Raw genomic sequence first — 48,573 nt, forward strand, 5'->3', positions numbered from 1 at the left:
CGACGTGCTCCGCGCCGCGACATCGTCCTCCATCACCCCTCCTCGGATCCGTGCTTTGACAACCTACCGGCCGCAAATATACCTTCATGATGAAGCCACTTTCTCATGAAGGAGTTTTTGTGCTCCCCGATCCGTTCGCCGCGACGACCCGCGGCATCACCGAACCCGACCCTGTCCGCCCCGCGCTGCGGGCCGCCGGCCCCCTCGTCGAAGTGGCCGCCCCCGAGGGCGGCAGCGCGTGGATCGTCACCGAGGAGAAGCTGGCCCGCGACGTCCTGGCGGACCCGCGGTTCGCGAAGGATCCCGCGCTCGCCCCCGAGGGCTGGACCAGACTCGAACAGACCGCCGCCGAGCAGCCGTCCCTCACCACGCTGGACGGCCCCGGCCACGCGCTCCTGCGTCGAGCGCACGCCCCTTTGCTGAGCGCCAAACGAATCCAGGCACAATCCGACCGGATCCACCGGATCGCACGAACACTGCTGACCGGCCTCGGCGGCGGAACGGTCGACCTCATGGACGGGTTCTCCACCCGTTTCCCGCTCACCGTGCTGCTCGACCTGCTCGGCATCCCGCTTCACCTGCTCGACGTCGCCGTCGACGCGTGCCGTCGCATGTCCGACCCCGAACCGGGCGCCCAGGGCAAGGCCATCGCCGCGATCGCGGACCTCGCCGCCGCGGGGCTGACCCCGAACCGGAAGGGACTCGCGACGGAACTACGCGACAACCTTCCGCCCGAGACGTCCGAAGAGGACCTGCGATATCACCTGTTCGCGTTGATCTTCGCCGGGCAGCTGACCACCGACGCCTCGATCGGCTTCCTGATCTCGCGGCTCCTGGACGGGGACGACGCCGCCGTGAACGATCTCGTCCGCGAAACGCTCCGGGAGCATCCGCCCGCGCCGTTCACGCTCTGGCGGTTCACGACCGCGGAGGTCGGCCTCGCCGGAATCCGGCTCCCCGCGGGGGCTCCCGTGCTCGTCGACATCCAGGGCATCAACACCGACCCGGCCAGGAAACCGGGACCGGACCTGACCTTCGGCGCGGGCCCGCATTTCTGCGTCGGCGCCCAGCTCGCGCAGCTCGAACTGCGGGCGGTGGCGACGGTTCTGCGCACGGACTTCCCCGGAGCCCGGCTGGCCGTGCCCTACGGCGAACTCCGGCAGACGTTCCTCGGCGGCATCCAGGGGACGCGGCTCACGAGCCTGCCGGTGGTCCTGCACGACTGAAAACGGGCCGGGGCGCGGAAATCCGCCGCCCCGGCCCGGAAGGAACGCTACTTCTTGAAGGTGTCGCGAATCTTGTCCGCCGCGTCGCCGACGGCGTCCTTGACGTTTTCGACCGCGCCCTTGAGACCGGCCTTCGCCTGGTCCGCCTGGCCTTCCGCGCGCAATTCCTCGTTGCCGGTGGCGTCGCCGGCGGCCTCCTTGGCCTTACCGCCGAACTCCTCGGCCTTGTTGCTGATCTTGTCGCCCAACGACATCGGGTCCTCCTCCGGATCGTATGCCTTACGTCCGAAGGACAAACGAAGATCGGGATTCGTCACGCGCACGGACGGGTGACCGTCCTCACCCGAGCAGGGACGCCACGGCGGCCGCGAACGCTTCGGGAGCTTCCTGCGGGACGTTGTGCCCCACTCCCGGCAGAACCCGATGCTCGTACGGCCCGGTGAAGTATTCGCGGTCGCCCTCCGCGCTCGGCCCGCCGATCCCGTCGTCCCCGCTTTCCAGGACGACCGTCGGCACCGTGATGGCCGGTTCCTCCGCGATCAGGTCTTCGAATGCCTGATAGCGCGGATCGCCTTCCGCCAGGCCGAACCGGTGCCGGTACGAGTGGATGACGACGTCGACGAAGTCCGGGTTGTGCAGGCTGGGGGCACTGGCCGGGAACGCCTCGTCTGCGCCGCTCCAGGTCGGCGACCAGGTGCGCCACAACAAGGCGCACAGCTCGTCGCGGTTCTCCGCCAGCCCGCGACGGCCACGCTCGGAATGGAAGTAGAACTGGTACCAGTAGGTGCGTTCCCACTCCGGCGGCGCGGGTTCGCCCGCGTAGGCGAGATTCTGGACGTTGTAACCGTCCACCGAGACCAGCCCGCGCACGCGCTCGGGCCGGAGCGCCGCCGCGATGCACGCCGCGCGGCCGCCCCAGTCGTATCCGGCGACGACGGCCTCGTCCAGACCCAGCGCGTCCATGAAATCGAGCAGGTCCTGCGCGAGCGCGGCCTGCTGTCCGGAGCGCGGTGTCGCCTTGTCGAGGAAACGCGTTCCGCCGAACCCACGGAGATACGGGACGTACACGGAGGCCCCGCCCGCCGCGAGCGGCGCGGCGACCTCGTCGTAGGCCCGCACGTCGTACGGGAAGCCGTGGAGCAGGACCACCGGCGGCCCGCCCGCTTCACCTGCGTGTTCGTACTCGATCTCCAGGGCCGGCGTGGCGACGCGTTTCGTGGCCATCAGCCGGACCAGCCACTCAAGCGGGTCAAGAGCCGTTCCAGGACTTCGGGATCGGCGCCGACGGGCTCGCCGGAGACGGGTTCGTCCACCAGGGTGCGACGGTCGCCCCGCCTCGGCAGCTGAACCTGCCCGGCCGACAGGCCACCCGGCAGCGGCAGCTCGCACCAGAGGGTCACGCCGCCGGTCTCGCTCGGCGCCACCCCGGTCCGCTCACCCGGTGCGGGCGTCGGCACGGGGAGCCCGTCCAGCTCGTGGTCGACCTCGATGACCAGCACGTCCGACCGCAGGCGCAATCTCAGCGTCAGGAAGGGCGGCTCCTTCGGATCGGCCGCGTCGACCAGCGTGCCCACCAATCTGGCGGCGGCGGTCTTCGCCTGATCGAGCAACGGCCGCAAGGACCAATCCGACAAGATGAGACGGACGAAGAGCTCGGAGCACAACATGGCATTCGGTTGTGCCACCAGCCGGAGGTCGTCCACCTGGGAGGTGCGCGCGCTCAAACCAAGGCCTTCCTCGTCGACGTGCGAGCGTGCATCATGCCACTCCATCCGGTGAACCCTTCACGCCGGGCTTTGGTCCTGTGGAGTCCATGGGCTTTGGCTCTGTCCAGCGGGCCAAAAAGCGCGCACAGTGCTCTCGTGAGCATCGCCTTCCTGATCACCACGCTGGTCGTGGTCGTCACGCCCGGCACCGGCGTGGTCTACACCCTTTCCGCCGGACTGGCCAGGGGCAGACGCGCGAGCGTCATCGCTTCACTGGCGTGCACCCTCGGCATCATCCCGCATATGGTCGCCGCGATCACCGGCCTCGCGGCGCTGCTGCACGCGAGCGCGGTGGCGTTCGAGATCATCAAATACCTGGGCGTCGCTTACCTGCTCTACATGGCGTGGGCGACGCTGAAGGACCGCGAAGCGATCGTCGTGGACGGTGCTCCCGAACCCACGTCGACCCTGCGGACGATCACCTCCGGCGTGCTGATCAACGTCCTGAACCCGAAGCTGACCCTGTTCTTCTTCGCGTTCCTGCCGCAGTTCGTCCCGGCAGGCGAGCCCGGTTCGATCCCCCGGATGCTGCTGCTGAGCGGGGTGTTCATGCTGGCGACCTTCGTGGTGTTCAGCGTGTACGGCGTCCTCGCCGCCGGCGTGCGGCACCACGTCCTTTCCCGGCCGCGCGTACTCGCCTGGCTCCGGCGGATCTTCGCCGGTTCCTTCGCCGCGCTCGGCGTCAAACTCGCGTTCACCACCCAGTAGAAGGTTCAGCATGCGACTCCAGCACCACCCGGAAATCCGCGCCGCTCACCCCGGCCTCGCCGTCGGCACGCTGCGGGCCACCGGTGTCACCCCGGAAATGCCGGTCGACCTCGAGAAGTTCCTCGCGCGGGCGACGCGGCGGCTCGCGGACGGGCCCGAATCGGAATTCCCCGAGATCCAAGCCTGGCGGCGGGCGTTCGCCAAGATGGGCCTGAAACCGACGCAGTACCGCTGCGCGTCGGAGTCACTGCTGCGCAGGCTGCGGAAAGAGGGCACCCTCCCCCGGATCCACCCGGTGATCGATCTCTGCAACGCGGTCTCGGTCGCCTACGCCATCCCGGTCGCGGTGCTCGACGTCGCCAAGATCAGCGGCTCGCTGGAAGTCCGCCCAGCGCGGGGCGACGAGAAGTACGTGACCTTCGCCGGCACGGTCGAGCAGCCGAACCCCGGCGAAGTGATCTTCGCCGACGAGGACGGTCAGGCCCACGCCCGCCGGTGGACGAACCGGCAGAGCGGGCACTCCGCGGTCTCCGCCACGACGTCCGACGTGCTGATCGTTTCCGAAGGGCTGCACGCGACGGCGACCGAGGACGTCCGGCTGCTGATCGAGGCCATCGCGGGCGAACTGGCGACGGCGGGTGTCGTCACGATGCCTTGAGCGCCTTTTCCAGGCCGGCGCGGGTCATCTTCGACCGCCCCTTGATGTTCCGCTCGCGTGCCAGCTTGTCCAGATCCGCCTTCGACAGCGAGGACAGGTCTTTCTTTTTCGCGGGCGGCTTCTTCGCCCCCGACTTCTTCTTGGCCTTCCCGCTCTCCACGCTCTTCGAAAGCGCCTCGAACAGGTCGACGACCTTCGTCGGCTCACCCGGTTCGGTCGCGGGCGTGATGGTGTCGCCCTTCTTCTTGGCCTTGATCAGGTCCCGCACGCGGTCGGTGTAGGTGTCGCGGTAGTCCTCGGGCCGCCAGTCGTCGCTCATCGCGTCGATCAGGTTGACGGCCATGTCGAGTTCCTTGCCGCGTGCCTTCGCCTTACCCGGCAGGTCCGGCAGCTGCTCGGCGGGATCCCGCAGGTCGGCGGCGAAATGCAGGGTGTTGAGCACCATCACGCCGTCCCCCGAGCGGACGAGCGCCAGGTACTCGCGGCCACGCATGACGAACTTGGCGATCCCGGCCTTGCCCGACGAGTCCATCGCCTCGAGCAACAAGGCGTACGGACGCTCGAACTCCGCCTTCGCGGGCGCGAGCCAATACGTCTTGTCGAAGAACATCGGGTCGATCGCGTCCAGCTCGACGAAGCTCTCGATGTCGAGCGACTTCGACCGGCCGGGGGCGATCTCGTCGAGCTCCTCGGGTTCGACGACCACGTACTCGCCGTTGTCGAGCTCGTAACCCTTGACGATGTCTTCGTAGCCGACTTCCTTGCCGGTGCGCTCGTTCACCCGCCGGTACCGGATACGGTCCTCGGTTCCGCGCTGGAACTGGCGGAAGTGCACCGTATGGTCCTCGACCGCGCTGTACAGCCGGACCGGCACCGTCACCAGACCGAGCGAAAGCGAACCGCTCCAGACCGGACGCATGGGCACTCCTCTCCTCCAGCTCGCTGGTACCCGGAATCGCGGCGGATCACACCTGGTCAGAGGCTGAACGCGAGGGACCGCAGGAGGACGACCCCGATGAACACGAGGGTGAAGGCGAGGTCGAACGCGACCCCGCCGGCCCGCACCGGGCGCACCACGCGGCGGACCGGCGCCAGCACGGGCTCGGTCAGCCGATGGGCGATCCCCCTGGCACGGAAGGTCCAGCCGGGCGGGCGGGTGGCGAGGTTCACGACCCAGTCCAGCACCATCCGGACGATGAGCACGATCAGGAACAGGGTGAGCAGATAGCCCAGCAGATCACCTAGAGCACTCATGGCGGCACACTCCTCTTTGGTCCAGTGTGCCGCGCTTTGCTGGGAACAGCCTGTGACAGGAAGAAAGGGCTACCAGGGCGGTTGGCCACCCCCAGTTCGAAGGCCAACCGCCGCGGAGCCCCTACCCACGGTTCGGCACGCTGCCCCGTCGCGCCGACCCGCCAGCTGTGCCTTCAGCTTTCCAAGCCCCTGCATCGGAATTACATCGGCTCTCCACCGCGGGGCATCCGCGCAGTTCAGGAGTGGCCGGGCGTAGAATCGAACCGGTTCCAGGGCAGCCCCGAGCCCGCCCGTTAGGCCGAATGCCGTAAGGCGTCCCCCGCGCCGATGTGGCTGGAGGCCGAAGCGGTGGGCTAGGGTGCCGGTCAGCCGCCGAACGGACTGGAGGTAGTGCGTGAGCACGCTCACGGTCTCGGACGACATAGTCGCATATGACCGCTGATCGTTTACCCGATTCGGCGGGATCGCCCACCGGCAGCCCATCCCAGCTCAGCTTCTCCGTTCTCGGCCCGCTCGAAGCCGAGGTCGACGGTGCCCCCGTCCGGCTGGGCGGGCGCCGTGAACAGCGCCTCCTCGCCGCCCTGCTGGTCAACGCGGGCAGGCTGGTCCCGGTGTCGTACCTGATCGGCACGATGTGGCCGGAGAATCCGCCGAAGACCGCGGTCCGCCAGGTCAGCAACGCGATCGCACGGCTGCGGCACGACCTCGGCGTGGCCCGGTCCGCCGTGGTCACCACCGGCTCGGCGTACCGCGTCGTCATCAGCAGCGCCTCGCTCGACTCGGTCCGCTTCGAAGCGGACTACAACCAGGGCGCCGAACTCCTGTCCGCCGGGCTGATCTCCCAGGCCGCCGCCAAGCTGGCGGACGCGCTCTCGCTCTGGCGCGGCCCGGCCTTCGACGGTCTCGAAGGCGACGCCATCGAGCAGACCGCGCGGCGCCTCGACGAAGAACGCCTGGCCGCCAGCGAGCTCCTGATCGGTGCCAGGCTCCGGCTCGGCGAAACCGAAGCGGCGGCCCGCGAGGCCTTCGACCTCGCCGCCTGGCATCCCACGCGCGAGACCCTGCAGTGCCTCACCATGCTGGCGCTCTACCGGGCGGGCCGCGGCGCCGACGCGCTCCGGACGTTCGATCGGACCAGGGTCGCGCTCGCCGAGGAGCTCGGCGTCGATCCGAGCGCCGAACTGAGCGCGCTCCACCAGCAGATCCTGCGCGCCGACGCCGAGCTGATGACGGACGGCGCGCTCGTCCGCTACGGCGTCGGCGGGCTCCGGGCCGGGATGGACACCGGCGGACGGCGCGAGGACGCGGACGCGCAGAAGGCGCTGTTCCCCCGCCCCGCGCAGCTTCCCGCGGACCTCCCCGCGTTCGGCGGCCGTGCCGCGGAACTGCGGTCCGTCCTCGAAATCGGCCAGGCAGGCTCCTCGGCGGGGCCGAGGCTGATCGCGATCGACGGCATGCCCGGGGTCGGCAAGACCGCGCTGGCCGTCCACGCCGCACACCGGCTCGCGCCGCTGTTCCCCGACGGGCAGCTCTTCGTGAACCTCGAAGGGTTCTCGCCCGCAGGCGACCCGGTCGACCCGGGGACCGCGCTCGAGGCGCTGCTGCGGTCGCTCGGCATCCAGGGTTCGGACATCCCCACCGGGACCGAACAGCGCGCGGCGCTCTTCCGGAGCTGCCTCGCCGGCAAACGGGTGCTTCTGGTGCTGGACAACGCCATCGGGGCGGCGCAGGTGAACCCCTTGCTGCCCGGTTCGGCGAGTTGCTGCGTGCTGATCACCAGCCGCACCCGGCTCGTGGACCTCGACGGCGCCGAACTGCTCTCGCTGGAACCGTTCAGCCGGGCCGACGCCGTGGAACTGCTCGGCCGGATCGTCGGGCCTTCGCGGTTGAGGAGGGAATCCCCGGATGCGGCCGACCAGGTCGCGAGCCTGTGCGGTGATCTCCCGCTCGCGCTGGCCGTCACCGCGAGCAGGCTGCGCGCACGGGCGTCGTGGACGCTCGACTTCGTCGCCAGGCAGCTGCGCGACGAACGGAACCGGTTCGGCGAGCTCACCGCCGGGGAACGCGACGTCGCGGGCGCGTTCCGCGTGTCCTATCTGAACTTGACCGAGACCGAACGCCGCGTGTTCCGCCGGCTGAGCCATCATCCCGGCGCCGCCTTCGACCTCCACTCGACGGCGGCCCTGGCCGAAGTGAACCTCGGCGAGGCCCGCCGTCTAGCCGAACGCCTCGTCGACGTGAACCTCCTGCGCCAGCCGTCGATGGACCGGTACGAGATGCACGACCTGCTCCGCAGCTACGGTCGTGAACTCCTGCTCGCCGAGGAGCCCGAGCACCAGCGCGAGGCGATGATGCGGCGGCTGTTCGACTACTACCGCAGCACCGTGGCGGCCGCGATGGAGTTCATCGACCCGGATTCCGAAGACGAGCCGGGCGGCCTCGAGGTCCCGAAGAGCGAGTTCGGACAGTCCTTCGCGGACTACGACCAGGCCGCGCACTGGATGGACGCGCAATGGCAGAACGTGCTGCCGGTGGCCGTCGCGATGAACAACCACCAGCAGTACTCCGACCTCGTGCCCTTCTGTTCGGCGGTGTGGCGCTACTTCGACAACCGCGGCTACTACCGGCAGGCCAGGGAACTGGAGACCCTCGCCCTGTCCGCGGCGCGGGTCACCGGGAACGTGGTCCTCGAGTACCAGGCCCTGCACATGTACGCGCTGACGTTGTGGCGGCTCAACGAGTTCACCGAAGCGAACCGGCTGTTCAACGAGGTGTTCGAACTGGCCGCGACGACCGGTGACATCCGGATGCAGTGCCGGGCCAGGGGCAACTCGGGGGTCACCCACTGGCTCAAGGGCGAGTCGGACGAGGCGATCGAACACCTCGGCTGGGTCCGCGAGACCGCCCATGCCCACGGCAGCGTGCTCATCGAAGCCCGCGCCAGGCACCGGATCGGGCTGATCCACACCGAGAACAGGCGCTATCCCGAAGCCGCCGAGGAACTCGACCAGGCGCTGAGGCTGGCCCAGGAGAACGAATCACCCGATCTCGAGGCGGAATGCTTTCTCGCCCTCGGTATCAATTCGCGTGGACTCGGTGACGGCGCGCTCGCGGTCAGTCAGTTGACGACCGCTGTCGAAGTGCTCGAATCGACCGGTAATCGCAGCATGCTGCCCATCGCCCACAAGGAGATGGCGTTCGCCTTCGACATTCTCGGTGAGCGACCGAATGCGGACCGTCATCGCCGGTTCGCATTACGCCTCTACACCGATCTCGGCATTTCGGAGTCCCCCGAGGTTCGCGAACTCAAACAGCGCCTGAACGATTACTCGGCGTAATTGCCGATTCTGCTCCGGTACTCTGTTGGCGTAGGTATATTCGCTTGACCGGAGTAACCGCTCACGGAGAGGATCGGCGGCATGCACGACGAAGACGACGACGAGTTCTTGTACGAGCTCGAAGCCGAGTACAAGGCGCAGAGCACCTGGGGCGGGTTCGAGCCGCCGCCGCACGGCGGGCCTCCTTTCCGCTCGCGACACTGAATGACCGGAAGTATTCGGAAAGTATTACTGGGGACTGGGGCACAAGACATTCGATGCTGGTCAGGGTTTCCTCGTGCGGAACGCTTTATTGGTCCGATGGTGACGTCGTCTGGGACGATCACCTCGGCCATCGCCAGCTGAAACTCGCCGAAGGAACCGAGCGCGTCCTGCGCTGGTTCAGTTCTTGGCGGGAACCGGAATCGATCCGCACCGCGGACGAGAATCCCGAGATCGGGGAAAGGCTCGTCCGTATCGCGCGAGCGATGATCCGGTACGACGTGCTGGTGGTCAAAGGTTCTTCCCGGCAACAACGGGAAGAAGAGATCCTTCGGGATTGGGGCCCTTGGGGAACGTCCGCGCGGGCGTTTCACTTCGGCACGCGCTCCTTGCGGGAAACCGAGTTCACGACCAGCGAAATGACGGTGAAAACCTTACTGGAGAAGGCGAAGGTCAATCCTCCGCCTTCTCCGGTGAGGCCATCCGGTGGGCACGACGCGATAGCGCTGCCCGAACCGTCACCGGAACCCTTGAACGCGATCTCGCTGGGCGACGCGCTCGACCAGCGCAGGAGTGTCCGCGAGTTCGGCGAAGAACCCTTGCGGCTACGCGATTTGAGCGCACTCCTCACCGCGGCCCGGCCGACCAGGCCCGAAACGCATTCCGACATCCCCACCACCGGGAACGTCTTCAAGACGAGCCCGTCGGGCGGAGCCAGGCATCCGACAGAGGTGTACGTCTACGCGAGGAACGTCGAGGGCCTGGATCGGGGCGCCTACCATTACGACGGTTTCCGGCACCGCCTCACGCCACTCGACGGCAAGATCGACGACGACGAACTGACCGCGCTCGCCGGCGACCAGCAGTGGACCCGGAACGCCGGCGCGCTGCTGATCTACACCAGCGTCGTCGAGCGGAACCAATGGAAGTACCCGGTGAGCCGCACCTATCGGGTGCTGCTGATGGACGTCGGCCACCTGAGCCAGACCGTGTACCTGATGGCGACCGCGCTGGGACTGAACGTCACGTTCACCGCGGCGCTTCGCGACGAACTGGTGGAGGACCTCCTCGGTTGCGATCCGGCCAACGAGCTGGTGCTGGGCATGTCGGTGCTGGGCACTCGCCCAGTGCTGTAGCGCTTTGCCGTTTTTCGGCGATGGCGCTTGACGGGGCACTTGTCGCCGCCGCGAGGGTCTGTTCGCGGCCCAGCCTTTTTCGGCAACGCCTGGGCTGGACAGCGGTTTCTCTCCGAGTCGTGTCGCCCAGGACCGCATGCAGCGCCATGGCGCACCGGGTCCTGCTCATGCGCTCGGCTGTCGCCGAATTTTGGCAACCCGAGCATGTCGTGGCGGGATCTCCGAGGCCCGGCGAAGGGATCCCGTGGTCGTTTTTCGGCGATGCACTCCACCGAGGGCACTCTCGCCGCCGGCGCACCCCAGGGCCTGCCCGCCGCCCGACCATCCTTCGGACAACACCCGGGCCAGACAGCAGCTTCTCTCCGAGTCGTGCAGGACCGCATGCAGCGGGCCGTTGCCGTATTTCGACCACCCGAGCTGTGATGGCGGTATACCTGAGGCTCGGCGAACGAGATGCCTAGAACTTACGTAACGCCCCCGTCGCCGAATTCCGGCAACGAACCCACACCCGTGCACCGTGGTCGTTTTCCGGCGACGGTTCAGAACGGCGGTTCCTCGGCGCGGGGTTCGTGCAGGGGCGGCGGCATGCTGTCGTAGCTCTGCCCGGTGGGTGCGGTGATGGTCAGGGTGCCGTCGGAGGCGAGTTGGTAGGTCCAGCCGGGTTCGTCTTTCAACCGGTGGTCGCGGCGGCACAGATCGACCAGCTCGGTGTGGGCGGTGTGACCACCGTGCTGCCACGGCACCGCATGATCGAGATCGCAGGCCTGAGCCACCCGATGACAGCCGGGTCTTCGGCATTCCCGATCCCGCACCCGCACGAACTCACCCAACCCCGCCGTGGGCCGATACCGATCCCGCCCCAAATCCAGAACCTGCCCCGAGAGGGGGTCGGTGATGATCCGCCGCAACACCGTATCCGGCCCGGACGCGATCCGCCGGGCCAACGACGCCGGAACATACCCATGCCCCGCCAACTCCACCGGATCATCATTCACCCCCAAATACGTGTTCAAATCCATGTACAAGAACACCTCGGACCGCTCACCCTTCCCACCCTGACCACCCAGCAACAGGTCGAGGGCGACATCGGCGCGGAGCTGATCCAGAGTGCGGGTCTCCCCACCCGTTTTCAGGGCGCGGGCTTCGCGGTCGATCCGGGTGTAGGCGGCGGCCACCTTCTCCACCGGCCCGTCCTCGACCTCGATCGACGCGACCCCCGTCTCACCCTGCCGGATCGACAACCGCCGACCGGCGCGATGCCGCTCCACCCGACGAGCAGCACCATCACGATCAGCCATCATCGCCGCATGATGCGCCGCCTTCCGGACCTGATCCGAGTTCCGGCCCGGCAGACGGTCTTCCAGGACCGCGTCCACCGCACGCGCGTCATCATCGGACAACCACGCCGTCGCCGCAGCGACCTTCAACGCCCCATAACCACCCACCAGGCCACGATCCAGCAACCCCAAAGTGCACGGCAACCGAGTGGTCAACGCCTCCGCGGTGGACACCAGCCCGGCCGCGTGACCATCCACAACCGACAACGCGAACGCGACCTCCTGCACCACACTCGCCGCACCATCACGATGCCGGCTCAACTGCCCCAACGCCCGGAACCGAACCGCCTCCAACCGCGCGATCCCCTCCGACGCCGCCACCGCAACAGCCACAGCATCCTGATCCTCCAACACATCCAACCCGGCATTCACCTCAGCCAACAGACCAGCCGACGTGATTTCCTTCAGAAGCGCCACAAGGGCGTTACGTGTATCCACACACCGAAACTACAACCGACCACCGACAGTTTCGGACCCACGAGTTTTCCGTTGCAGCACAACGGTTCCGATAGCATGTTGCCCCGTCGCCGATTTCCGACAGCGGCCAGCGCACCACGGCAACGCTCGTGCACACTCACCCCATATAACCGGAAACCTCCGAAGCCTAGCGTATTTTCATTGCGCTACAACGATTCTGATGCCCCATCGCCGATTCCCGGCAACAACCAGCCCACGTCACGCCAGAACACCATAACGACTCCAGCCATCACCCAGCCCTGTCGCCGAATTCCGGCAACGACCACCTCACACCACTCCCGAAGCCAAGAACTGCGGCACAGCCACCTCACCGACCTGATCCGCCAGCCAGATCTCCCCCTCCGCCAAGGAAATCGCCCCGACCCGAACAGCCACGTCCACCAGCCCGCGCAGGAACGGCTCCCCACCGAGGAATCCGACCACTCCCTCGACCGAAACCTCACGAAACCCGCTCCCGGCGAGCAGCCGCCGGAACCCGCGCGCGATCCGCGGCGCGGTGATCACCGAAGCGCGCGCACGTACGATCTCCCGGGTCAGCGCCGGATAGGAGGAATCGATCACCAGCGCCTCCCAGTCGGGCCCCGACAACACGATCCGTCCTCCAGGGACCAGAACCCGGCGAGCCTCCGCGAGGGCGGCCTCGGGCTCCGCGAGTTCATGGAACACCTTGTCCGCCCGATAGCCCGCGAATTCACCTTCGACCGGCAACGCGTAAGCGTCCCCGACCAGGAAATCCCGATCGGGTGAACGCCGCCGCGCCTCATCCACCATCTCGGCCGCAAGGTCGACACCGACGGCGCGGAAACCCAGCGACGACAGCTCGGACACCGCCAGGCCGGCACCGCAGCCGACGTCGATCACGGCGGAACCGGGTTCGAGCCGGAGCAGTTCGTAGGTCCGGGCCCGCAGTTCGGCGGCTCCCGGCAGGGCATCGGCGGCGTCGAGCCGCTGCAACATGGACATACCGGGGATCGTCCGACTTAATGACGACATGAAGTCAAGCACCTTGAGCGTCGGCGAGGTCGCGGAGCGCTTCGGCCTGGCGACGCACGTCTTGCGCCATTGGGAATCCGTCGGCCTCCTCAAGCCGGCGCGAGCGGGCGACCGGAGGCGGTACGACGACAACGACCTCTACCGGATCGCGATCATCCTGCGTTCGAAGGAGGCGGGGCTGAGCCTCGACGCCATCCGTGAGATGTTCGGCAAACCCAGCGAGCGCGAAGCGATCCTCAAGCGCCACAAGGAAGAACTCGAGCAACGTATCGCGGTCGCGCAGGCGTCGCTCGCGATCGTCGACTGCGCGCTCGGGTGCGAGCACGACGACTTCACCGAGTGCGCGCACTTCCGGGAGGCGGTGGCGCGGGCCGGATGATGCCGGCCGGCGCCACCGTCCCGGCTCAGCCGAGCAGTGCGCGCATCTCGGTGATCTCGGCCTGCTGACCGTCGATCACCTTCTGTGCCAACGCCTTCACCTCGGCGTTGCTGCCCTGCTGCAAGGCGGTCTTCGCCATCTCGAGCGCGCCTTCGTGATGTTTGACCATCATCTCGAGCCACTGCTTGTCGAACGCGGCGCCCTTGGCCTTGCCGAGTTTCGCGAGATCGTCCTCGGTCATCATGCCGGACGCCGAGCCGTGTCCGGAATGGTCGCCCGACGGCGCCACTCCCCAGCCTTTCAGCAACCCGGTCAGCTGCTGGATCTCCGGATCCTGCGCCTTTTGGATCCGCGCGGCGAGGTCGACGATCTTCGCGTTCTCGGTGCGGCCGTCGACGAGTTTCGCCATCTCGAGCGCCTGTTCGTGGTGCGGGATCATCCCTTGCGCGAACGTGACGTCGGCCTGGTTGTGGCCGGCCTGCTGGGGGTCCGGCGCCTTCACCGTGGACATGGAGTGTCCGGTGGAGGCGGTGTCGGAGCTGGCACATCCGGTGAGCACGGCGAAGGAGGCCAGGGCGGCGAGCGCGGCCCCTGCCAGTTTCCTGCTGGTCATGGTTCTTCCTATGATCGGTTGCGGTCAGGACGGGACGAATCCGCCTGTCACACCCGCGACACGCAGAGAAGCGACAATCTTTCGGGCACCGGTCTCCAGCGCGGTGGATCACGGCCCGACGCCGATCCGCCACGCGGGCGCGACTTCCAGGTCGCCGCCGTCCGTCCATTCCGGACGAGCAGCCAGGAGACGATGAGGAGCACGGCCGCGGCGAGCACCGCGAGACACAGGTGCAGTCCACTGTGTCCACCATGGCCAACGTCGTCGTGCGAAGACGTGTCCGCGCAACAAGGATCCGCCATCGCGACGGCGGAGTGCCCCGCGTCGTGCCCGGATTCGGCGACGACGTGATGCATTCCGACCAGACCCAGCGCCACCACGCACAACAACAGCCACCGCAGGGCGGCCGGGTACGAGGACTGGGTCACGGCTCCACCGTAGCCGGATTCAGCGCGCCGCCGGACGGTGGGGTTTCCCCGCCGAATGCAGTGCCGGGATGTCGCGATCGATGTGGTCGGCGTGGAACAGCGCCTGCGCGAGCAGGCCGCGGACGTGGTCGTTGGCCGCCGAGTAGTAGACGAACGTCCCTTCGCGGCGTCCCTTGACCAGACCGGCGAGCCGCAGTTTCGCGAGATGCTGGCTGACCGCCGTCGGCGCCGCTCCCGCCAGTTCCGCGAGACAGGCGACCGAAGATTCGCCCTGGAGCAGCGCCCAGAGGACCTTGACCCGCGTCGGATCCGCGAGCAGCCGGAACGTCTCCGCGGCCAGGTGGACCTGCTCCTCGGTGGGCATCTCGAAATCCGGGACCGACTCGTGCATGCCAGGAGGGTAGCCGTTACCCTTCTACCTGCATACCTGCATGACTGCGCAGGTAGCATGACAGCAGAGGTGGAAGATGCCCGGGCATGGACACAGTCATGGCCACCAGTCCGCGAAGAGCCGTCTCCGGCACCTTCTGACCCCGCACAGCCACGACAGCGCCGACCGCGTCGACTCCGCGCTGGAGACCAGTAAACGCGGCGTCCGGACGCTGATCTGGTCGTTCGCCGCCCTGTTCGTCACCGCCGTCGCCCAGCTCGCGCTCGTGCTGGTCACCGGCTCGGTGGCCCTGCTCGGCGACACGATCCACAACTTCGCCGACGCGCTGACCGCGGTCCCGCTCGGCATCGCCTTCCTGCTCGGCCGCCGTGCCGCCACCCGCCGCTACACCTACGGGCTCGGCCGCGCCGAAGACCTGGCCGGGGTGCTCGTCGTCCTGCTCATCGCCGCCTCGGCCTTCCTCGCCGGATACGAATCCGTGCAGCGGCTGCTCGATCCACGCCCGGTCCAGCATCTGTGGGTGGTCGCGGCGGCCGGGGTCATCGGCTTCGCGGGCAACGAACTCGTGGCCAGGTACCGGATCACCGTCGGCCGCGAGATCGGGTCGGCCGCGCTGGTCGCCGACGGGCTGCACGCCCGCACGGACGGCTTCACGTCGCTCGCGGTCGTGCTCGGCGCGGCCGGGGTCGCGTTCGGCTTCCCGATGGCCGACCCGATCATCGGTCTCGCCATCACCGTCGCCATCCTCTTCGTGCTGCGCGACGCGGCCAAGGAGGTCTTCCGGCGCCTGATGGACGCCGTCGACCCGGCCGACGTCGATCGCGCCGAACGCGCGGCCGCGGAGGTCCCCGGCGTGCTCGGCACCCGTGACCTGCGGATGCGGTGGTTCGGGCACAGCATGCGCGCGGAACTGGCGGTGTCGGTCGAGGCCGGGCTGAGCGTCACCGAGGCGCATCAGCTGGCCCATCGTGTCGAGGCGCGGCTGCGCGAGGTCCTCCCCCGGCTCGCGGAAGCGGTCGTACACACCGAACCGGCGCACGCCCATGAGATCGTCAGCGGGTGACGCCGTCCGACAACGACATCCGTGCCGTCCGCGCCCGCGCGCAACTGCTGACCGCGCCTGCCGCGGACGTGCCCGCCGTGGTCGGCTCTATCGCCGCGGTCCAGGCGCAGTCGACGCCCGCCGCCCGCCTCGCGATCCGGGCCCGTAGCCGGGGTCTGACCGCTCCGGACGTCGACGCGTCCCGCGCCGTGACGCGCACCTGGCTGATGCGCAAGACACTCCATCTCGCGCAGACGGCGGATCTCCGCTGGCTGAACCGGCTGTTCGGCCCGCGCAACGTCCAGGCGGGGCAGGGACGACGCAGGCAGCTGGACCTCACCGACGAACTCTGCGAACGCGCGCTCGGGAAACTCCAGGATCTCTTGCCGGGCAAGGCACTCACCCGCCAGGAGATCCTGGACGGCCTGGCCGCCGAGGGCATCGCGCTCGACGCGAAGTCTCAGGCACCGCCCCATCTCCTGGCGTACGCGGCCAACCGCGGACTGCTGTGCCGGGGCCAGGACGTCGGCACGGAGCCGACGTACGTGCTCCTAGACGAATGGGTCACCGAGAGCCGCACGCCGGACGAACCGCATACCGAACTCGCGCACCGATACCTGACCGCGTATGGCGTCGCGACCGCCGAGGACTTCAGCGCCTGGTCCGGGCTCCCGATCGGCCTTTGCCGCAAGGCTTTCACCGCACTGGACCCCGTCCCCGTCGGCAACGGCTTCGCCCTCTCGGAGACCGAGCTGTCCGCTCCCCCGTGTCCCCCGCGCCTGCTCGGCGCCTTCGACACGTACCTGCTGGGTTTCCGTGACCGCGATCTGCTCCTCGATCCGGCCGAGGCGAAACGCGTCAACTCCGGCGGCGGGATGATCTCGCCGACCGTGCTGATCGACGGACGGATCGCCGGAACGTGGCACACCAAGCGGACCGCGAAGCTGACGAAGGTCGTCGTGGAGCCCTTCGCCACGCTTCCGCGGTCCGCCATCGCCGGGCTGGAGTCCGAAGTGGACGATTACGGCCGTTTCCTCGGGGAACCGGCCGCCCTCGTCAGTTGAGGGACCGGAAGAACTCCCGCACGTCCGCGACCAGGATCTCGGGCTCCTCCAGCGCCGCGAAATGCCCGCCGCGATCGACGTCGGTCCACCGCACGATCGTGTGGGCGTCCTCCGAATACCGCCGGATCCCGACGTCGTGCGCGAAGATCAGCGCCGCCGTCGGCACGCCTGAGTTCTTCTCGACGGCTCCCCAGGTTTCCGCCTGCGCGTAGCCGACATACGCGGACGAAGCAGCCGTGCCGGTGAGCCAGGTGAACATCACGTTGGTCAGCAACCGGTCCTTGCCGATGATCTCTTCGGGCAACGTCGGGCGCGGATGCGTCCACTCACGGAACTTGTCCATGATCCAGGCCAGCTGCGCGACCGGCGAGTCCACGAGCCCGTACCCGAGGGTCTGCGGCCGCGTCGACTGGATCGCGATGTAGCCGAACTCCTCCTGCATGAAGGCCTCGATCCGCTTGAGGCGATCGCGTTCGACGTCGGTGAGCGAGGCGAGTTCCTCCTCCGGCATCGACATCGGCGGCATCGGGGTCAGCCCGCCGTTGACGTGCACGCCGATCACCTTGTCCGGCGCGAACCTGGCCACCTCCGGCGACACGGAAGCGCCGAGGTCGCCGCCCTGCACGCCGTAGCGTTCGTAGCCGAGGCGGCGCATGAGCTCCGCCCATGCCCGGCCGATCCGCGGCATGGTCCAGCCGGAATCCGAGACAGGGCCGGAAAAACCGAAGCCGGGCAGCGACGGGATCACGAGGTGGAACGCGTCCGCCGGGTCGCCGCCGTACGCTTTCGGATCCGTGAGCGGACCGATGACGTCGAGGAACTCCACCACCGAACCCGGCCAGCCGTGCGTGAGGATCAGCGGCGTCGCGCCCGCTTCGGGCGAGCGGACGTGCAGGAAGTGGATCCGCTGGCCGTCGATGACCGTGGTGAACTGCGGATGGCGGTTGATCTCGCGTTCGGCGGCACGCCAGTCGTAGCCGTCGCGCCAGTATTCGGCGAGTCCGCGCAGCCACGCCACCGGCACCCCGGTGTCCCAGCCGTCGCCGGGGAGCGGAGCGGGCCAGCGTGCGCTGTCCAGTTTCGCGTGCAGCTCGTCCAGCTGCTCCTGCGGGATGTCGAGGCGGAAGGGGCGGATCTCGGTGTTTTCCATGAAGCCCACGTTACGAGGCATCGCGGACAGGTTCGGTCCTCAATTCGACGAGCATTCAGGGTACGGAAGGATGCGCTCGTGACGGACAAGTACTTGGCCTACGGCAGGCTCATCCGCGACGGGAAGATCCTGTTCATCCGGCGGCGGCCGGGGTCCTTCCTCGGCGGCCGCTGGGAACTGCCGGGCGGCACCGTCGAGCCGGGCGAGCGCCCCGACGAGACCGTGGTCCGCGAGTTCGCCGAGGAGACCGGGCTGACCGTCCGCGTGACCGGCGGACTCGGCACCCACAGCTGGGACGACGTCGCGGGCAGGCCGATGCGGATCCACGCCACGGTGTACGCGCTCTCCGAGGAGACCGCGAGCGAAGTCGTGCTCGATCCCGGGGAGCACGACGCCTTCGGCTGGCACACCCGCGAAGAAGCCGTGGGCCTCGATCTCGCCGATCACTTCAGGCGGGCACTCGAAGGCTGACGGTCTGCTCGGCGTGAGTGCCGGCGCCGCCGTCCTCCGGATCGAACCGCTGTGACCTCCGTTCCGCCCAGCGGACGACCGGGCCGGTGAGCATGCCCGCCACCAGGAACAACCCACCCAGCACCACCCAGCCCGCCGCGCCGCCGACGAGGATCAGCCCGGTCAGCAACACCGGGCCGAGCATGCGGGCGATGGCCGCCCCGGCACCGAAAAGCCCTTGGTACTGGCCCTGTTTACCCTCGGGAGCGAGACCGAAGCCGATCTCCCACGAGCCCGCGGCCTGCGCCATCTCCCCCACCACCTGCAGCGCGGCCCCCAGAAGCAGGACCAGCGCCGCCGCCCACGCGGATTCGCCCATCGCGGAAAACGAGAAGACCAGGCACGAGAAGAAGAGCAGCAGTCCCGCGTACCGGGCGTAGCGGGAGGCGCTGCGCAGGCCGGTCACGCCGCGCGCCACGCGTACCTGGAAGAGCACCACGCTCGCCGTGTTGAGCACGAGCATCGCCGAGACCAGCCAGCTGGGGGCCGCGGTCCTGGTCGAGATCCACAGCGGCAGAACCAGGCTGAACAGCGGCATGTAGAGCAACATGACCATGTTGAGCAGCGCCAGCAACGCGTACGGGCGGTCACGGAGAACGGCCACGGACGGTTCGCCCTCCCGTGCCGGTACCGGAGCCACCGAAGGAACCTTGCGGAGCACGACAGCCGCGGCGACGAAGGCCAGCGCATCGAGGACGAAGACGGTCAGAAAGGCCTCCCGCGTCCCGAGTGCCAGCGCGATACCGCCGAGCGCCGCGCCGATCGCGATCCCCGCGTTGGAAAGTGCCTGCAACCGGGCGCGGAACGTCGTGCGCTCGGCGGGGTCGACCAGGCCGGCGAGCAGCGCCTGCCTCGCCGCGCCTAGACCGCATTGAAAGCAGGCGTAGACGCAGGCCGCGATCACGAACGTGAAGACGGAGCCGACGAAGAGGAACGCCGTCACCGAGGCGGCCGTGCCCAGCGCCAGGAGGACTGCCGTGCCCTTGGGCCCGCGACGGTCCGCCACCTGCCCGAGCGCGACCCCGGCCACCGAGCCGACCGCCCAGCCGGCGGTGAGGCCGAGCCCCACCTGCGCCGGCGAAAGCCCCACGACGAGCGTGAAGTACAGGGCCGAGCTGACGTAGTAGGCGCCGTCGCCGACGGAGCTGATCAGCTGAGCCGAGGTCAGTCGCTTCATGGGCTCAAGCTAAGTGCCGGATTGGCCACATCCCAGCGCCAATATCCGACATTCTCGTTGGGCCAATATAGGCTCGGGCCCGTGCCGTTCCACATCAGCCTCGACGGGCACACCGACTTGGCCGCGCGAATCTACCGCCAGCTCCGCGACGGCATCCTCGACGGGCGCCTGCGCGCCGGGGAGCGCCTGCCGCCGACCAGGGAACTCGCCCGCGAACTCGACGTTTCGCGCAACACCGTCGCGGTCGCCTACGAACGGCTCACCGCGGAAGGATTCCTCAGTGGCCACGTCGGACGCGGCACGTTCGTCAGCGCGGATCCCGTGACACGGGCGGGACGCGCCGCTCCCGCGGGCGCCGGAGTGCGGCCGGTCGCCCGCTGGCGTTCCCTTCCGGCCCTGCCCGGCGAAGACCGGTCGGCCCCCGCGTTCGACTTCCGCGTCGGTGTCCCGGATCCGTCCTTGTTCCCGCTGCGGACCTGGCGACGCCTGGTCAGCCAGGCCTTGCGGCCGTCGCTCCTCCCACCGTCGGGGTATGGCGACCCGGCCGGGCTGGAAGCATTGCGGGTGGCGATCGCCCGGCACATCGGCGCCGCCCGATCCGTGCGGGCCGGCGGCGAGGACCTGGTGGTCACCCAGGGAGCGCAGCAGGCTCTCGACCTGATCGGCCGGGTCCTGATCGAACCCGGCACGCGGGTCGCGGTCGAAGACCCAGGCTATCCCCCGGCCGAGCGGCTCTTCGCCGCCCACGGCGCCCGGATCACGAAGGTGCCCGTGGACGCCGAAGGTCTCGACGTCGGCGCGCTCGCCAAGGGCACCCGACTGATCTATACGACGCCGTCGCACCAGTTCCCGCTCGGTACGCCGATGTCACTCGCCAGGAGGACGGCGTTGCTGGCGTGGGCCGAGCGGAACGACGCGGTGATCGTCGAGGACGACTACGACAGCGAGTACCGGTTCTCGGACCGGCCGCTCGAACCGCTCCAAAGCCTGGACCGCGACGGGCGGGTGCTGTACGTCGGCTCGTTCTCGAAGACGCTGCTTCCTTTGTTGCGCCTGGGTTTTCTCGTCGCGCCCGCTTCGCTGCGCCCGGCGCTGAGGCAGGCGAAGCAGCTCACGGACTGGCACGGTGATCTCGTCACGCACGCGGCGTTGGCGAGCTTCATCGACGAGGGTCTGCTCGCCCGGCACGTGCGCAAGGCGACCCGGGAGTATTCGCTGCGACGTGAGCGGATCCTGGCGTTCGTCCGCGACGAGCTGCACGATCTGCTCGAAGTCGTTCCTTCGAGTGCCGGGCTCCACCTGTGCGCGGTATGGAATCCACATGCGACGGTCACTGTGGACAGTGTGGTTGCGGAAGCGTCCCGGGCCGGGGTGGCCGTCGAAAGCCTGGCCCGCTACGGGGGAACGCGCGGCGGGCTGGTGATCGGCTACGGCTTGGTCGGTTCGGACCGCGTCGACGAGGCGCTCGCGCGGCTCGGGTCGGCCGCTCGCAGGGGCACGAAAGGGTAGTTCAGGGTACTTTTCGCCTTGAACCACCCTTTCGTGACCTCCGGCCGCCGCGGGACGCCGGAAACTGTCGTACCCCGGTGGTCTCCTCTTCACAGGCGACAGCGGGCCCGGCCGGGTCCGCACGCGGAAACGAGGAGGAAAGTCCCATGGCCGGAGAAACGGTGCTCACGGTGATCGGCAACCTGACGACCGACCCGGAGCTGAAGTTCACCCCGTCCGGAGCGGCGGTCGCGAACTTCACGGTCGCGTCGACACCCCGCGTCCTGGACCGCGCGAGCGGGGAATGGCGCGACGGAGACCCGCTGTTCCTGCGCTGCGCCCTGTGGAAGCAGGCCGCGGAGAACCTGGCCGAATCCCTCACCAGAGGGACGAGGGTCATCGTGCAGGGCAGGCTGAAACAGCGATCGTTCGAAACCAAGGAAGGCGAGAAACGCACGGTGGTGGAGCTCGACGTCGACGAGATCGGCCCGTCGTTGCGGTATGCCACGGCGAAGGTGAACAAAGCGGGCCGGAGTTCGGGCGGTACGCCGTCGGACGGGGCCTGGGAGCGAACGCCGGTGCCTGCCGGAAACCCGGAGCCGCCCTTCTGACCGGGCGGTTTCCCTCTCGGGAGGGAGCGATCTCCCTCCCTGGCGCCATGCGGTCGCGAGCCTCCGGCTCGGATGCTGGAGGTCGTGAACACGACCACGATAGTCACGGAACTCGGCCTGGACCCGGCCGTCGAGCGGCATGCGGAGTTCGCCGCCGAACTCCGCGCCGGGCTCGCCCGGGTCGAAGAGAGACTTCAGGAGGTGTTGCGCAGTCCCGGCCATCCGGAACTCACCGAAGCCGCCACTCATCTCGTCCGCGCGGGCGGGAAGAGGCTCCGTCCCTTGATGGCGCTGGCCGCGGCGGCGTTCAGCGACGGGCGAGGCGACGCGATCTCGGCGGCCGCCCTCGTCGAACTCGTTCACGTCGCCACGCTGTATCACGACGACGTCATGGACGAGGCGCCGATACGGCACGGGGTCACCAGTGCGAACTCCTTGTGGGGCAACAAGAAGGCCGTCCTGATCGGAGACTACGTGCTCGCCTGCGCGGCACAGGTCGGCGCCGGGCTCGGCGACTACGCGTTGCGGTCGCAGGCGAAGACGTTCGGCAGGCTCGTGCGCGGCCAGTTCCTCGAGACGACTGGACCGTTCGAGGACTGTGGCCGTCACGCGCCGTACGAGCATCACATCCAGGTGATGGCCGACAAATCCGCGTCGCTGATCGCGATGGCGGGCAGGCTCGGCGCACAGGTGTCGGGTGCGGATGAGCGGACCATCGAAACGTTGGGCCAGTACGGCGAACTGATCGGGGTGGCGTTCCAGATCTCCGACGACGTCCTCGACATCTCCGCGTCCACCACCGACCTCGGCAAGTCCGCGGGCACCGATCTCCGTGAAGGCATCGTCACCCTGCCGATGCTCCACGCGCTCGACGACGAGGGGCCAGGCGCCGCCCGGCTGCGCGAGATCATCGGCCACGGACCGGTTTCCGACGCGGTGGTCCGGCAGGAGGCGCTCGGGCTCCTGCGCGAATCCGCCGGTGTCGGGCGGGCGCTCGCCGAAGCCCACGGATACGCCGCCAAGGCGAGGGACCTCGCGCTCAGCCTCCCCGACCGGCCCGCCAGGGCGCTGCTCGTCGGCCTTTCGACGTTCGTGGTCGACCGCGGCGAGTAGGCCCACCGCGCCCGTGACCAGGGTTAGAGTGGCGGGATGACCACCGAAACCCTGGGAAATGTCGAAGGCCGCGACATCGGCTCCGGAGTCTCGATCATCCGCGAGCGGACCGATGTCGACGGTTCCGGTCCGAGGCTGCACCAGCACCCGTACCGCGAGACGTTCGTCGTCGTCCGCGGCCGGGCCAGGTTCACCATCGGGGACACCGAACGCGAAGGAGGGGCGGGTGACGTCCTGGTCGTGCCCGCGGAGACCCCGCACAAGTTCGCCGTGATCGGGCCGGAGGTCTACGAGGCCGTCCACATCCACGAAAGCGACCATTTCATCACCGAGTGGCTCGAGTAATTCTGTCGGGCGCAAGAAAACCCTTTCCCGGGCTAGAATCCGACGACGTGCTCGTGGAGGGCGGGCACCCGAGGCGACGGGAACCGGGAACTGTGACCGACGTGGCGGACCGCAGCGGTGACGAAACCCGCCAGATGGACAGGTTCGGCCAACGGCGTGCGCAGCTGGCGATGTCGGCGCTGGTCACCTTGTCCGAGCTGGGCTACGCGCGCACGAGCCTGCGGGAGATCGCGCAGAACTCCGAGTTCTCGCACGGGGTCCTGCACTATTACTTCCGGGACAAGGCCGAGCTGATCACCTACTGCGTCAAGCAGTACAAGGCCGAATGCGTCACCCGGTACGACCGGATAGCCGAGGCCGCGGAAACGGCCGAAGAACTGAGAACCGCCTTCGGCGCCGCGACGGCGGCCACGTTGCGGGAAAACGCGCGCTTGCACCGGCTCTGGTACGACCTGCGCAACCAGAGCCTGTTCGAGAAGCTGTTCCAGACCGACGTGCTCGCCATCGACGAGACACTCGAACTGATGATCTGGCGGGTCGTCTCCCGGTACGCGGAATTACTGGGCAAGCCGACGGACTTCTCCCCGTCGACGACGTATGCGCTCTTCGACGGCTTGTTCCAGCAGGGGTTGCTGAAGCACCTCGCCGGCCGGGAGGACGCGGCGAGGTGCCTTCAGGATTCGGTGGAGCAGGTACTGGCCCGGCTCTTCACCACTTGATCGTCGGGTACCAGATGACGCCCGTCCGGCCCAGCACGCGCAGGTCCCAGTACAGCAGCGTGAACGTGCCGGCGATCAGCAACGCGGCGCCGGTCACCACGGCGATCCTGGTGGGCTTCGCGAGCATCCATCGCTGCAGCCGCCCGCCCGTACCGTGCGTGAGCAGAAGGAACAACAGCGCCATCACCAGGATGTTGCCGACCGACTGGAGGGCGAACGCGGCGGCGCCGTAGAACACGTTGTGGCTTTCGGCCGCGCTGCGGAACATCATCCGGAACAGCGGGAACGGCCTGCCGATCAGGAAACCGCCGATGAGCGCGCCCATCAGCACGAGCGGCGCGGGCGGGAACCGGCGGGTCAGCCCGGCGATCGGGTTGCGGACGATACCGACGGAAGCCAGGCCCAGCACGATGAACACGATCCCGATCACGCCGTAGACGATCATCGACTGGATGTTCCGCGGGGAGAGCCCACCGCCGGGCGAGGCCGTCGAGAACTGCGGCATCCGGGTGCCGACGAGCGCGACGATGCCGCCGTACACCACGGAAACCGTCAGCATTCCCGTGGCGATCCAGCCCAGCGGCTTCAGCGTGTCCGTGAACTTCGGCCGTCCGGTGGCACCTCCGCCGACGAGCGGGGCGACGGCACCGAAAGCGGCGATGTTGCACGCGGTGAACGTTCCGGCAAGCCCAGAAACGAACGCGAAGAACGTTCCGGCCAGGACACCGCCGATCGGGGTCGCCTTGGCGTCGTGTCCCAGCAGGGTGTTGGCGACGCTGTCCCCGATCACACTGTCCACAAAGGGCGCCGACCAGATCACGGTCAGTGCGAAGCCCGCCAGCACGGACCAGAGGACCACCCGCCATCGATGTTCCGGATACGGTCCGGAACCGAGAAAACTCGCCTGCGGTGAAACGGGAACGCGTTCGGTCACGGACATTCGGTGCCTCCAGCGGCTGATGGCTTCCCCCTGATCACCATCGTTGTTCCGCCATCGGGAGGAAGCCACCTCCAAAGTGCCGATCTGTCGTTGGTCCGACCGGCTCCGGTTAGTCCGGATTCACCGATCTGGCGGGTGTCGCCGGATGAGCCGATCCGCTAGGTGTCCGGTGTGGCCGGATAACTCCGAAAAGGTGAAAGCTCCGGACTCACGTGGGATCATCATCGGACGCATACGGCAGCATGGCCACCCGATCAGGCCTTGACCGGCCACTGACCCTGCGGAGGGCGATGGACTTCGACGAGGTCGCGGACGAGCTCTACGCCGGCGATCCGGCCGAGTTCGTCTCCGTACGCAACCAACGGGCGAAAGAGGCCAAAGCCGCGGGGGATCCCGCTTTGGCCGAGCGGATCCGCGCCCTGCGGAAGCCCACACTCGCGGCCTCGATCGTCAACCGCCGGGCGGGCACCCCCGAGCTGGCGGAGCTGGCCAGGCTCGGCGACGATCTGCGCAAGGCCCATTCGGCGCTGGCCGGCGCCGACCTGCGCGACCTCGCCCGGCGGCGGCAGGAGCTGGTGAACCGGATCCTGCGGGACGAACGTTCGATGAGCGAGCCGGTCGCCCGCGAAGTCGAAGCCACCCTCGAAGCCGTCGTGGCCGACCCCGAGGTCGCGGCACTCGCACTGGCCGGGCGGCTGAGCAGCCGGGCGGACAGCACCGGCGACCAATGGCTGACCAGCGGGTTCACCCCGCAACCGAAACGGAAACCCGCGCCGGAGCGGGAAAAGCCCGCCACCGTGTCGCATTTGGACGATCGGCGGAAGGCGAAGCGGAAAGCCGCCGAGAAGGCCGAACAGGAGCAAATCGCCAAGGCCCGCGAAGAGGCCGAGCGCGAGCAGAAGCGGGTAGCGGAGTTCAACCGGCTCCGGCGCGAGGCCGCCGAGCTCGCGAAGGCCTGCAAACAGGCCGAGATCGACGTGGCCCGCGCCGAACGCCGGGCGGAGAAGGCCACGGAGAAGGCGAACGAGCTCCGGCGGCGGCTGGCCGACGCCGAACTCGAGGAAGAGACGGCGAACGGGGAGACCGCGGCCGCGCAGACCGTCTTGGACGATCTGCGCGCCGAAGCCGAGAGGATCGACGAAGCCCTCGAACAGTTCTAGGCCGGCTGCCGGTCGCGAACCCGGGTGGCGGTCACCCGGCGTCCGTACGGGGTCTTGCCGCCCGGTTTGTACACCGAAAGCACGGTCATGGTCACGTACATCGTCGTGGACACGATGATCGGGTAGAACCCGTCCACCCGGCGCCCCGCCTCCACGAACACGCCGTCCAAAGTGGACTCGGCCGCGGCAGCCAGTTCGCGGACGCCCGGCAGCAGCGAGAACAGCGTCAGCCCGGCGGCGACCAGGGTCAGGACCAGTTTGATCGCGACCCACTTGTACCGGACCAGGCCCCATTTCGTGCCGAGGCTGAGCACGATCCCGCTGACCAGCGCGGTCATGCTGACCGGCAGCAGGAGATAGCCGCCGATCTGGTCCATCATCAGGATGGCCGCGTGCTGGCGGCGGGGGTCGTCGGTGAACACGGAGGTGAAGGTCAGGACCGCGTTCACCATGGTGATCCCGAGCCAGCCGAGTGAGGAAACGACATGGACGACGAGGACGAGTTTCCGCCACCGCGGGGTGAGCGTCATCGGCGGTCGCCGCACTGTGGAAGTACTCATGCGACCAGTGTTTCCGCGGGCGGCGTTCCCGTCGTCCGTCGTGAAGCGGCACCTCGCCTACGTATCGCGGAGTACGAGCCCTCGGACGTACGCCGCCTGCCCGGCGTGCTGGAGGTCGTCGGAAAGCACGCTGACCAGGCGAACCCCGAGGGTGACGGGCGGATCCCAGCCTTCGTCGACGATACGGTCGAGGTCGGCTTCGGCCAGTCCGGCGGCCCACGCCGTCGTCACTTCGTGCACCGCGTCGTAGTACCCGGTCAGCAGGTCGGCGGAGTCGACACGGACCGCCTCGACGTCTTCGGGGCGATGCCCGTATCCGATGTCCGACGCCGGGAAGGGCAGCGAGAAGCGGCCCATCCAGTCCTGCGCGGTCCAGATCTGCTCGGTGCCCATCAGGCCGGCGATGTGATCGTCCTGCACCCGGGTCAGATGCCAGACCAGCCAGGCGATCGTGTTCGCGCCCGGCGCCGGGCTCGCGATCAGCTGATCGGCGCTCAATCCCTCGACGGTGTCGTGCACGACCACCTGGACGCGGCCGAACCCGTCGGCCACCACTTCGGCCAAGTTCATCGATTCCCCTTCCGGCGTCTCCCTGCCCACGATGCCACCGCGAGGTGACCCCGGCCTTGCACGCTTGACTTATATAAGTCCAGGCCGTGATAGTTGCCGGATGCACGCGTTCGACGTCCTCGGGGATCCGGTGCGCCGCCGGATCCTGGAACTGCTGGCGGACGGGGAACAGAGTTCCGGCGACGTGACCGCGGTGGTCCGCGCCGAGTTCGGCATCTCGCAGCCCGCGGTCTCCCAGCACCTGCGCGTCCTGCGCGAAAACGGCTTCACCACCGTCCGGGCCGAGGGCGCGCGACGGCTGTACTCGGTGGATCCGGGCCCGCTCAAGGAGATCGACGGCTGGCTGGACCAGTACCGGCGGTTCTGGACCGGTCCGCTCGACGCGCTCGCCACCGAGATCGCGCGCGGCCGCCGCGAACGGCGGAAGGCGGCCGAAGACTAGGCGCCGCGCGGGGACTGTCGGACCCCGCCCCTAGAATCGTCCGGGTGGCAGCCCCCGACATCGGTACCTCGGAAGCTCTCGAAACGCTGAACCGCGTCTTCGGCTACGACGACTTCCGCGGCGACCAGCACGCCATCGTCGAACACGTCATCGCGGGCGGTGACGCGCTCGTCCTCATGCCCACCGGCGGCGGCAAGTCGCTGTGTTATCAGATCCCGGCGCTGGTGCGGCCGGGCGTCGGCGTGGTGATCTCCCCGCTGATCGCGCTGATGCAGGACCAGGTCGACGCGCTGCGCAACCTCGGCGTCCGCGCGGGTTTCCTGAACTCGACGCAGGACTACGCCGAGCGCACCAGGGTCGAGGCCGCGTTCGTCGCCGGCGAGCTGGACCTGCTGTACCTCGCCCCCGAGCGGCTCTCGGTGGAGTCGACGGTGCGGTTGCTCGACCGCGGCAAGATCTCGCTGTTCGCCATCGACGAGGCGCACTGCGTCTCCCAGTGGGGCCACGACTTCCGTCCCGACTACCTGATGCTGTCCGCGGTGCACGAGCGCTGGCCGGACGTGCCGAGGATCGCGCTCACCGCCACCGCCACCAAGGCGACGCACGCCGAGATCGCCTCCCGGCTCAACCTGGAGGACGCGCGGCACTTCGTCGCGAGCTTCGACCGGCCGAACATCCAGTACCGGATCGTCGGCAAGAACTCGCCGCAGCGGCAGCTGCTGGAGCTGCTGCGCACCGAGCACAAGGGCGACGCGGGGATCGTCTACTGCCTGTCGCGGAACTCGGTCGAGAAGACCGCGGATTTCCTGGTGGAGAACGGGATCCCGGCGGTGCCGTATCACGCCGGGCTGGACGCGCGGACCCGCGCGAAGCACCAGTCGCGGTTCCTGCGCGAGGACGGGCTGATCGTGGTCGCGACGATCGCGTTCGGCATGGGTATCGACAAGCCCGACGTACGGTTCGTCGCGCACCTGGACCTGCCGAAGTCCGTCGAGGGCTACTACCAGGAGACCGGTCGTGCGGGCCGTGACGGGCTGCCGTCGACGGCGTGGCTGGCGTACGGCCTCCAGGACGTCGTCCAGCAGCGCAAGATGATCGACATGTCGGAGGGGTCCGAGGCGCACAAGCGGCAGCTGAGCGCCCACCTCAACGCGATGCTGGCGCTGTGCGAGACGGTCGAATGCCGTCGTGTGCAGGTGCTGAACTACTTCGGGCAGCGGAGCGAGCCCTGCGGCAACTGCGACACCTGCCTGGCGCCGCCGGAGACCTGGGACGGCACGATCCCGGCGCAGAAGATCCTCTCGACCATCGTCCGGCTGCAGAACGAGCGCCGCCAGAAGTTCGGCGCGGGGCAGATCATCGACATCCTGCTCGGCAAGTCGACGCCGAAGGTGACCCAGCACCGGCACGATTCACTGAAGGTCTTCGGGATCGGCACGGAGCTGAAGGAGCCCGAGTGGCGGGCCGTGGTGCGGCAGCTGCTGGCGCAGGGGCTCGCGGCGGTCGAGGGCGACTACGGCTCGCTCGTGCTGACCGAGGGCAGCGCCGAGGTGCTGAGCGGGGAACGGAAGGTTCAGCTGCGGCGCGAGCCGGAGCGGGTGGCGAAGGCCGCGGCCCGGTCCAGCGCGAAGAAGGCCGCGGCGGCCGACATGCCCGCCGAGGCAGCGCCGGTGTTCGAGCTGCTGCGCTCGTGGCGGGCCGCGGCGGCGAAGGAGCAGGGGGTGCCCGCGTACGTGATCTTCCACGACGCGACCCTGCGTCAGATCGCCACCAAACGGCCCACCACGCTGCAGGAGCTGGGTACCGTCAGCGGCGTCGGCGAGAACAAGCTCGCGAAGTACGGCGAGCAGATCCTCGAGACGCTCGCGGAGGCCTAGTGCTCGTAAGGCCGTCGCGGCGGCCGCCCGGTCATCCCGTCGACCTTGCGCACCGCGCCGTCGATCTGGCTGTGGTACTTGCCCTTGGTCTTGTGGTCGACGAAGGTCGCCGCCTTGTTCACGACCTTGGAGACCTTCTCGGGGTTCTTCCGCACGTAGGCGCGCACGGCCCCGGCGGTGCCGGCCAGGGCGGTCAACTTCCGCAGTAGAGGCACTGTGGTCCCTTTCCTCGGGGTCGTCTGGTGTCCTGCCCAACGACCGGTGGTGCCCCCAGGGTTCCCCGCGGCGAGCCGAATCACTCATTTCGGATACCCGGCCCCCGGAAAACGGGGCGCGCGGCGAGGGCCGCGCCCACTAGATTCGAGCTCATGCGGGATCTTTCTCTGCTGCCCAAGGCCCATCTGCACGTCCACCTCGAAAGCACCATCCGGCCGGACACGCTCCGTGACATCGGCGAGGCGAACGGCATCGCCGTACCCGCGGAACAGCCCGTTTTCGATGGCTTCCGCGCGTTCGGTGACTACAACGGGCTCATCCGTTCCTGCCTGCGGAGGCCGGACGACTTCGAACGGGTGGCACGCGAGTTCTGCGAAGACCAGGTCGCGGACGGCGTCCGCTACGCAGAGGTCACCTTCACGGCGGCTTCGCACGGGGAGCGGCTGGGCGAGCCGGACATGCCGCTGGCGTCCGTCCTCAAAGGACTCTCGGCGGGGGCGGCGGAACACGGGCTCCACTGGCGGGTGCTGCTGGACCACTCACGCCGCCGTCCGGTCGAACGGGCCCGCCTCACCCTCGATCTGGCCCGCCGGTACGCCCCGGACGGGGTGTTCGCGATCGGCCTCGCCGGGGAGGAGAAGTACCCGCTCGCGCCGTTCGCCGGGATCTGCGACGAGGCGGAGGAGGCAGGGCTCCACCTGATCCACCACGCGGGCGAGGACGCCGGCCCGGCCAGCATCCGCGAGGCGCTGGAGGTCGGGCACAGTGAACGGATCGGCCACGGCATCCGGATCCTGGAGGACGTCGCGCTGGTCGCCGAGGTGCGCGAACGCGGTATCGCGCTGGAGGTCTGCCCGTCGTCGAACGTGACGCTCGGGCTCGTGCCGTCGTTCGAGGAGCACCCGCTCCCCCGGCTGGTCGACGCCGGGCTCGTGGTCACGCTCAGCACCGACGTCCCTTCGGTCACCGGGACGACGCTGACCGACGAGTTCCTGCGCACTCGTGAGGCGTTCGCCTACGACGACCTCGCGCTCGCGGGCCTCGCCCGGGCGTCCGTCGACGCGTCCTTCGCGCCCGCCGAGCTCAAGCGCTCGATCCACCAAGAGATCGACGCCTGGCTCTCTTCACGCAATTAGTCCTCTGGATGCGGTCCTTGCACGTGCAAGTACCGCATCCAGAGGACGAAATGCGGGGGCTCAGCCGGTCGGGAAGTCGTCCGGCGTGCGGATGCGGTCCCGCACCCAGACACCGGCGGGCTTCAGCATCGAAGTGCCGGTGAAGGAGTTCCCGGCACAGGTCCCGGTCTTGAACACGGCACCGGAGCGGAAGTCGTCGGAGAAGTTCCAGTTCGTCCAGCCGATCTTCTTGGCGGCCAGCAGATCCAGGTACTTCTGCGAGTACGTGAAGTCGTTCCCGCCGTCACCCGTGTAGGTCTGGGTGCCGAATTCCGTGACGAACACCGGGAGCTTGTCGGCCGTCCTCGCCAGTGCGTCGTAGTGCTCGTCCTGGTGTGACGCGGCGTAGAAGTGGAACGTGTACATGATGTTGGTCGCGCGCACCGGGTTGTTCAGGATGTCGTTCTCGTCGCGGCCGTCGGAAATGCCGAAGGTCGACCAGCCGTGCGTGCCGAGGAAGACGACGCTGTCCGGGTCCTGGGCGCGGATCACCGGGATGACCTCTTCGGCGTACCGCTTCACGTCCGCCCAGCTGACGCCGTTCGGTTCGTTCGCGACGTCGTAGATGATGTTGACCTTGTCCTTGTGCCGCTGGGCGATCTCGGCGAAGAAGGTCTTCGCGAGGTGGGTGTTCGCGTTCGGGTCGCCAGGGTCGAGCTGGTGCCAGTCGACGAGGACGTACATCCCGCGTTTCGTCGCCTCTTCGATGTAGTTGTGCATCATGTCGGTGAACTTGCGCGGGTTGCTCTCGTAGCCGTCGTCCTGGATGTACATGGCGACGCGCAGGATGTCGGCCTTCCAGTCGTTGGCCAGCGCGTCCAGTGAGGCGGTCTTCACGCATTGGCTGTACCACTGGATCCCGTGCGTGCTCATCCCCCGCAGCTGGATGGGCTTGCCGTACTGGTTGCACAGTTTGACGCCGCAGACGTGGAGCTTTCCGTTGATGGACACCGGTGTCCCGGTGCCGCACGCGGGCGTGGTGGCGGAGACGGCGTTGCTCGGCGCGGACGTGTTCCCCGCCGCGTCGTAGGCGACCACCGTGAACGAGTAGGCCGTCGACGCGGTGAGACCGGTCACCGTGGCGGGCGGCTTCGCCGTCGTGGCAACGGTTTGCCCGTTCCGCAGGACGCGGTAGCCTGCGACGCCGACGTTGTCGGACGACTCCTGCCAGGTCAGGGTCACGCTGCCGCAGGACACGTTGGTCGTGGTGGGCGAGCCCGGCGCCGACGGCGCTTCGGTGTCGTTCGATCCACCGCTGCCCTCGACCGACAGCGAGTCGGCGTTGGGGCCGCCGTTCGAGGTGACGGCCGTGGTGCGGATCTTGTTGGCACCCGCGGCGAGGTTCACCGTGGTGGTCACGGTGCGCCAGGTCGTCCACGCGCCGGTGCCGGCGAAGCCGAGGTCGTCGACGGCGAGGGAGCCGTTGACGGTGATGTCGAGCGGGCGGTTGGCGGTGGTGCCGTTGGCGTAGCGGAAGGTCAGCGTGTGCTGTCCGGCCTGCGCCGCGTTGACGGTGTACTCGACGTAACTACCGGTGACGTTGTCGTAGTTGACGAAGCCGGATCCGGTGAAGCCGGTGTGATTCGATTCGACCGCGCCGCGCGAGATCGTCGCGTTCTCGGACTCGTGGCGGACGGGAGCCGCGGAAGCGGCCTGGGCGGAGATCGGGACCGAGGCGGCCGCGAGCACCGTGACCAGCGCCGCCCGCCATCTTGGGCGTACCACTTTTGTGCCTCCTTCAGAAGCGTCGTTGCGTTCCGTGGAGCAGGGGCGCGGCGAGCCCTCGTTAAGAAACCTTCCTAACGCGGACCAGTCTCACCATCCGGCCGAAGCGCTGTCAACCGGGCAAAGGGGGCGATCGCACCCCGCAGTCAGTCCTCTACTTGCGGTAGTTGCACGCGCAAGTACCGCATTCAGAGGACGAAATGCGGAGGTGGGCCGGGTCACCCGGGCGGCGGGCCACACAAGTTCTCCACAACCGTCACGTACCGTGGAACCGGTGACCGCTTCGTCCCCTTCGACACTGGACCTCATGGACCAGTGGGAGCAGCCGCCGAGGAAACGCGGCCCGCGTGGCTGCGTGATGCTCGTGCTCCTGGTCGTGGGCGCCCTGGTCGCCGGTGCCGTCTGGGTCGTGATCAGCTTCAACGACCGCGAGCCGGTGCCGGTCAAGCCGGCCTTCGAGGTCCCCGCGCTCAAACCGGCCCCGCGTTCGGCGATCCCCGGCGACGCCGGACCGCTGCCCGCGGAGCCCGCGAAGGACGCCTGGATCGCGAAGGTGTCGGAGAACACGGACATCCCCTCGCGCGCGCTGCGGGCCTACGTGAACGCCGCTGAGAAGACCGCGAAGACCACTCCACGCTGCGAAATCACCTGGGCGACCATCGCCGGGATCGGCCGGACCGAATCCCAGCACGCCCGGCATGACGGTTCCCGCGCCGGCGAGGACGGCGTCGTGACCCCGCCGATCATCGGCATCCCGCTCGACGGCTCCCCCGGCGTGCTGGCGGTCGTCGACACCGACAAGGGCGCCCTCGACGGCGACGCGAAGTGGGATCGCGCGGTCGGGCCGATGCAGTTCCTGCCCGCCACCTGGAAGCGGTACGGCGTCCGCGCGAGCGGCGACGGTGCCGCGCCCGACCCGCAGAACATCGACGACGCGGCGATGACGACCGCGCGGTACATGTGCGCCCGGGGCGGCGACCTCGGAGACCCCGCCGGCTGGTGGAGGGCGGTGCTGACCTACAACAACTCCACCGCCTACGGGCAGGAAGTGTTCAGCAACGCCGACGCGTACGGCAAGGCCGCCCTGAAGCCCTAGGTGGGCAGAAGCCGGGTGACCAGCCGAGTCAGCTGATGCACGTTCCGGCACTCGTACATCTCGACGACCTCCGCGTAGGCGTGCGCCTCGGAGTCGCCGGTGGACCACAGCGCGGTCCGCTCGGGGTTGAGCCAGTACGTATGCCTTGCCGCGGAAGCGATCCCGCGCACCGCGTCGAGGTTCGGGTCGCCGCCGTTGGTCCTGGCATCCCCGAGGATGAGCAGGGACGTCTTGGGTCCCACGGCGTCCGAGTAGCGCTCGGCGAACTCGCCGAGCGCGTGCCCGTAGTCGCTGTGCCCGTCCCAGCGGGTCAGTTCCGCGTCGGCGAGAATGCGCGCGCCGAGGTCCTCCGGATCGGCGGCGCCGGTGTCGATGAGGTGGGTGATCTCGTCGCAGGCGTCGATGAACGCGAACACGCGCACCTTGCTGAACTGGTCACGCAGGGCCTGCACCAGCAGCATGGTGAAGTTCGCGAAACCGGCCACCGAGCCCGACATGTCGCACAGCAGCACGATTTCCGGCCTTCCCGGCCGGTGCCTCCGGTACGACGGCCGCATCGGGACGCCGCCGGTGGACAGCGAGCGCCGCAGCGTCCGGCGCAGGTCGATCTGCCCGCGCGCGTGCCGCCTTCGCCGGGCGGCCAGCCGGGTGGCGAGTTTGCGCGACAACGGCTGGACGACGCGGCGGAGCTCGGCGAGTTGCGCGCGGCTGGCGAGCAGGAAGTCGACGCGGTCGGCCGCCGGTGGGACGGCATGCCGCGAAACCCGTTCCCTGCCACGGACTTCAGCCACCCTGCGGCGGGCTTCGGTGCGGACAAGCCCGCGAAACCCTTCGACCCGGCGGCGGACGTCGTCGCGGTCCAGCCGGTCGGTGAAATCCTCCTGGCCGCCCGCGCGGATCGCTTCGAGGACGCGGACCACGAGTGTCTGCGGTTGAAGCCGTTCCAGGGTCTGATGCGCCGACCAGCCGCCGGTGCCCGCGGTGCCGCCGTACTCCCCCAGCATGTCGACGGCGAGCCCGGCCAGTTGCGTCAGTTCCGTCTGGTCGTTGGCGGCGAGCGCCGTGGCGAGGCGGTCCCGCAACGCGGCCAGGTCTTCGACGGGATCCTGCGAAGGCGCGCCGACGCCGAGCGGGAAGTAGATGTCGAACGTCGCGTCGAACACGGCTCGCTGACCGCCGCGCCGGACCAGTGCGGCCGCGAGCCCTTCCCGCATCTGCTCGCGGGAGGCCAGGCCCAGCACTTCGAGTGCCGCGGCGGCGTCGACCGTCTCACTGGGACCCGCCGGGATCCCGTGCTCCCGCAACGCTTCCACGAACTCGACGAGCCTGCCCGGCACACCGCTCACGAGTCGAGGACCTTGCCGAGTTCCAGCCGCGCGTCCGCCTTCACGACGTCGTCCTGGTGTTTGAGGATGACACCGAGACTCGCGCGGACGACGTCCTCGCCGAGGCTGTCCGCGCCGAGCGCCAGCAGAGTGCGGGCCCAGTCGATGGTTTCGGCGACCGACGGCGCCTTCCGCAACTCCATGGCCCGCAGCGCGGTGATCACCTTGACCACGGACGCCGCGAGCGCGTCGTCGACGCCCGGCACCTTGAGCCGCACGATGCGCTGTTCCAGTGCCGCGTCGGGGAAATCGATGTGCAGGAACAGGCAACGCCGTCGCAGCGCTTCGGAAAGCTCACGTGTCGCGTTGGAGGTCAGCACCACGAACGGCTTGCGCCCGGCGGTGATCGTGCCGAGTTCCGGCACGGTGATCTGGAAGTCGCCGAGCACCTCCAGCAGCAGACCCTCGATCTCGACGTCGGCCTTGTCGGTCTCGTCGATGAGCAGGACCGTCGGTTCGTCGCCCTTGATCGCCGTCAGCAGCGGCCTGGCCAGGAGGAACTCTTCACCGAAGATGTCGTTGCGGGCTTCGTCCCAGGTCTCGTCCTTGCCGGCGGTGATCCGGAGAAGCTGCTTCGCGTGGTTCCACTCGTACAGCGCCCGCGACTCGTCGACGCCTTCGTAGCACTGCAACCGCACGAGCCGGGAGCCGCTGGCCTGCGCGACCGCCTTCGCCAGCTCGGTCTTGCCGACCCCCGCGGGGCCCTCGATCAGCAACGGCTTGCCGAGGGCGTCCGCGAGGAAGACCGTGGTGGCGACGGCCGCGGAGGCCAGGTAGCCGGTGTCGGCGAGCTTCGCCGTCACGTCTTCGACGGATGTGAAGTACCCGGTCCCAGCCACGCGGCCTCCCAGCTCGATCGCCTACCCGGCCGACTCTACGTCGCGGATCCGCTTCGGCAGCAGGAACCCGACCGCGAAGGTGAGCAGCACCATCACCGCGACCACCCAGAACGTCCGCTGGGCCGCGCCGGTCGGATCCGCGGTCCCGGCGTCGAAGAACACCGTGCCCAGCAGCGCCAGCCCCAACGCGCCACCGACCTGCTGAAGCGACGTCAGCGCACCGGACGCCGACCCGGCCTCCGCCGGTTCCACTCCGGACAGCGCGATCTCGAAGTACGGCCCCATGATCAGGCCCGAGCCGATCCCGACCACCAGCAACGCGGGCGCGATCTGCCACGGTCCCGTCTCCGGGCCGAGGAGCAGCAGCAACGCGACCACGCCGGCGGTCATGACGAGCGCACCGGTGTGCAGCACCTTGCGGCCGTGCCTGCGCACCGCCTGCACGAGGCCCATCCCGACGATCATCCCCAGCGACATCGGTACCCCGGTCAGCCCGGCCTTCAACGGCGAGAAACCCAAGCCGAGCTGCAGGTACAGCGTGAAGACCAGACCGAAGCCGGAGAACGCGGCGAAGTAGATCGTCCCGGTCGCCATCCCGGCGAGGAAGCTGCGCTTGCGGAACAGGCTCGGCTCGACCAGCGGGTCGCCGCCGCGACGGCTCTTGCGCTTCTCGAACCAGGCGAACACCCCGAACACCGCGACCGCTGCCGCCATCATCGCGAACGTCCACAGCGGCCAGCCGTACTCGCGGCCCTGCACCAGCGGGAAGACGATCAGCAGCGCACCGGTCGTGGCGAGCAGCGCGCCGGGGATGTCGAGGGTGAGCGAACCACCTGGCCGGGACTCGGGGAGGAACTTGATCGCGGCCAGCACCGCAAGCGCGCCGATCGGCAGGTTGATCAGGAAGATCATCCGCCAGCCGGTGCCGAAGAGATCGGCGTCGACCAGCCAGCCCGCGAGGATCGGGCCGCCGACCGCGGCGAGCCCCATCACCGGGCCGAACATGCCGAACGCGGACTGAAGCTCCTTCCCGGCGAACATCTCCTTCAGCATGCCCAGGCCCTGGGGCACCATCGCGGCGCCGAACAGGCCCTGCACCACTCGCGCCGTGATGATCATTTCCGGGTTCACCGCGACCGCGCAGAACAGCGAGCCGACGACGAAACCGATCGCGCCGATCAGGAACATGCGCTTGCGGCCGAAGATGTCGCCGAGCCGCCCGCCGGTGAGCAGGCCGGACACCATCGCGAGGGTGTAGGCGACGCCGAGCCACTGGATCATCGCCGTGCCGCCGCCGAGCGAGGCCCGCATGACCGGTCCGGCGATGCTCGTGACCGTCATGTCGAGCAGTTCCATCACCGAACCGGTCAGGATCACGAACAGCGCGGGCCAGCGCCAGCGGTAGGACTTCTCCACGTTTTCCGTGGTCACACCGCTCGGGGTGTCCAGTGTCATCGTCATGGGAACAACGCTAAAGTCAATTCCGGCCACTTTCTGACCGGAATCGGAGCGAACCTGGATTCATGGCGAACACGAGTGCGCGGATGCTGCGGCTGCTGTCCCTGCTGCAGACACACCGCTTCTGGTCGGGAATCGAACTGAGCGACAAGCTCGAGGTGAGCGAGCGGACGCTGCGGCGCGACGTCGAGCGGCTGCGCGAGCTCGGCTATCCGGTCAACGCGAGCCGCGGCGTCGCGGGCGGGTACCAGCTGCGATCGGGCACGGTCATGCCGCCGTTGCTGCTGGACGACGAGGAGGCCGTGGCGATCGCGGTCGGCCTGCGGACGGCGGCGAGCGGTTCGGTGGAGGGTATCGAGGAGACCTCGGTACGGGCGCTGACGAAGGTCGTCCAGGTGATGCCGCCCCGGCTGCGCAGACGGGTCGACGCGCTCCAGGCGTACACGACGCCGGCGGCCGTCACGGGTCCCCGGGTCAACGCGGCCAGCCTGACGGTGATCGCGCAGGCGTGCCGGGACGACGAGCGGCTGAAGTTCGACTACGCGGCACGCGGCGGCGAGGAGTCCGCGCGGCTGGTCGAGCCGCACCGGCTCGTCTCACTCGGACGGCGCTGGTATCTGGTGGCGTGGGACCTCGACCGGGTGGACTGGCGCACGTTCCGCGTCGACCGGCTCAGCGAACCTCGCACCACCGGCGCGCGCTACCGGCCACGCGAGATCCCTGGCGGCGACGCGGTCAAGTTCGTCGAAGCCCAGATCAAGGCGAGGCCGACCACGCATACGCTGGTCGTCCGGGTCGAGGCGCCGAAGGACCGGGTCGAATCGGCGGTCCGGTACCTCGGCGGCGCGCTCGAAGCGATCGACGAGACGTCCTGCCGCCTGACGATGAACGTCGACACCTTCGACTGGCCCGTCCTGATCCTCGCCGCCATCGGCGCGCCCTTCGAGGTCGAGAGCCCTTCGGCGTTCAAAGACCACCTCGCGTCCGTCGCCGCGCTCTTCACGGCGGCTAGCATCGGCTCGTGAGCACCTATGTCGCGGCCGAGGGCCGATACGAGAGCATCCCCTACCGCCGCACCGGGCGCAGCGGCCTGAAGCTGCCCGCGATCTCGCTGGGCCTGTGGCACAACTTCGGCAACGACAAGCCGCTGGGCACGCAGCGGGACATCGCGCGGCGCGCGTTCGACCTGGGCATCACCCATTTCGACCTCGCCAACAACTACGGCCCGCCCTACGGCTCGGCCGAGGAGAACTTCGGCAGGCTGCTGGTGTCGGACTTCAAGCCCTATCGTGACGAACTGGTCGTCTCGACCAAGGCGGGCTACGACATGTGGCCCGGCCCGTACGGCGAATGGGGCTCGCGCAAGTACCTGCTGTCCTCTTTGGACCAGTCGCTCGGCAGGATGGGCCTTGACTACGTCGACATCTTCTACTCGCACCGTTTCGACCCCGAGACACCGCTCGAAGAGACGGTCGGCGCGCTCGACACCGCCGTCCGCTCCGGACGCGCGCTGTACGTCGGCATCTCGTCGTACTCGTCGGAGAAGACCGCCGAGGCCGCGCGGCTCCTGCGCGAGCTGGGCACCCCGCTGCTCATCCACCAGCCGTCGTACTCGATGTTCAACCGCTGGCTCGAAGGCGACAAACTGCTCGACACGCTCGAAGCCGAAGGCGCGGGCTGCATCGCCTTCTCGCCGCTGGCGCAGGGACTGCTGACCAGCCGCTACCTCGACGGCGTTCCCGAGAATTCCCGTGCCGCACAAGGGAAGTCGCTCAACCCGGACACGATCACCGAAAACACCCTCGGCAAGATCCGGGCGCTCAACGAGATCGCCCAGCGACGCGGGCAGACGCTGGCGCAGCTCGCACTCGCGTGGGGCCTGCGCGACCCGCGGATGACGTCGGTGCTGATCGGCGCGAGCAGCGTCGCCCAGCTGGAGGACAACGTGGGTGCGCTGAAGAACCTGCACTTCACCCACGAAGAGCTAACCGAGATCGACCGCTACGCCACCGAGGCCGACATCAACCTCTGGAAGCGCTCGACGGACGCCGGATAGCGCCCGAAATCGCGTTGCCCCGCGAAGCCGGGGAGCCGAGACTGCGAACATGACTTTCGAAGATCTGCTCGCCGAAGGAGAGGCCGTCCCGGTCGAAGGCTGGGACTTCTCGTGGTTCGAAGGCCGCGCCACGGAGGAACGGCCGCCGTGGGGGTACTCGCGGTTGCTCGGCGAGCGGATGGCGGCGACCGCCGCCGGGCTGGACCTGCAGACCGGCGGCGGCGAGGTGCTCGCGGGCATCCCGAAACCGCCGCCGGTCCTCGCCGCGACCGAAGGCTGGCCGCCGAACGTCGAGGTCGCCCGGAGGAACCTCGCGCCGCTGGGCGGCGAGGTGGTCGAGGCCGAGCACGACGCGCCCCTGCCCTTCCCCGACGAGTCCTTCGATCTGGTGACCAGCCGTCATCCGATCGAGAATCCGTGGCGGGAGATCGCCCGCGTGCTGCGCCCGGTCGGAACCTTTCTGTCGCAACAGATCGGCGCCGGCACCGTGCGGGAGCTGAAGGAGTTCTTCCTCGGCCCGCAGGACTACGGCGGCTGGACGCCCGACGTGCTGCGCGTCGAGGCGGAGGCCGCCGGGCTGCGGGTGGAGCGCCTCGAACCGGCGAAACTGCGGATGGAGTTCTTCGACCTCGCCGCGGTCGTCCACTTCCTCCGGAAGGTGATCTGGATCGTGCCGGGATTCGAGGTCGGGAAGTACCGCGACAAGCTCGCGGAACTCCATCGGATCATCGAGACCGACGGGAAGTTCGTCGCGCACTCGCGGCGGGTGCTCGTGGAGGCCGTCAAGCCTCGTGAGTGGTAAGGACGGTTAGAACCGTCCTTACCACTCACGAGGCCAAGCGTTCCAGGTGCTCGTCGGTCAGCTTCACGTCGGCGGCGGCGAAGTTCTCCTCCAGATGTGGGATCTTCGCCGTCCCGGGGATCGGCAGGATCACCGGCGACCGCGCGAGCAACCACGCGAGCCCGACCTGTGCCGTGGTCACCCCGAGTTCCGAAGCGACGGCCGCGAGCGCGACGCCGGCGGAAGAAGCGGCGCCGAGCACCGGACGCCAAGGCAGGAAAGCGATCCCGGCCGCTTCGCACGCGTCCAACACCGCCTCGTGCTCTCGGTCGAGGAGGCTGTAGCGGTTCTGCACACTCGCGATGTCCACGATCTCCCGTGCCCGCGCGAGTTCGTCCACGGTGACCTCGGACAGCCCGATCCGGCCGATCTTGCCCTCGTCGCGCAGCTCCCGCAGCGCGCCGAGCTGGTCGGCCAGCGGGGTCTCCGGGTCGATGCGGTGCAGCTGCAACAGCTCGATCCGCTCCACACGCAGCCGTCGCAGCCCTTCGTCGACCTGCGCGCGCAGGGATTCCGGCCGTCCGTCGTACTTCCAGTCGTCGCCGGTCCGCACGACGCCGACCTTGGTGGTGACCACCAGGTCGTCCGGGTACGGGTACAGCGCTTCCGCCAGGAGTTCTTCGTTGGCACCGCCGCCGTAGAGATGCGCGGTGTCGATCAGCGTGATGCCGAGTTCGACCGCGCGCCGCGCGACGGCGATCGAGTTCTCACGCTCGGGTCCTGCTTCGGTCGGCAGATGCATGGCACCGAAACCGAGACGGCGTACGGGCAGGTCTCCGCCGATGGCGAACTGTTCCATGGGAGGAACCTAGCGCAGCGGATCCCGCGGCGAGGGCAGATGCGAGGTGTCCGGGAACATGTGGAGCGCGCGCAGGGCGGCACCGAGTTCGGCGATGTCGGCCGGGTCGGTCAGCGAACGCCCCAGTTCCTCGGAAATCCGCTTCAGCCGGTGCCGGATCGTGTTGGGGTGACAGAACATCCGCTCGGAAGTCAGTTTCGTGGAACCCTGGCATTCGAACCACGCCCGCAACGTCAGCAGGAGCACGTTCCGGTCGTCGCCGGGCAGGTCCAGGATCGGCCGCAGCACGTGGTGCGCGAGCTGGACCGACGCCTCCGGCGCGCTTGCGACGAGGCCGGCCAGCGGGGATTCGTTGAACTGCACCATTCCCGTCGACCCCGGCAGCAGGCTGGAGAGCGCGACGCGGGCCAGGTGCAGCGCGCGGGAGGTGTTCCCCAGGCCGGTGAACACCGGGCTGACCCCGATCCGGCCGGTCTGGTTGTCCCGCAACAGCTCGATGATCACCTGCGACGCCGCCGGATCCCGCATCGAGACGACACCCACCTGCAGGTCCGGGGTGAGCCGCCAGGCGGACGCGTGATGCCGTTCGCGGAGCCGGTTTTCGATCTGGGGCAACGGTTCGTGCCCGACACGCGGGGTCTCGGCGGCGACGACCACATACGTCCCGTCGAGCGAGAGGTCCAGCACGCGCGCGATGTCCCACAGCGTGCCCTCGGTGGCCGCGCCACCGGCGAACAGCGCTTCGACCAACGCGGAACGTCTGCTTTGGTGCGCCAGCATGACTTCGGCGGTGGTGTCGCGGTACGTCGTCGTCAGCGCCTCGGCGTAGTCGTCGATCAGCGCCCAGATCGCCGACGTCGCGGCGACGAGGCCGCGGAGGTCCTTGTGCTCACTCGAAGCGGTCAGGTCGACGAACCGGTTCCACACCTCGGTGAGCCCGATCCGGTAGGCCCGCAGGAGTTCCGGCAGCGGCGCGCCCTGCAGCGCGCGGGCGCGCCCGGTCGCCCTCGCCTGGGAGAGGTCGGGTTCCTCCGTGCCGCGGAGGGTCCGCATGACGAACTCGAGGTTGTTCCGCACCGACGTCCGCAGTTCGGCGAGGCTGACGAACTGCGCGTCGCGGTACACCGGCATCTCGGCACGGATCTGCCCGACGGTGCTGTCGATGAGCGCCGGCAGCTGCTTTTCGACCTCCACGGCCAGTTCGGCGACGACGGTGGCCGAGCCTTCGCGGAGCACAGTTCGATAGTGCATGGACGTCCTCCGGGGCAGGGACTCCTCGTCGAGCCCCTGGGGACGTCATCTAACACGACTTGCCCGGCGGTGGCCCGTCGAAACCGGAGGGCGCCGCCGGTGCGGCGGAAAATCGGGTTTTCCGCCGCACCGGCGGGATTTCACAGCTTCGCGGCCGCGCTCTTGATGGCTTCGCGGATCCGGAAGTAGGTGCCGCACCGGCAGACGTTCTGGATCGCGTCGATCTCGGCGTCGGTCGGGTTCTTCGTCTTTTTCAGCAACGCCACCGCGGCCATGATCTGCCCCGGCTGGCAGTAGCCGCACTGCGCGACGTCCTGCTCCAGCCATGCCTCCTGCACCGGGTGCAGGTCGTCACCGTCGGCGAGTCCTTCGATCGTGGTGACCTCCTTGCCAGAGCAGTCGGACACCGGCGTCACGCACGGGTTGAACGCCTCGCCGTCGAGGTGGCTGGTGCAGGCCTTGCAGACGTTGATCCCGCAGCCGTACTTCGGCCCGCGGACGCCGAGCTTGTCCCGCAGCGCCCACAGCATGGGCAGATCCGCGGGCGCGTCGACGGTGACGGTCTTCCCGTTCACCGTGAAGGTGTAATTGGGCATCGGAACTCCTTGGCGGGGAAGGAAAGTCAGCGGGGGAAAGGGTCGAAGTCGATCGGGAAGTTGATCGGGAAGCTGCGCGGCTTGATACCGGTCGCCCGCGCGTAGGCGTTCCCGATCGCGCCGACCGGCGCGGGCACACCGAGCTCGCCGGCGCCACCGATCTCGCCCGTCTCCGGCATCACGTGGATCTTGACGTCCATCGGCGAGTTCTTCTGCCGCGCGTAGTGGAACTGCGAGTAGCTGCCCTCCAGCGGCAGGCCCTTGTCGATATGCAGACCGGCGGTCAGCGTGGTGGCGATGCCGTCGGTCAGGCCGCCGAGCATCTGCGCCTCGATACCGCGCGGGTTGATCGGCTTGCCGACGTCGACCGCGATGGTCGCCTTGGTGACGCGTGGCTTCTTCGGGTCCCGGGCGTCCATTTCGACGAGGCAGGCGGTGTAGGACTTGTACTCGCCGTGCACGGCCACACCCTGCGCGAAGCCCTTGGGCATCTTCTTGCCCCACTCGCCGAGTTCGGCGACCTTGTCCAGCACCGCGCGCTGCCGCTCGTTCTTGATGAACTCGCGCCGGAACTCGACCGGGTCCTTGCCGAGCTTCGCGGCGATCTCGTCGACCATGATCTCTTCCGCGCCGCGTGTGCTCGCGGAGTACACCGACCGCCAGGCACCGGTGTGGAAGTCCACCGGGACCTCGTTGAGCAGCTGCGTCGTGACGCCGAAGTTGTACGGCGACTTCACCGTCAGCAGGAACACCGTCTGCGCGAAGCTCAGGTTGCCGCCGACGGGCAGTTCGGCGGCGAACGCCGTGAGGACCTCGCCGAGCCCGTGGCTCCAGTCGGTCTCCACGCTGGCGACACGGTGCTCGAACGTGAGCACCTGGCCGAGCGCGAAGGTGGCACGGATCTTGTGGTGGCTCGCGGCGCGGGCGCGGCCGTGGCGCATGTCGTCGATGCGGCTCCACATCAGCCGCACCGGTCGCTTGAACGCCTTGGACGCGCGTGCGGCCTCGATGGCGCCGTCGGAGAACAGCCGTCGGCCGAAGGAGCCGCCCGCCTGCTGGACGTGCACGGTGACCTTGTTCTCCGGCAGGCCGAGTTCCTGCGCGATGTTCTGCTTCGCGAGGATCGGGACCTTCATCCCGGACCAGATGGTCGCGCTGTCCTCCCGGACGTCGGCGACGGCCGAGTTGGTCTCCAACGGGGCATGGCTGGCGAAGGCGAAGTCGAACTCGCCGTCGACGTACTGGGTCAGCAGCGGCGGCACGACGAACGGCAACGCCGCGGCCTGCAGCTTCTTCTTGATCGTCGCGTTGTTCTCGCCGTCGACGGTGCCGCCGTTCCAGGTGACGTCGAGGGCGTTCTTGCCGTCGAGCGCCTGGCCGAAGGTCTCGGCCATCACCGCCACCCCGGTCTTGATCACGGCGATGTCGATGATGCCCGGCATCGCGCGGACGGCGGCCTCGTTGTCGACCGTCTTCACCGTGCCGTTGATCGTCGGCGGGCGGCGGACCATGACCGGCTTCGCGCCGGGGATGTCCAGGTCGAGCGTGTACTGCAGCTGTCCGGTGACCATCGCGCGGGCGTCCGTGCGGGACTGCGGCGTGCCGACCAGCCGATGCGAGGACTCCGCCTTCGGGGTCGCGGTCACCTTGCCGAGGTCGGCGCGGGCGGCGGGCTTGGCCAACGTGCCGTAGCCTGCCCGGCGGCCGTCGGGCGCGATCACCGCACCGTCCCTTGTGGACAGTCGCGCGGCCTCGGCGCCCCACTGCCGGGCGGCGGCCGCGACCAGCCGGGCGCGCGCGGCGGCGGCCGCGGTCCGCACCGGCGTGTAGAGCGAGCGCATCGTGTTGGAGCCGCCGGTCAGCTGGTTGAACAGCAGCTCGGAGCGGGCGTCGGAGAGGACGACGTCGACGCGGTCGAGCGGCAGGTCCATTTCTTCGGCGACCAGCATCGCGTTCGCCGTGGTGATGCCCTGGCCGACCTCGGTCCGCGGCAGTTCCAGCCGCACGCGGCCGTCTTCGCGGACTTCGAGGACGAGCAGGTTGGCGGTGGGGGCGTTCGACAGGATCAGCACGTCGCCGAGGTCGAGGATCTCGGCCGGGCCCGGCGGGGTCGGGATGACGGCTTCGGCCTCTTCGGGCGCGACGGAGTCGATACCGATCTTCGTGGCGATCGTGAGGGTGGGCGCGGCGACGAGGAAGGTCAGGAACCGGCGGCGGCCGAGGCCTCCGGGGTCCGGAGCCTCACTGCCGTGGCCCTCAGCGGTGGTGGGACTGGCCATCGGGAAGATCCCTTCGAGAGCGCGCGGAGAAGGCGGGGACCCTCGCGCGGCCTGGGGTTGGATGGCGACACGCTAGGCATCGGCATTCGGCCTAGTCAACGCGGAGTAGTCGGGTCGCCCCATCTGTGTGACGAGGTGACAGTGGACAGCCTCAAATGTGTGACGCGCCACAACCGCGTTTCGCGTCAGATGGAGTCGCGCTCCCGGCCCGCTTCGAGCAGGTCCTCGCGGGCACGGGCGACACGCGAGCGCACGGTGCCGACCGGGCAGCCGCAGATCTCGGCGGCCTCGGCGTACGACAGCCCCAGCACCTGGGTGAGGACGAGGACCTCGCGCCGCTCCGGGTCGAGCCCGTCGAGCAGCATCCGCAGCTCCACCAGGTCTTCGAAGCCGGCGACACCCTCGGCCTGGCGGGCGCCGCGGCGCTCGGCGGTGGCCTCCCAGTCGACGTCGGCGAGCTTCGGGCGCGCCGAAGCGGCCCGGATGCGGTCGACGACGACACGGCGCGCGATCGACAGGAGCCAGGTCCGCGACGAGGACCGGCCGGCGAACCGCCGCAGGCTGCCGAACGCGCGCAGATACGTCTCCTGGGTGAGATCGTCCGCGGCGCCGACGTCGGCGAGGTGCGCGACGAAACGCCAGACGTCGGCCTGGGTGGCACGCACCCAGTCCTCGAGCGCCCGCCGGTCGCCGCGGGCGGCGGCGAGAGCGAGCTCGGTCACCCGCTCGTCGTCGTGGTTGCGCGGCCTGGCCATACGAGAAACGTAGCAGCGTCCCGGGAACCGGGGCAGGCCCGCGCCCGACAAGTGAGACGTGAAGTGCGAGACCTGCCGCGAGGCCCTGTCGGCCCGGCTCGACGGCGAAACCGAACCCGCCCCGCCCGAGGTGGTCGACCGGCACGTGGCGGGCTGCCCCGCGTGCCGCTCGTGGCTTTCGCGCGCCGAGCGGATGCACCGGGCGATACTCCTGCGGCCCGCTCCCGCGGTCCCGGACCTCACCGCCGTCATCCTCGACCGCACCCCCGCCCCGCCGAGCGAAGGCTGGCCTGCCAGGATCGCGCTCGCGCTGGTCGCGATCGCACAGCTCGGCCTCGCCTTCGCCCAGCTGCTGGGCGTGGAAGACCACACCGCGGGACACGGCACGGAATCCCTGATCGGACACCTTTCACATGAAAGCAGCGCGTGGAACCTCGCCGTCGGTGTCGGCCTCGGCTGGGCGGCCGTCCGCACGAAGGCGGCGTCCGGGCAGCTGCCCGCGCTGACCGGTTTCGTCGCGCTCCTCCTGGCGTTGTCGGCGGGCGACCTCGTCACCGGGCAGGTGACCGCCGGACGTGTGCTCACCCACGGGTTGGTCGTCGCCGGACTGCTGTTGCTGTACGTGGTGAACCGGCAGCACCGGCTGCGCCACCGCCCCAGCCCGGCGACGACGGCAGGCTACCCGGATTCCCACACCGCGGAAACGGACCACGAAACCGGCGAAGCCCCCGAACGACCCCGACAGCACCGGGGTTTCCGGCGCCCGGCGAGCCGCCACGTCGCTTGAATTCTTGGTCTAGACCATTACCGGTCACTGGGAGCACGCGCCCGGATACCGGGTGAATCACGGGTTTTCGCGCGCGGCGTGCGCGATCCGCGCCGCGGGCACGTTTATCGTCGCCTGGGACCACCGAATGTAAACCTTCTTGCCCATTCCGGGCCGGAGCCGGATAACTTTGGTGGAACACCTTGGTTCGACAGGAGGCGAAGCTCGTGGTTGGCGCAGAAAACCCACCCGTCGGCACCCCCGCCGGGATGCGGAAGATCAATCAGCGCGCCGTGCTGGACCTCCTGCGCCGCAGCGGCCCGGCGACGCGGCCCCAGGTCGCCAAGGACACCGGACTTTCGAAACCCACGGTGAGCCAAGCGTTACTGGCGCTCGAAGCGGCCGGTCTCGCCAGGGCGACCGGGCACACCTCGACCGGCACCGGCCGGTCCGCCGTCCTCTACGAAGCGGATCCCACGGCGGGCTACGTCCTGGGTGTCGACATCGGACGCGAGCATCTCCGCGTCGCCGTCTCCGACCTCGGCCACACCGTCGTCGCCCGCCGTGACGAGCGGAACACCTCGCGTTCGGGCACCGCGCTCGTCAGCGCGGTGGGTGCCCTCGCGGCGGCGACCGTGCGCGAAGCGGGACTGAGCCAGGCCGACATCGTCGTGCGGGTCCTCGGCTCCCCCGGCGTCGCGGACCCGGACAAACGCTGCTTCCGGCACGCGCCGAACCTGCCCGGCTGGGGCAAGGCGGGCCTGCTCGACGAACTCGAAGCCGTCCTCGGCCCGGATCTCATGGTCGAGAACGACGCGAACCTGACCGCCGTCGGCGAATGGGAACGCGGCGCCGCGCGGGGCGCGTCGGTGTTCGGCTGCATCACCATCGGCACCGGCGTCGGCATGGGTGTGATGGTCGACGGCCGGGTCTTCCGCGGTGCCACGGGCGCGGCGGGCGAGATCGGCTACCTGCCGTACGGGCAGTCGCACGCGGCGGGCGAAGGCGAAGACTCGCCCCCGGTCCGCGGCCACCTCGAAGAGGCGACGGCGGCGCAGTCCGTCGTCCGCGGCGCGCGCGAACTCGGCCTCGGCACGGCGAAATCGGCCCGTGAGGTCTTCCGGCTCGCCCGCGACGGTGACGAACTCGCCCTGCGCGCCGTCGAGGCGGAGGCCGACAGGCTGGCGTACACCGTGGCCTCGGTGGCGGCGGTGATCGACCCCGAACTGATCGTGCTCGGCGGCGGGATCGGTACCGCGGCCGATCTGCTGCTCGACCCGATCGACCGCGCCCTGCGCTCCTTCACTCCCCTGGTCCCGGCGGTCGTCCAGGGCGAACTGGGCGACGACGGGGTGCTGACCGGCGCGATCAGCGTCGGGCTGCGTGCCGCCGAGGGCCTCGTCTTCGAACGCAAGGTCGGCGCGGCCTGAGTGGTGTTCTGCCGGGGTGCTGGGCTTGGCCGGGCCCGGCATCAGGGCGGCCGGAGCCAGTAGGTACCTGAGAAACTCTCGGCCAGAACCCGAAACGCCACTCACCACCACCTCGACCCGGGTCCGCCCGCCGCTGTAAGAGCCTGTCTTGGAACTTGGTCAGGTGGTTCTGGCCCGCTTTTCTCGGCGGGTCAGGCGCCTGGTCATCATAGTGATCATGGCGTTGTTGACGA

At 68.9% G+C, this 48,573-nt stretch carries 51 protein-coding genes (1 of these 51 cut by a window edge); 25 read left to right on the forward strand and 26 right to left on the reverse strand.

The window, feature by feature from the left end; genetic code table 11:
- A protein-coding gene (locus ACZ3HL_RS23305; RefSeq protein ID WP_465533598.1) for a MarR family winged helix-turn-helix transcriptional regulator crosses the window boundary here: on the reverse strand, positions 1 to 33 show its 5' portion. 435 nt of this gene lie to the left of the window's left edge; only the first 33 of its 468 coding nucleotides appear in the window; the start codon lies at positions 31 to 33; its stop codon lies beyond the left edge, outside the window.
- 86 nt (positions 34 to 119) lie between these two features.
- Here ACZ3HL_RS23305 and ACZ3HL_RS23310 point away from each other — a divergent pair, with 86 nt between their 5' ends.
- Positions 120 to 1,226, forward strand: a complete 1,107-nt coding sequence (locus tag ACZ3HL_RS23310) for a cytochrome P450 (RefSeq protein WP_465533600.1) — start codon at positions 120 to 122, stop codon at positions 1,224 to 1,226.
- 47 nt (positions 1,227 to 1,273) lie between these two features.
- Here ACZ3HL_RS23310 and ACZ3HL_RS23315 read toward each other — a convergent pair whose 3' ends face one another.
- From ACZ3HL_RS23315 to ACZ3HL_RS23325, 3 genes are all read right to left on the reverse strand, one after another.
- Positions 1,274 to 1,480: a CsbD family protein gene (locus tag ACZ3HL_RS23315; RefSeq protein WP_044849933.1), complete on the reverse strand. Its 207-nt coding sequence runs from the start codon at positions 1,478 to 1,480 to the stop codon at positions 1,274 to 1,276.
- Positions 1,481 to 1,565: 85 nt separating this feature from the next.
- Positions 1,566 to 2,450, reverse strand: a complete 885-nt coding sequence (locus ACZ3HL_RS23320; RefSeq protein ID WP_465533602.1) for an alpha/beta fold hydrolase — start codon at positions 2,448 to 2,450, stop codon at positions 1,566 to 1,568.
- Entirely contained in the window at positions 2,450 to 2,950 is a 501-nt protein-coding gene (locus tag ACZ3HL_RS23325; RefSeq protein ID WP_465413138.1) for an ATP-binding protein, read from the reverse strand. The genes ACZ3HL_RS23320 and ACZ3HL_RS23325 overlap by 1 nt, the downstream gene beginning before the upstream one ends.
- Positions 2,951 to 3,088: 138 nt before the next feature.
- Here ACZ3HL_RS23325 and ACZ3HL_RS23330 point away from each other — a divergent pair, with 138 nt between their 5' ends.
- Both ACZ3HL_RS23330 and ACZ3HL_RS23335 read left to right on the forward strand, forming a co-directional pair.
- The gene (locus ACZ3HL_RS23330; RefSeq protein ID WP_465533604.1) at positions 3,089 to 3,700 is read left to right on the forward strand and encodes a LysE family translocator; all 612 of its coding nucleotides are present in this window, start codon (positions 3,089 to 3,091) and stop codon (positions 3,698 to 3,700) included.
- Positions 3,701 to 3,710: 10 nt separating this feature from the next.
- Positions 3,711 to 4,358, forward strand: coding sequence for a B3/B4 domain-containing protein (locus tag ACZ3HL_RS23335; RefSeq protein WP_465533606.1), 648 nt, complete (start codon positions 3,711 to 3,713; stop codon positions 4,356 to 4,358).
- Here the strand turns inward: ACZ3HL_RS23335 and ku are convergent.
- Both ku and ACZ3HL_RS23345 read right to left on the reverse strand, forming a co-directional pair.
- Positions 4,345 to 5,277 carry a non-homologous end joining protein Ku gene (ku, locus tag ACZ3HL_RS23340; protein ID WP_465533608.1) on the reverse strand — a complete coding sequence of 311 codons (933 nt, stop codon included), beginning with the start codon at positions 5,275 to 5,277 and terminating at the stop codon, positions 4,345 to 4,347. The two genes, ACZ3HL_RS23335 and ku, sit on opposite strands and share 14 nt — an antisense overlap.
- 56 nt (positions 5,278 to 5,333) lie before the next feature.
- On the reverse strand, positions 5,334 to 5,612 hold the full coding sequence (locus ACZ3HL_RS23345; RefSeq protein ID WP_465412542.1) for a YggT family protein: 279 nt from the start codon (positions 5,610 to 5,612) through the stop codon (positions 5,334 to 5,336).
- 431 nt (positions 5,613 to 6,043) lie between these two features.
- Between ACZ3HL_RS23345 and ACZ3HL_RS23350 the strand changes: the two genes are divergently transcribed.
- The 3 genes from ACZ3HL_RS23350 (at position 6,044) to ACZ3HL_RS23360 (ending at position 10,287) form a co-directional block, all read left to right on the forward strand.
- A complete protein-coding gene (locus tag ACZ3HL_RS23350; protein WP_465533610.1) occupies positions 6,044 to 8,950 on the forward strand; it encodes an AfsR/SARP family transcriptional regulator in 2,907 nt (968 codons plus the stop codon).
- 81 nt (positions 8,951 to 9,031) lie between these two features.
- Complete coding sequence (locus tag ACZ3HL_RS23355) at positions 9,032 to 9,154, forward strand: hypothetical protein (protein WP_340687764.1); 123 nt, start codon at positions 9,032 to 9,034, stop codon at positions 9,152 to 9,154.
- Between the two features lie 53 nt (positions 9,155 to 9,207).
- Positions 9,208 to 10,287 (forward strand): SagB/ThcOx family dehydrogenase, encoded by a 1,080-nt coding sequence (locus tag ACZ3HL_RS23360; protein WP_465533612.1) that lies wholly within the window; start codon positions 9,208 to 9,210, stop codon positions 10,285 to 10,287.
- A 539-nt stretch (positions 10,288 to 10,826) separates the two neighbouring features.
- Here the strand turns inward: ACZ3HL_RS23360 and ACZ3HL_RS23365 are convergent.
- Positions 10,827 to 12,062, reverse strand: a complete 1,236-nt coding sequence (locus ACZ3HL_RS23365; RefSeq protein ID WP_465533614.1) for an HNH endonuclease signature motif containing protein — start codon at positions 12,060 to 12,062, stop codon at positions 10,827 to 10,829.
- A 306-nt stretch (positions 12,063 to 12,368) separates the two neighbouring features.
- Positions 12,369 to 13,064: a methyltransferase domain-containing protein gene (locus ACZ3HL_RS23370; RefSeq protein WP_465533616.1), complete on the reverse strand. Its 696-nt coding sequence runs from the start codon at positions 13,062 to 13,064 to the stop codon at positions 12,369 to 12,371.
- Positions 13,065 to 13,092: 28 nt separating this feature from the next.
- Between ACZ3HL_RS23370 and ACZ3HL_RS23375 the strand changes: the two genes are divergently transcribed.
- Entirely contained in the window at positions 13,093 to 13,473 is a 381-nt protein-coding gene (locus ACZ3HL_RS23375) for a helix-turn-helix domain-containing protein (protein ID WP_465533619.1), read from the forward strand.
- A gap of 25 nt (positions 13,474 to 13,498) precedes the next feature.
- Here ACZ3HL_RS23375 and ACZ3HL_RS23380 read toward each other — a convergent pair whose 3' ends face one another.
- Genes ACZ3HL_RS23380 through ACZ3HL_RS23390 form a run of 3 tightly spaced genes read right to left on the reverse strand, consistent with a single transcriptional unit; the run spans position 13,499 to position 14,905 of the window.
- Positions 13,499 to 14,086, reverse strand: a complete 588-nt coding sequence (locus ACZ3HL_RS23380) for a DUF305 domain-containing protein (RefSeq protein WP_465533621.1) — start codon at positions 14,084 to 14,086, stop codon at positions 13,499 to 13,501.
- Positions 14,087 to 14,133: 47 nt separating this feature from the next.
- Positions 14,134 to 14,514 (reverse strand): DUF6153 family protein, encoded by a 381-nt coding sequence (locus ACZ3HL_RS23385; protein ID WP_465533622.1) that lies wholly within the window; start codon positions 14,512 to 14,514, stop codon positions 14,134 to 14,136.
- A gap of 19 nt (positions 14,515 to 14,533) precedes the next feature.
- A complete protein-coding gene (locus tag ACZ3HL_RS23390; protein WP_192741235.1) occupies positions 14,534 to 14,905 on the reverse strand; it encodes an ArsR/SmtB family transcription factor in 372 nt (123 codons plus the stop codon).
- 76 nt (positions 14,906 to 14,981) lie between these two features.
- Here ACZ3HL_RS23390 and ACZ3HL_RS23395 point away from each other — a divergent pair, with 76 nt between their 5' ends.
- Complete coding sequence (locus ACZ3HL_RS23395) at positions 14,982 to 15,968, forward strand: cation diffusion facilitator family transporter (protein WP_465533624.1); 987 nt, start codon at positions 14,982 to 14,984, stop codon at positions 15,966 to 15,968.
- Positions 15,965 to 17,011 carry a winged helix DNA-binding domain-containing protein gene (locus tag ACZ3HL_RS23400; protein ID WP_465533626.1) on the forward strand — a complete coding sequence of 349 codons (1,047 nt, stop codon included), beginning with the start codon at positions 15,965 to 15,967 and terminating at the stop codon, positions 17,009 to 17,011. Before ACZ3HL_RS23395 ends, ACZ3HL_RS23400 begins: the two co-directional genes overlap by 4 nt.
- On the opposite strand, the gene ACZ3HL_RS23405 is transcribed toward ACZ3HL_RS23400, so the two are convergent.
- Complete coding sequence (locus ACZ3HL_RS23405; protein ID WP_465533628.1) at positions 17,004 to 18,161, reverse strand: epoxide hydrolase family protein; 1,158 nt, start codon at positions 18,159 to 18,161, stop codon at positions 17,004 to 17,006. The genes ACZ3HL_RS23400 and ACZ3HL_RS23405 overlap by 8 nt on opposite strands.
- Positions 18,162 to 18,239: 78 nt before the next feature.
- On the opposite strand from ACZ3HL_RS23405, the gene ACZ3HL_RS23410 reads away from it, so the two are divergent.
- Entirely contained in the window at positions 18,240 to 18,632 is a 393-nt protein-coding gene (locus ACZ3HL_RS23410) for an NUDIX hydrolase (protein WP_465533630.1), read from the forward strand.
- Here the strand turns inward: ACZ3HL_RS23410 and ACZ3HL_RS23415 are convergent.
- The gene (locus tag ACZ3HL_RS23415; RefSeq protein WP_465533632.1) at positions 18,610 to 19,848 is read right to left on the reverse strand and encodes an MFS transporter; all 1,239 of its coding nucleotides are present in this window, start codon (positions 19,846 to 19,848) and stop codon (positions 18,610 to 18,612) included. The genes ACZ3HL_RS23410 and ACZ3HL_RS23415 overlap by 23 nt on opposite strands.
- Positions 19,849 to 19,929: 81 nt before the next feature.
- On the opposite strand from ACZ3HL_RS23415, the gene pdxR reads away from it, so the two are divergent.
- The 5 genes from pdxR (at position 19,930) to ACZ3HL_RS23440 (ending at position 24,124) form a co-directional block, all read left to right on the forward strand.
- Positions 19,930 to 21,357 carry a MocR-like pyridoxine biosynthesis transcription factor PdxR gene (gene pdxR, locus ACZ3HL_RS23420; protein ID WP_465533634.1) on the forward strand — a complete coding sequence of 476 codons (1,428 nt, stop codon included), beginning with the start codon at positions 19,930 to 19,932 and terminating at the stop codon, positions 21,355 to 21,357.
- A 146-nt stretch (positions 21,358 to 21,503) separates the two neighbouring features.
- Positions 21,504 to 21,947 carry a single-stranded DNA-binding protein gene (locus ACZ3HL_RS23425; protein ID WP_219150473.1) on the forward strand — a complete coding sequence of 148 codons (444 nt, stop codon included), beginning with the start codon at positions 21,504 to 21,506 and terminating at the stop codon, positions 21,945 to 21,947.
- An 84-nt stretch (positions 21,948 to 22,031) separates the two neighbouring features.
- A complete protein-coding gene (locus ACZ3HL_RS23430; protein WP_465533636.1) occupies positions 22,032 to 23,060 on the forward strand; it encodes a polyprenyl synthetase family protein in 1,029 nt (342 codons plus the stop codon).
- A gap of 36 nt (positions 23,061 to 23,096) precedes the next feature.
- On the forward strand, positions 23,097 to 23,405 hold the full coding sequence (locus ACZ3HL_RS23435) for a cupin domain-containing protein (RefSeq protein ID WP_465418628.1): 309 nt from the start codon (positions 23,097 to 23,099) through the stop codon (positions 23,403 to 23,405).
- A gap of 92 nt (positions 23,406 to 23,497) precedes the next feature.
- Positions 23,498 to 24,124 carry a TetR/AcrR family transcriptional regulator gene (locus ACZ3HL_RS23440; RefSeq protein WP_465418630.1) on the forward strand — a complete coding sequence of 209 codons (627 nt, stop codon included), beginning with the start codon at positions 23,498 to 23,500 and terminating at the stop codon, positions 24,122 to 24,124.
- Here the strand turns inward: ACZ3HL_RS23440 and ACZ3HL_RS23445 are convergent.
- Positions 24,114 to 25,064 carry a hypothetical protein gene (locus ACZ3HL_RS23445; RefSeq protein ID WP_465533638.1) on the reverse strand — a complete coding sequence of 317 codons (951 nt, stop codon included), beginning with the start codon at positions 25,062 to 25,064 and terminating at the stop codon, positions 24,114 to 24,116. The genes ACZ3HL_RS23440 and ACZ3HL_RS23445 overlap by 11 nt on opposite strands.
- 290 nt (positions 25,065 to 25,354) lie before the next feature.
- On the opposite strand from ACZ3HL_RS23445, the gene ACZ3HL_RS23450 reads away from it, so the two are divergent.
- Positions 25,355 to 26,224, forward strand: coding sequence for a hypothetical protein (locus ACZ3HL_RS23450; RefSeq protein ID WP_465533640.1), 870 nt, complete (start codon positions 25,355 to 25,357; stop codon positions 26,222 to 26,224).
- On the opposite strand, the gene ACZ3HL_RS23455 is transcribed toward ACZ3HL_RS23450, so the two are convergent.
- Together ACZ3HL_RS23455 and ACZ3HL_RS23460 are read right to left on the reverse strand one after the other, a co-directional pair.
- A complete protein-coding gene (locus ACZ3HL_RS23455; RefSeq protein WP_465533642.1) occupies positions 26,221 to 26,784 on the reverse strand; it encodes a hypothetical protein in 564 nt (187 codons plus the stop codon). The genes ACZ3HL_RS23450 and ACZ3HL_RS23455 overlap by 4 nt on opposite strands.
- Positions 26,785 to 26,841: 57 nt before the next feature.
- Complete coding sequence (locus ACZ3HL_RS23460; RefSeq protein WP_465533644.1) at positions 26,842 to 27,354, reverse strand: mycothiol transferase; 513 nt, start codon at positions 27,352 to 27,354, stop codon at positions 26,842 to 26,844.
- 100 nt (positions 27,355 to 27,454) lie between these two features.
- Between ACZ3HL_RS23460 and ACZ3HL_RS23465 the strand changes: the two genes are divergently transcribed.
- Positions 27,455 to 27,796 (forward strand): ArsR/SmtB family transcription factor, encoded by a 342-nt coding sequence (locus ACZ3HL_RS23465; RefSeq protein ID WP_465418640.1) that lies wholly within the window; start codon positions 27,455 to 27,457, stop codon positions 27,794 to 27,796.
- A gap of 44 nt (positions 27,797 to 27,840) precedes the next feature.
- Positions 27,841 to 29,673: a DNA helicase RecQ gene (gene recQ / locus ACZ3HL_RS23470; RefSeq protein ID WP_465533646.1), complete on the forward strand. Its 1,833-nt coding sequence runs from the start codon at positions 27,841 to 27,843 to the stop codon at positions 29,671 to 29,673.
- Here recQ and ACZ3HL_RS23475 read toward each other — a convergent pair.
- Positions 29,670 to 29,888, reverse strand: coding sequence for an antitoxin (locus ACZ3HL_RS23475; RefSeq protein WP_016335889.1), 219 nt, complete (start codon positions 29,886 to 29,888; stop codon positions 29,670 to 29,672). The two genes, recQ and ACZ3HL_RS23475, sit on opposite strands and share 4 nt — an antisense overlap.
- Before the next feature lie 153 nt (positions 29,889 to 30,041).
- On the opposite strand from ACZ3HL_RS23475, the gene add reads away from it, so the two are divergent.
- Positions 30,042 to 31,025, forward strand: a complete 984-nt coding sequence (add, locus tag ACZ3HL_RS23480) for an adenosine deaminase (protein WP_465533648.1) — start codon at positions 30,042 to 30,044, stop codon at positions 31,023 to 31,025.
- A 60-nt stretch (positions 31,026 to 31,085) separates the two neighbouring features.
- Here the strand turns inward: add and ACZ3HL_RS23485 are convergent, their stop codons facing one another.
- A complete protein-coding gene (locus tag ACZ3HL_RS23485) occupies positions 31,086 to 32,789 on the reverse strand; it encodes a cellulase family glycosylhydrolase (protein ID WP_465533650.1) in 1,704 nt (567 codons plus the stop codon).
- Positions 32,790 to 33,063: 274 nt separating this feature from the next.
- Between ACZ3HL_RS23485 and ACZ3HL_RS23490 the strand changes: the two genes are divergently transcribed.
- Complete coding sequence (locus ACZ3HL_RS23490) at positions 33,064 to 33,885, forward strand: lytic transglycosylase domain-containing protein (RefSeq protein WP_465533652.1); 822 nt, start codon at positions 33,064 to 33,066, stop codon at positions 33,883 to 33,885.
- Here ACZ3HL_RS23490 and ACZ3HL_RS23495 read toward each other — a convergent pair.
- Genes ACZ3HL_RS23495 through ACZ3HL_RS23505 form a run of 3 tightly spaced genes read right to left on the reverse strand, consistent with a single transcriptional unit; the run spans position 33,882 to position 37,570 of the window.
- Positions 33,882 to 35,231, reverse strand: a complete 1,350-nt coding sequence (locus ACZ3HL_RS23495; protein ID WP_465533654.1) for a vWA domain-containing protein — start codon at positions 35,229 to 35,231, stop codon at positions 33,882 to 33,884. The two genes, ACZ3HL_RS23490 and ACZ3HL_RS23495, sit on opposite strands and share 4 nt — an antisense overlap.
- Entirely contained in the window at positions 35,228 to 36,109 is an 882-nt protein-coding gene (locus ACZ3HL_RS23500; protein WP_005155088.1) for an AAA family ATPase, read from the reverse strand. Before ACZ3HL_RS23500 ends, ACZ3HL_RS23495 begins: the two co-directional genes overlap by 4 nt.
- A 21-nt stretch (positions 36,110 to 36,130) precedes the next feature.
- Complete coding sequence (locus ACZ3HL_RS23505; RefSeq protein ID WP_465533656.1) at positions 36,131 to 37,570, reverse strand: MFS transporter; 1,440 nt, start codon at positions 37,568 to 37,570, stop codon at positions 36,131 to 36,133.
- Positions 37,571 to 37,632: 62 nt separating this feature from the next.
- Between ACZ3HL_RS23505 and ACZ3HL_RS23510 the strand changes: the two genes are divergently transcribed.
- From ACZ3HL_RS23510 to ACZ3HL_RS23520, 3 genes are read left to right on the forward strand one after another with little or no spacing between them, the layout of a single operon-like run.
- Positions 37,633 to 38,592 (forward strand): helix-turn-helix transcriptional regulator, encoded by a 960-nt coding sequence (locus ACZ3HL_RS23510; protein WP_465418657.1) that lies wholly within the window; start codon positions 37,633 to 37,635, stop codon positions 38,590 to 38,592.
- Positions 38,589 to 39,623: an L-glyceraldehyde 3-phosphate reductase gene (gene mgrA, locus ACZ3HL_RS23515; protein ID WP_465533658.1), complete on the forward strand. Its 1,035-nt coding sequence runs from the start codon at positions 38,589 to 38,591 to the stop codon at positions 39,621 to 39,623. Before ACZ3HL_RS23510 ends, mgrA begins: the two co-directional genes overlap by 4 nt.
- A 49-nt stretch (positions 39,624 to 39,672) precedes the next feature.
- The gene (locus tag ACZ3HL_RS23520) at positions 39,673 to 40,425 is read left to right on the forward strand and encodes a class I SAM-dependent methyltransferase (RefSeq protein ID WP_465533660.1); all 753 of its coding nucleotides are present in this window, start codon (positions 39,673 to 39,675) and stop codon (positions 40,423 to 40,425) included.
- A 25-nt stretch (positions 40,426 to 40,450) separates the two neighbouring features.
- On the opposite strand, the gene ACZ3HL_RS23525 is transcribed toward ACZ3HL_RS23520, so the two are convergent.
- The 5 genes from ACZ3HL_RS23525 to sigC all read right to left on the reverse strand — a co-directional run bounded on the left by ACZ3HL_RS23525 (position 40,451) and on the right by sigC (position 46,144).
- Positions 40,451 to 41,263 carry an aldo/keto reductase gene (locus ACZ3HL_RS23525; protein ID WP_465418663.1) on the reverse strand — a complete coding sequence of 271 codons (813 nt, stop codon included), beginning with the start codon at positions 41,261 to 41,263 and terminating at the stop codon, positions 40,451 to 40,453.
- 9 nt (positions 41,264 to 41,272) lie between these two features.
- Positions 41,273 to 42,514, reverse strand: coding sequence for a PucR family transcriptional regulator (locus tag ACZ3HL_RS23530; protein ID WP_465533662.1), 1,242 nt, complete (start codon positions 42,512 to 42,514; stop codon positions 41,273 to 41,275).
- A 140-nt stretch (positions 42,515 to 42,654) separates the two neighbouring features.
- Positions 42,655 to 43,110 carry a (2Fe-2S)-binding protein gene (locus tag ACZ3HL_RS23535; RefSeq protein ID WP_125684206.1) on the reverse strand — a complete coding sequence of 152 codons (456 nt, stop codon included), beginning with the start codon at positions 43,108 to 43,110 and terminating at the stop codon, positions 42,655 to 42,657.
- A 26-nt stretch (positions 43,111 to 43,136) separates the two neighbouring features.
- Positions 43,137 to 45,389 carry a xanthine dehydrogenase family protein molybdopterin-binding subunit gene (locus tag ACZ3HL_RS23540; RefSeq protein WP_465533664.1) on the reverse strand — a complete coding sequence of 751 codons (2,253 nt, stop codon included), beginning with the start codon at positions 45,387 to 45,389 and terminating at the stop codon, positions 43,137 to 43,139.
- A 185-nt stretch (positions 45,390 to 45,574) separates the two neighbouring features.
- Positions 45,575 to 46,144, reverse strand: coding sequence for an RNA polymerase sigma factor SigC (sigC, locus tag ACZ3HL_RS23545; protein ID WP_126733658.1), 570 nt, complete (start codon positions 46,142 to 46,144; stop codon positions 45,575 to 45,577).
- 58 nt (positions 46,145 to 46,202) lie between these two features.
- Here sigC and ACZ3HL_RS23550 point away from each other — a divergent pair, with 58 nt between their 5' ends.
- Both ACZ3HL_RS23550 and ACZ3HL_RS23555 read left to right on the forward strand, forming a co-directional pair.
- Entirely contained in the window at positions 46,203 to 46,931 is a 729-nt protein-coding gene (locus ACZ3HL_RS23550; RefSeq protein ID WP_465418671.1) for a zf-HC2 domain-containing protein, read from the forward strand.
- A gap of 206 nt (positions 46,932 to 47,137) precedes the next feature.
- Positions 47,138 to 48,340, forward strand: a complete 1,203-nt coding sequence (locus ACZ3HL_RS23555) for an ROK family transcriptional regulator (protein WP_465533666.1) — start codon at positions 47,138 to 47,140, stop codon at positions 48,338 to 48,340.
- The last annotated feature ends 233 nt before the right edge of the window (positions 48,341 to 48,573 follow it).

The sequence above is a fragment of the Amycolatopsis sp. NPDC000009 genome, from assembly GCF_055563465.1.

Excerpts from the sequence above, each read along its gene's own strand:
- ACZ3HL_RS23315 (WP_044849933.1), bottom strand. The coding sequence starts at position 1,480 with ATGTCGTTGGGCGACAAGATCAGCAACAAGGCCGAGGAGTTCGGCGGT.
- ACZ3HL_RS23320 (WP_465533602.1), bottom strand. The coding sequence starts at position 2,450 with ATGGCCACGAAACGCGTCGCCACGCCGGCCCTGGAGATCGAGTACGAA.
- ACZ3HL_RS23335 (WP_465533606.1), top strand. The coding sequence starts at position 3,711 with ATGCGACTCCAGCACCACCCGGAAATCCGCGCCGCTCACCCCGGCCTC.
- ku (WP_465533608.1), bottom strand. The coding sequence starts at position 5,277 with ATGCGTCCGGTCTGGAGCGGTTCGCTTTCGCTCGGTCTGGTGACGGTG.
- ACZ3HL_RS23345 (WP_465412542.1), bottom strand. The coding sequence starts at position 5,612 with ATGAGTGCTCTAGGTGATCTGCTGGGCTATCTGCTCACCCTGTTCCTG.
- ACZ3HL_RS23350 (WP_465533610.1), top strand. The coding sequence starts at position 6,044 with ATGACCGCTGATCGTTTACCCGATTCGGCGGGATCGCCCACCGGCAGC.
- ACZ3HL_RS23355 (WP_340687764.1), top strand. The coding sequence starts at position 9,032 with ATGCACGACGAAGACGACGACGAGTTCTTGTACGAGCTCGAAGCCGAG.
- ACZ3HL_RS23360 (WP_465533612.1), top strand. The coding sequence starts at position 9,208 with ATGCTGGTCAGGGTTTCCTCGTGCGGAACGCTTTATTGGTCCGATGGT.
- ACZ3HL_RS23370 (WP_465533616.1), bottom strand. The coding sequence starts at position 13,064 with ATGTCCATGTTGCAGCGGCTCGACGCCGCCGATGCCCTGCCGGGAGCC.
- ACZ3HL_RS23375 (WP_465533619.1), top strand. The coding sequence starts at position 13,093 with ATGAAGTCAAGCACCTTGAGCGTCGGCGAGGTCGCGGAGCGCTTCGGC.
- ACZ3HL_RS23380 (WP_465533621.1), bottom strand. The coding sequence starts at position 14,086 with ATGACCAGCAGGAAACTGGCAGGGGCCGCGCTCGCCGCCCTGGCCTCC.
- ACZ3HL_RS23390 (WP_192741235.1), bottom strand. The coding sequence starts at position 14,905 with ATGCACGAGTCGGTCCCGGATTTCGAGATGCCCACCGAGGAGCAGGTC.
- ACZ3HL_RS23395 (WP_465533624.1), top strand. The coding sequence starts at position 14,982 with ATGCCCGGGCATGGACACAGTCATGGCCACCAGTCCGCGAAGAGCCGT.
- ACZ3HL_RS23405 (WP_465533628.1), bottom strand. The coding sequence starts at position 18,161 with ATGGAAAACACCGAGATCCGCCCCTTCCGCCTCGACATCCCGCAGGAG.
- ACZ3HL_RS23415 (WP_465533632.1), bottom strand. The coding sequence starts at position 19,848 with ATGAAGCGACTGACCTCGGCTCAGCTGATCAGCTCCGTCGGCGACGGC.
- ACZ3HL_RS23425 (WP_219150473.1), top strand. The coding sequence starts at position 21,504 with ATGGCCGGAGAAACGGTGCTCACGGTGATCGGCAACCTGACGACCGAC.
- ACZ3HL_RS23435 (WP_465418628.1), top strand. The coding sequence starts at position 23,097 with ATGACCACCGAAACCCTGGGAAATGTCGAAGGCCGCGACATCGGCTCC.
- ACZ3HL_RS23445 (WP_465533638.1), bottom strand. The coding sequence starts at position 25,064 with ATGTCCGTGACCGAACGCGTTCCCGTTTCACCGCAGGCGAGTTTTCTC.
- ACZ3HL_RS23450 (WP_465533640.1), top strand. The coding sequence starts at position 25,355 with ATGGACTTCGACGAGGTCGCGGACGAGCTCTACGCCGGCGATCCGGCC.
- ACZ3HL_RS23455 (WP_465533642.1), bottom strand. The coding sequence starts at position 26,784 with ATGAGTACTTCCACAGTGCGGCGACCGCCGATGACGCTCACCCCGCGG.
- ACZ3HL_RS23460 (WP_465533644.1), bottom strand. The coding sequence starts at position 27,354 with ATGAACTTGGCCGAAGTGGTGGCCGACGGGTTCGGCCGCGTCCAGGTG.
- ACZ3HL_RS23465 (WP_465418640.1), top strand. The coding sequence starts at position 27,455 with ATGCACGCGTTCGACGTCCTCGGGGATCCGGTGCGCCGCCGGATCCTG.
- add (WP_465533648.1), top strand. The coding sequence starts at position 30,042 with ATGCGGGATCTTTCTCTGCTGCCCAAGGCCCATCTGCACGTCCACCTC.
- ACZ3HL_RS23505 (WP_465533656.1), bottom strand. The coding sequence starts at position 37,570 with ATGACGATGACACTGGACACCCCGAGCGGTGTGACCACGGAAAACGTG.
- ACZ3HL_RS23510 (WP_465418657.1), top strand. The coding sequence starts at position 37,633 with ATGGCGAACACGAGTGCGCGGATGCTGCGGCTGCTGTCCCTGCTGCAG.
- ACZ3HL_RS23520 (WP_465533660.1), top strand. The coding sequence starts at position 39,673 with ATGACTTTCGAAGATCTGCTCGCCGAAGGAGAGGCCGTCCCGGTCGAA.
- ACZ3HL_RS23525 (WP_465418663.1), bottom strand. The coding sequence starts at position 41,263 with ATGGAACAGTTCGCCATCGGCGGAGACCTGCCCGTACGCCGTCTCGGT.
- ACZ3HL_RS23530 (WP_465533662.1), bottom strand. The coding sequence starts at position 42,514 with ATGCACTATCGAACTGTGCTCCGCGAAGGCTCGGCCACCGTCGTCGCC.
- ACZ3HL_RS23535 (WP_125684206.1), bottom strand. The coding sequence starts at position 43,110 with ATGCCCAATTACACCTTCACGGTGAACGGGAAGACCGTCACCGTCGAC.
- ACZ3HL_RS23540 (WP_465533664.1), bottom strand. The coding sequence starts at position 45,389 with ATGGCCAGTCCCACCACCGCTGAGGGCCACGGCAGTGAGGCTCCGGAC.
- sigC (WP_126733658.1), bottom strand. The coding sequence starts at position 46,144 with ATGGCCAGGCCGCGCAACCACGACGACGAGCGGGTGACCGAGCTCGCT.